At 73.8% G+C, this 57,671-nt stretch carries 44 protein-coding genes (2 of these 44 cut by a window edge); 29 read left to right on the forward strand and 15 right to left on the reverse strand.

Annotated elements, in window-relative coordinates; all coding sequences use genetic code 11:
• From ABTX81_RS14240 to ABTX81_RS14250, 3 genes are all read left to right on the forward strand, one after another.
• Positions 1–434 carry the final stretch of an XrtP-associated glycosyltransferase gene (locus ABTX81_RS14240; RefSeq protein WP_350544380.1) on the forward strand. It extends 985 nt beyond the left edge of the window, so the window shows 434 of its 1,419 coding nt (coding positions 986–1,419); its start codon lies beyond the left edge, outside the window; its stop codon occupies positions 432–434.
• A gap of 175 nt (positions 435–609) precedes the next feature.
• On the forward strand, positions 610–1,014 hold the full coding sequence (locus ABTX81_RS14245) for a hypothetical protein (RefSeq protein WP_350544382.1): 405 nt from the start codon (positions 610–612) through the stop codon (positions 1,012–1,014).
• A 25-nt stretch (positions 1,015–1,039) separates the two neighbouring features.
• On the forward strand, positions 1,040–1,798 hold the full coding sequence (locus ABTX81_RS14250; protein WP_350544385.1) for a choice-of-anchor P family protein: 759 nt from the start codon (positions 1,040–1,042) through the stop codon (positions 1,796–1,798).
• Here the strand turns inward: ABTX81_RS14250 and ABTX81_RS14255 are convergent.
• Positions 1,747–2,802 (reverse strand): LysR family transcriptional regulator, encoded by a 1,056-nt coding sequence (locus tag ABTX81_RS14255; protein WP_350544387.1) that lies wholly within the window; start codon positions 2,800–2,802, stop codon positions 1,747–1,749. The two genes, ABTX81_RS14250 and ABTX81_RS14255, sit on opposite strands and share 52 nt — an antisense overlap.
• A gap of 140 nt (positions 2,803–2,942) precedes the next feature.
• Here ABTX81_RS14255 and ABTX81_RS14260 point away from each other — a divergent pair, with 140 nt between their 5' ends.
• Complete coding sequence (locus tag ABTX81_RS14260) at positions 2,943–4,103, forward strand: iron-containing alcohol dehydrogenase (RefSeq protein WP_350544389.1); 1,161 nt, start codon at positions 2,943–2,945, stop codon at positions 4,101–4,103.
• A 59-nt stretch (positions 4,104–4,162) separates the two neighbouring features.
• Here the strand turns inward: ABTX81_RS14260 and ABTX81_RS14265 are convergent, their stop codons facing one another.
• Entirely contained in the window at positions 4,163–6,904 is a 2,742-nt protein-coding gene (locus ABTX81_RS14265; protein ID WP_350544391.1) for an ATP-binding protein, read from the reverse strand.
• Positions 6,905–7,172: 268 nt separating this feature from the next.
• Here ABTX81_RS14265 and ABTX81_RS14270 point away from each other — a divergent pair, with 268 nt between their 5' ends.
• From ABTX81_RS14270 to ABTX81_RS14300, 7 genes are all read left to right on the forward strand, one after another.
• Positions 7,173–7,475: a hypothetical protein gene (locus tag ABTX81_RS14270; RefSeq protein WP_350544393.1), complete on the forward strand. Its 303-nt coding sequence runs from the start codon at positions 7,173–7,175 to the stop codon at positions 7,473–7,475.
• 181 nt (positions 7,476–7,656) lie between these two features.
• Complete coding sequence (locus tag ABTX81_RS14275; RefSeq protein WP_350544395.1) at positions 7,657–9,390, forward strand: trypsin-like peptidase domain-containing protein; 1,734 nt, start codon at positions 7,657–7,659, stop codon at positions 9,388–9,390.
• A gap of 143 nt (positions 9,391–9,533) precedes the next feature.
• A complete protein-coding gene (locus tag ABTX81_RS14280; RefSeq protein ID WP_350544397.1) occupies positions 9,534–11,681 on the forward strand; it encodes a serine/threonine-protein kinase in 2,148 nt (715 codons plus the stop codon).
• Positions 11,682–11,735: 54 nt separating this feature from the next.
• Positions 11,736–13,226 (forward strand): vWA domain-containing protein, encoded by a 1,491-nt coding sequence (locus tag ABTX81_RS14285; RefSeq protein WP_350544399.1) that lies wholly within the window; start codon positions 11,736–11,738, stop codon positions 13,224–13,226.
• Entirely contained in the window at positions 13,223–14,377 is a 1,155-nt protein-coding gene (locus ABTX81_RS14290) for a GlnX family signal transduction membrane protein (protein ID WP_350544401.1), read from the forward strand. Before ABTX81_RS14285 ends, ABTX81_RS14290 begins: the two co-directional genes overlap by 4 nt.
• Positions 14,377–15,717 carry an ABC transporter substrate-binding protein gene (locus ABTX81_RS14295; protein ID WP_350544403.1) on the forward strand — a complete coding sequence of 447 codons (1,341 nt, stop codon included), beginning with the start codon at positions 14,377–14,379 and terminating at the stop codon, positions 15,715–15,717. Before ABTX81_RS14290 ends, ABTX81_RS14295 begins: the two co-directional genes overlap by 1 nt.
• A 19-nt stretch (positions 15,718–15,736) precedes the next feature.
• Entirely contained in the window at positions 15,737–16,090 is a 354-nt protein-coding gene (locus ABTX81_RS14300; RefSeq protein WP_350544405.1) for a CU044_2847 family protein, read from the forward strand.
• 73 nt (positions 16,091–16,163) lie between these two features.
• On the opposite strand, the gene ABTX81_RS14305 is transcribed toward ABTX81_RS14300, so the two are convergent.
• Both ABTX81_RS14305 and ABTX81_RS14310 read right to left on the reverse strand, forming a co-directional pair.
• A complete protein-coding gene (locus tag ABTX81_RS14305) occupies positions 16,164–17,504 on the reverse strand; it encodes a GH1 family beta-glucosidase (protein WP_350544407.1) in 1,341 nt (446 codons plus the stop codon).
• Between the two features lie 111 nt (positions 17,505–17,615).
• Positions 17,616–18,179: a hypothetical protein gene (locus ABTX81_RS14310; protein WP_350544409.1), complete on the reverse strand. Its 564-nt coding sequence runs from the start codon at positions 18,177–18,179 to the stop codon at positions 17,616–17,618.
• Positions 18,180–18,341: 162 nt separating this feature from the next.
• On the opposite strand from ABTX81_RS14310, the gene ABTX81_RS14315 reads away from it, so the two are divergent.
• From ABTX81_RS14315 to ABTX81_RS14325, 3 genes are all read left to right on the forward strand, one after another.
• Positions 18,342–19,019 (forward strand): TetR/AcrR family transcriptional regulator, encoded by a 678-nt coding sequence (locus ABTX81_RS14315; RefSeq protein ID WP_350544411.1) that lies wholly within the window; start codon positions 18,342–18,344, stop codon positions 19,017–19,019.
• A 127-nt stretch (positions 19,020–19,146) separates the two neighbouring features.
• Positions 19,147–19,341, forward strand: a complete 195-nt coding sequence (locus ABTX81_RS14320; RefSeq protein WP_350544413.1) for a DUF1918 domain-containing protein — start codon at positions 19,147–19,149, stop codon at positions 19,339–19,341.
• A 47-nt stretch (positions 19,342–19,388) separates the two neighbouring features.
• Positions 19,389–21,275, forward strand: a complete 1,887-nt coding sequence (locus ABTX81_RS14325; protein ID WP_350544415.1) for a SpoIIE family protein phosphatase — start codon at positions 19,389–19,391, stop codon at positions 21,273–21,275.
• A gap of 1 nt (position 21,276) precedes the next feature.
• Here the strand turns inward: ABTX81_RS14325 and ABTX81_RS14330 are convergent, their stop codons facing one another.
• Complete coding sequence (locus ABTX81_RS14330; RefSeq protein WP_350544417.1) at positions 21,277–22,029, reverse strand: PIG-L deacetylase family protein; 753 nt, start codon at positions 22,027–22,029, stop codon at positions 21,277–21,279.
• An 81-nt stretch (positions 22,030–22,110) separates the two neighbouring features.
• A complete protein-coding gene (locus tag ABTX81_RS14335) occupies positions 22,111–22,239 on the reverse strand; it encodes a hypothetical protein (protein ID WP_350544419.1) in 129 nt (42 codons plus the stop codon).
• A gap of 130 nt (positions 22,240–22,369) precedes the next feature.
• Here ABTX81_RS14335 and ABTX81_RS14340 point away from each other — a divergent pair, with 130 nt between their 5' ends.
• On the forward strand, positions 22,370–24,361 hold the full coding sequence (locus tag ABTX81_RS14340) for an FUSC family protein (RefSeq protein ID WP_350544421.1): 1,992 nt from the start codon (positions 22,370–22,372) through the stop codon (positions 24,359–24,361).
• A 76-nt stretch (positions 24,362–24,437) separates the two neighbouring features.
• Here the strand turns inward: ABTX81_RS14340 and ABTX81_RS14345 are convergent, their stop codons facing one another.
• Together ABTX81_RS14345 and ABTX81_RS14350 are read right to left on the reverse strand one after the other, a co-directional pair.
• Positions 24,438–29,309, reverse strand: a complete 4,872-nt coding sequence (locus ABTX81_RS14345) for a LamG-like jellyroll fold domain-containing protein (RefSeq protein WP_350544423.1) — start codon at positions 29,307–29,309, stop codon at positions 24,438–24,440.
• A 274-nt stretch (positions 29,310–29,583) separates the two neighbouring features.
• The gene (locus ABTX81_RS14350; RefSeq protein ID WP_350544425.1) at positions 29,584–31,062 is read right to left on the reverse strand and encodes an amidase; all 1,479 of its coding nucleotides are present in this window, start codon (positions 31,060–31,062) and stop codon (positions 29,584–29,586) included.
• Positions 31,063–31,289: 227 nt separating this feature from the next.
• On the opposite strand from ABTX81_RS14350, the gene ABTX81_RS14355 reads away from it, so the two are divergent.
• Entirely contained in the window at positions 31,290–33,086 is a 1,797-nt protein-coding gene (locus ABTX81_RS14355) for a glycoside hydrolase family 35 protein (RefSeq protein ID WP_350544427.1), read from the forward strand.
• 47 nt (positions 33,087–33,133) lie between these two features.
• On the opposite strand, the gene glmS is transcribed toward ABTX81_RS14355, so the two are convergent.
• Both glmS and ABTX81_RS14365 read right to left on the reverse strand, forming a co-directional pair.
• A complete protein-coding gene (glmS, locus tag ABTX81_RS14360) occupies positions 33,134–34,960 on the reverse strand; it encodes a glutamine--fructose-6-phosphate transaminase (isomerizing) (protein ID WP_350544429.1) in 1,827 nt (608 codons plus the stop codon).
• Positions 34,961–35,023: 63 nt separating this feature from the next.
• A complete protein-coding gene (locus tag ABTX81_RS14365) occupies positions 35,024–35,308 on the reverse strand; it encodes a hypothetical protein (RefSeq protein ID WP_327683601.1) in 285 nt (94 codons plus the stop codon).
• A 203-nt stretch (positions 35,309–35,511) separates the two neighbouring features.
• Here ABTX81_RS14365 and asnB point away from each other — a divergent pair, with 203 nt between their 5' ends.
• The 7 genes from asnB to ABTX81_RS14400 all read left to right on the forward strand — a co-directional run bounded on the left by asnB (position 35,512) and on the right by ABTX81_RS14400 (position 45,593).
• The gene (asnB, locus tag ABTX81_RS14370) at positions 35,512–37,362 is read left to right on the forward strand and encodes an asparagine synthase (glutamine-hydrolyzing) (protein WP_350544431.1); all 1,851 of its coding nucleotides are present in this window, start codon (positions 35,512–35,514) and stop codon (positions 37,360–37,362) included.
• Between the two features lie 211 nt (positions 37,363–37,573).
• Positions 37,574–38,692 carry a hypothetical protein gene (locus tag ABTX81_RS14375; protein ID WP_350544434.1) on the forward strand — a complete coding sequence of 373 codons (1,119 nt, stop codon included), beginning with the start codon at positions 37,574–37,576 and terminating at the stop codon, positions 38,690–38,692.
• Positions 38,693–38,826: 134 nt separating this feature from the next.
• On the forward strand, positions 38,827–40,263 hold the full coding sequence (locus ABTX81_RS14380; RefSeq protein WP_350544438.1) for a pyridoxal phosphate-dependent decarboxylase family protein: 1,437 nt from the start codon (positions 38,827–38,829) through the stop codon (positions 40,261–40,263).
• A 56-nt stretch (positions 40,264–40,319) separates the two neighbouring features.
• The gene (locus tag ABTX81_RS14385; RefSeq protein WP_350544441.1) at positions 40,320–41,738 is read left to right on the forward strand and encodes a GNAT family N-acetyltransferase; all 1,419 of its coding nucleotides are present in this window, start codon (positions 40,320–40,322) and stop codon (positions 41,736–41,738) included.
• Between the two features lie 403 nt (positions 41,739–42,141).
• Positions 42,142–43,404 (forward strand): MurT ligase domain-containing protein, encoded by a 1,263-nt coding sequence (locus ABTX81_RS14390; RefSeq protein ID WP_350544444.1) that lies wholly within the window; start codon positions 42,142–42,144, stop codon positions 43,402–43,404.
• A 64-nt stretch (positions 43,405–43,468) separates the two neighbouring features.
• Positions 43,469–44,197, forward strand: coding sequence for a type 1 glutamine amidotransferase (locus tag ABTX81_RS14395; RefSeq protein WP_350544446.1), 729 nt, complete (start codon positions 43,469–43,471; stop codon positions 44,195–44,197).
• Positions 44,198–44,567: 370 nt separating this feature from the next.
• Positions 44,568–45,593 (forward strand): 6-phosphofructokinase, encoded by a 1,026-nt coding sequence (locus ABTX81_RS14400; protein ID WP_350544449.1) that lies wholly within the window; start codon positions 44,568–44,570, stop codon positions 45,591–45,593.
• Positions 45,594–45,714: 121 nt separating this feature from the next.
• Here ABTX81_RS14400 and melC2 read toward each other — a convergent pair whose 3' ends face one another.
• Together melC2 and melC1 are read right to left on the reverse strand one after the other, a co-directional pair.
• Complete coding sequence (gene melC2, locus ABTX81_RS14405) at positions 45,715–46,542, reverse strand: tyrosinase MelC2 (protein ID WP_350544451.1); 828 nt, start codon at positions 46,540–46,542, stop codon at positions 45,715–45,717.
• Between the two features lie 40 nt (positions 46,543–46,582).
• Positions 46,583–46,996 (reverse strand): apotyrosinase chaperone MelC1, encoded by a 414-nt coding sequence (gene melC1 / locus ABTX81_RS14410; protein ID WP_350544454.1) that lies wholly within the window; start codon positions 46,994–46,996, stop codon positions 46,583–46,585.
• A gap of 218 nt (positions 46,997–47,214) precedes the next feature.
• Between melC1 and ABTX81_RS14415 the strand changes: the two genes are divergently transcribed.
• On the forward strand, positions 47,215–48,210 hold the full coding sequence (locus tag ABTX81_RS14415) for a 2-hydroxyacid dehydrogenase (protein ID WP_350544456.1): 996 nt from the start codon (positions 47,215–47,217) through the stop codon (positions 48,208–48,210).
• 199 nt (positions 48,211–48,409) lie between these two features.
• Entirely contained in the window at positions 48,410–49,378 is a 969-nt protein-coding gene (locus ABTX81_RS14420; protein ID WP_350544596.1) for a cytochrome c oxidase assembly protein, read from the forward strand.
• An 85-nt stretch (positions 49,379–49,463) separates the two neighbouring features.
• On the opposite strand, the gene ABTX81_RS14425 is transcribed toward ABTX81_RS14420, so the two are convergent.
• Positions 49,464–50,174: a TetR/AcrR family transcriptional regulator gene (locus ABTX81_RS14425; protein WP_350544458.1), complete on the reverse strand. Its 711-nt coding sequence runs from the start codon at positions 50,172–50,174 to the stop codon at positions 49,464–49,466.
• Between the two features lie 143 nt (positions 50,175–50,317).
• On the opposite strand from ABTX81_RS14425, the gene ABTX81_RS14430 reads away from it, so the two are divergent.
• Positions 50,318–51,778 (forward strand): MFS transporter, encoded by a 1,461-nt coding sequence (locus ABTX81_RS14430; RefSeq protein ID WP_350544460.1) that lies wholly within the window; start codon positions 50,318–50,320, stop codon positions 51,776–51,778.
• Positions 51,779–51,876: 98 nt separating this feature from the next.
• On the opposite strand, the gene ABTX81_RS14435 is transcribed toward ABTX81_RS14430, so the two are convergent.
• Positions 51,877–54,102 (reverse strand): NADP-dependent isocitrate dehydrogenase, encoded by a 2,226-nt coding sequence (locus tag ABTX81_RS14435; RefSeq protein WP_350544462.1) that lies wholly within the window; start codon positions 54,100–54,102, stop codon positions 51,877–51,879.
• Positions 54,103–54,412: 310 nt separating this feature from the next.
• On the opposite strand from ABTX81_RS14435, the gene ABTX81_RS14440 reads away from it, so the two are divergent.
• Together ABTX81_RS14440 and ABTX81_RS14445 are read left to right on the forward strand one after the other, a co-directional pair.
• Positions 54,413–54,730 (forward strand): SAV_915 family protein, encoded by a 318-nt coding sequence (locus ABTX81_RS14440; protein WP_350544464.1) that lies wholly within the window; start codon positions 54,413–54,415, stop codon positions 54,728–54,730.
• Positions 54,727–55,038, forward strand: coding sequence for a hypothetical protein (locus tag ABTX81_RS14445; protein ID WP_350544466.1), 312 nt, complete (start codon positions 54,727–54,729; stop codon positions 55,036–55,038). The genes ABTX81_RS14440 and ABTX81_RS14445 overlap by 4 nt, the downstream gene beginning before the upstream one ends.
• A 113-nt stretch (positions 55,039–55,151) precedes the next feature.
• Here ABTX81_RS14445 and ABTX81_RS14450 read toward each other — a convergent pair whose 3' ends face one another.
• Complete coding sequence (locus ABTX81_RS14450) at positions 55,152–56,012, reverse strand: EamA family transporter (protein WP_350544469.1); 861 nt, start codon at positions 56,010–56,012, stop codon at positions 55,152–55,154.
• A gap of 472 nt (positions 56,013–56,484) precedes the next feature.
• On the opposite strand from ABTX81_RS14450, the gene ABTX81_RS14455 reads away from it, so the two are divergent.
• Positions 56,485–57,671 carry the 5' portion of an APC family permease gene (locus ABTX81_RS14455; RefSeq protein ID WP_350544472.1) on the forward strand. Its footprint extends 478 nt past the window's final position, so only the first 1,187 of its 1,665 coding nucleotides appear in the window; the start codon lies at positions 56,485–56,487; its stop codon lies beyond the right edge, outside the window.

The raw sequence follows: 57,671 nt of genomic DNA on the forward strand, positions 1-57,671 counted from the left end.
CCCAGCCCTGGCTCCAGCTGGTCGGCCTGGTCGCCTACCTGGTGCCGATCCTCGCGTTCTCCTACAACGCCGCCAACTACCCGCAGTTCACGCTCGACTTCCTCCAGCACGGCGGCGCACCGCTGCTGATGATCTACCTGCTGATCGGGGTGGGCGAGTTCGCCCTCTGGGGGCCGCTGTACCGGCGGCGCTGCGAGCCGGACATCAGCCTCCGCGCCGCGCTCGGCTACGGCCTCGCCCTGGCCCTGTACGCCGCCGCGACCTATGTGGTGGCAGTCCGCGCGTTCTGGCGCATCCTGCGGCGCAAGGACTCCTGGCACAAGACCGCCCGCACCGCGCGGCCGGGCACCGCCGGACCTGTCGACCCCATCGACCTCATCGACCCGATCGAGCCGATCGACCAGGTGGTCACGGTGGGCGGGGCCGCCTCCTGACGGCCCGCCCGGCCGCTCGGCGGGCCGCGGCCTCGCAGGGCCGCCGCCCTCGCCCTGCTGCGCCGGCTCGTCCCGCCCGGTCTCCGGGCGGGGCACCCCGGCGCTCGGGCTCCTGCTGTCCCGTCAGCCGCCGCTCGGCGCCGCCTTCCGCGGTGTCGGACACACCCTCACCCCGGTGGCGCTCACCGTGATCGGGCACTTCGCGTGGGTCGCGTGCACGGACGGCTTCGGCGATCCCGCGTACCGGATGGCGCTGACCGTGCACGGCACCCTCCTGCCGGGCCCCCTGCTGATCGCGGAGGTCGCCGCCGCCGACCGGATCGGCCTGCCCTCCGAGACCGCCGGCGGCCAGGGCATCACGCCGATGCGGCCGCCGTGGGCCCTCGGCCGGCGCGCGAACCGCCGTCCGGAACCCGCACGCGCTGTGCCCCGCCGAGGGGCGGAGACCCTCCGAGGCCTCACCGCTGGGCCGCACGAGGGGAATTCCGGAGAACCTTCTCGCGACGCGTACGACAATCACACATATCGGTCGCCGCATGCGCAGTCTGGTAGTGCCCTCAGCCTTCTCCCTTCCCCCTGAAAGGCACCCATCCGTGAGAACACGCATGCGCACCCGCGTCCTGGCCGCTACGGCCCTCGCCGCGGGCATCCTGACCTCGGTGGCCGGTCCGGCGTACGCCGCGCTCACCTCCCCCGAGGCCAACGCCTACGTCGTCTCCGCCGACGCCTTCGGCGGCCTGGCCTCCGTACCCCCGACCCCCAACTCCACCTATCCCCCCGGCGGCACCGCCACCCTGATCGGCCTCAACGCCGGACCCTTCGCCACCGACTCCACGCTGACGGCGACCACCGCGGGCGACCCGACCGCGGGGACCTCCTCCGCCAGCGCCACCGTCGACAGCCTCGGCGTCGACTTCGGCCCGCTCGGCAGCGCGGCGCTGACCGGCATCAACTCCACCTGCACCGCCACCCCCAACGGCGCCACCGGCTCCGGCACCATCGCCAGCGGCACCGTCACCCTGCCGTTCCCGCTCCCCCCGGTCACCCTGCAGGCCAACGCCCCCGTGAACACCACGGTCAGCATCCCCGGCATCGGCACGGCGGTGCTCAACGAGCAGACCACCGACGCCGACGGCGTCCTGACCGTCAACGCCGTCCACTTCACCCTCCTGCCGGCCCTCAACGGCGCCAACCTGATCATCGGTCACGCCCAGTGCGGAGGCGCGCCGCCCGCCGCCCCCGTTCCCATGATCAACGCCCAGGTCGCCTCCGCGACCGGCGCCACCGCTCTGGCCGCCGGCCTCGGCTTCGTCTACCTGCGCCGCCGCAACAGCGGCAACGCGGCCACCCCGGCCGCCGGCTGACCGGTCCCCGGAACGGGCCCGAGGGCGCCCGACCCGTCGTGCTCGGGTCGGGCGTCCGCGTCCGGGCGCCCGGCCCCGCCCGCCCGCTCCGGCAGCAGTTCGGCGGCGCGGTCGGCGACCTCGCGGTGCAGCGCGTCGCGCACCGCCCGCACGGCGGGCAGGGTCACCGCCTCCCGCCGCACGGCCAGGGTGATCGGCAGTCGGATGTCGACCTCCTCCGCCAGCAGCCGCCGCAGCCCGGCCCGGTCGGCGAGGAAGGCGGGCAGCACGCCGACGCCGGCGCCCAGACGCGTCGCCTCGACCTGGGCGAAGACGTTGGTGGAGGAGAACGCCGGTGTGATGCCCGGCAGATGGCGCTCGATGTCGAGGTCGCCGACCTGGAGCATCGACTCGATGTAGAAGACCAGCGGGTGCTCCCGCAACTCGCCCACCGTGCCGGGCGCCCCGCGCCGCGCGAGGTACTCCTCGCCCGCGTACAGCCCCAGGGCGTAGTCGGTGAGGTGCTCGGTGACCAGCCGGCTCCGCGGCGGGCGGCCGATCGTCAGGGCGAGGTCGAAGCCGGCCGGGCGCAGCGGCAGTTCCCGGGTGGCGGTGATGAGTTCGGCCTGGAGCCGGGGGTGGCGGCGGCGCACCCGGGTGAGTGCCGGGGTGGCGAAGACGGTGCCGAAGCCGTCCGGCGCGCTCACCCGGACGGTGCCGTGCAGGGACGGCGCGCCCTGGCCGGACACCGCGTCGACGGCGCGGACGAGGGCGTCCTCGATCGTGCGGGCGCTCTCGCAGACGGCCTTGCCCGCGTCCGTCAGGGTCCAGCCCTCGGTGCCGCGCTCCAGCAGTCGCCCGCCGAGGGCCTTCTCCAGCGCGGTGATGCGGCGGGACACGGTGGTGTGGTCGACGCCGAGCGCGTCGGCGGCGGTCACCAGCCGCCCCGTCCGGGCGACCGCGAGCAGATAGCGGAGGTCGTCCGCGCGGAGCCGGTCGCCGACCGGGCGGGAACGGGAGGGCACGGGGCCAGCGTATCCGCATTTCCGCACAGCCGGTCTGCACGATTGGTGCTTGAACGCACACCGGTGCGGGCGCCACAGTCGGGTACCCACCCGACCGGCCGGCGCACCCGGCCGCCGTTCCCACCACGAGGGGTTCTCCCATGGTCGCCGGCCTCGCCCTGCCCCGGATCATGCGCGTCGGCCGCGGCGCCGCCGCCGAACTGGGCGACGTCCTCCAGGAACTGGGGCTGAGCCGGCCCCTCCTCGTCACGGACGCGTTCCTGGTCGGGAGCGGCGCCGCGGAGCGGCTGATGGCGACGCTGCTCGACGCCGGGCTGCAACCGCGGCTGTTCGCCGGCACCGTGCCCGACCCGACGACCGACTCACTGGCCGCGGGCCTGACGGCGCTGGACGAGCACCGGGCGGACTCGGTCATCGGTTTCGGCGGCGGCAGCCCGATGGACAGCGCCAAGGCGCTCGCCCTGCTGGGCGTGCAGGGCGGCCGGATGCGCGACTACAAGGCGCCGCGCGTCAGCCACGGGCCGGCGCTGCCGGTGATCGCCGTCCCCACCACCGCGGGCAGCGGCTCGGAGGCGACCCGGTTCACCGTCATCACCGACAGCGCGACGGACGAGAAGATGCTCTGTCCGGGCCCGGCGTTCCTGCCGGTCGCCGCCGTGGTCGACGTGGAGCTGACCATGTCGATGCCGCCCCGGCTGACCGCCGACACCGGCATCGACGCGCTCACCCACGCCGTCGAGGCCTATGTGAGCCGCAGGGCCAACCCCTTCTCCGACGGCCTCGCCCTCACCGCGATCACCACCATCGGCCGCCATCTGCGCCGCGCCTACGCGGACGGCTCGGACATCGAGGCGCGCGAGGCCATGATGCTCGCCTCGACCCAGGCCGGCATCGCCTTCTCCAACTCCAGCGTCGCCCTCGTGCACGGCATGAGCCGCCCGATCGGCGCCCACTTCCACGTCGCCCACGGCCTGTCGAACGCGATGCTCCTGCCCGCCGTGACCGCCTTCTCCGTCCACGCGGCCCCCGCCCGCTACGCCGACTGCGCCCGCGCCCTGGGCGCCGCGACCGCCGCCGACCCGGACGCCGCGGCCGCCGACCGGCTCGTCGACGCCCTCCGCACCCTCTGCCACGACCTCCAGGTCCCCACCCCCCGCAGCTACGGCATCGCCCACGACGCCTGGACCCGCCTCACCCCCCTGATGGCCGACCAGGCCCTCGCCTCCGGCTCCCCCGCCAACAACCCCGCCGTTCCCACCCCGGCCCAGATCCAGGACCTGTACGCCGGGATCTACGGCTGATCCCCCCGGCGTCCGGCCCGCGTCCCCGGATCGGCGGGCACTCGGCGGTGCGGCGCGCGTCAGCCGGTGGCGACCGTCTCCAGGAGGCTTCCGGCGCGGGTGGCGAGGGCGTCGGCGCCGCAGCGGGTGGCCAGTTCGAGGCCCCGGGCCAGGGGGGTGCGGGCGGCCGGGGTGGGGCCCAGTGCCTCGCCCAGGTCGACCAGGGCCATCGCGTGCTCGTAGCGGGCGGGCGAGCGTTCCAGGTGGTGGACGGCCCGGGCGAGCAGTTCGGCCGCGTACGGGCGGTCGTACACCGCCGCGCAGAGCCGCAGGGTGCTGCCGATGGCCGAGTCGGTGCCGGACTCCCTGGCCCGGCGGACGGCCTCCTCGGCGAGGTCGCGGGCGCGGTCCGGCTGGTCGGCGGCGACCGCGCGCGCCAGGTGCGCGAGCCACGGCGCCCACACCGTGTTGCGCCACCCGCGCGCGTCCAGGGCCGCGCCGGCGGCGGTCAGCGTCGCGGCGGCGCCGGGCGCGTCGCCCCGGGCCAGCAGGAGGCGGCCGTACAGGGTGGGGGCGTCGGGCAGCACCATCACCGTCGGGTAGGGCGGGCCGAAGTGGTGCTCGCGCGCCAGTTCCAGGGCCTCGGCCACCCGGCCGCGCGCGGCCAGGGTCTCGGCCAGCGCGCCGACCGCGTCCCAGTGCAACGGGACGCCCGGGCCGATCCGTTCGGCGATGCGCAGGGCGCGGCGCAGGTAGTCCTCCGCCTCCGCCAGGGCGCCGCAGCGGAACCGGAGCATGCCGGTCAGCAGGTAGGCGAAGCCGAGGTGGCCTCCGCTCCACCCGGCGACCTCGTACGCGCGGACGGCCTCGGTGAACAGTTCCTCCGCCCGGTCGACCCGGTCGGCGTAGAGGTAGCTGATGCCGAGGATCCCGGGCAGCTCGAAGCCCCAGACGGTGTTGGTCCAGCCGAGGCTGCGGGGCAGGCGGCCGTTCGGCAGCGCGGACTCGGCCAGCGCGATCGCCTCCGCGCGGTCCACCCCGCGCAGCGTGAGGTCCCAGCAGCGCAGCACGGCCACCGCGTGGGCCAGGCCGGTGCGTTCGAAGAGGATCTCCTCCGGGGCCGGTCCACCGTTCGCGCCGGAGCCGCCGGAGCCGCCGCCGGTGGCGACCGGGCCGTCCGCCGCGATGTCGCTGAACGCCATGCCGACCGTGGCGAGCATCCGGGCGAACTCGGCCAGCCGCCGGGAGCGGCCCGGGCCGTCCGCGTCCTCGAACTGGAACGCGGCGAACATGAAGTGGGCGACCTCCAGGCGCAGCCGGCCCGGGCCGGGCGGGGTACGGGCGGCCTCCTCGGCGCACACCGCGGCGGCCTCGCCGAGCCGGTTGCTGTGGGCGAGGGCCTGGGCGAGCCGGAAGACCGCGTCGACCCGGCGCTCGGGGCTCAGCCCGTACGGGTCCGCGAGCGCCAGGCGCAGCTGGTTGACCGTGGTCGCCGGGTCGGTGAGCAGGGCCGAGCAGCCGAGTTCGTAGAGCACCTCGGCCCGGTCCCGGTCGGCGGGCGGTTCGCTGACGGCGCGGCGCAGGCAGCGCTGGGCCGCCTCGGGCGCGCCGATGGCCAGGTGCTCGCGGGCCGCCCGGCGGAGCTTGGCGACGATGGCGCCGTCCCCCTCGGGCAGGGTCTCCAGCAGGTGCCGGGAGGCCGTCAGCAGTCCGAGGCCGGCGTTCTCGGTCTCGACGGCGGCGACCCCGTGCATCCCGGTGCGGGTGGCGTGGGGCATCGACTGGTAGACCGAGGTGGCGATCAGCGGGTGGACGAACTCCAGCCGGCCGCCCGGGGTGCTGACCAGGACCCCGTGCCGGCGCAGTTCCCGGACGGACTCGGCGGCGGTCTCCGGGCCCTGGGCGCAGATGACGGCGGCGAGGTCCGGGCGGATGTCGGTGCCCAGCATGGACGCGGCCCAGGCGAACCGCACGGCGGTCGGGCCGATCTTGTCGAGCCAGTGCCGCAGTGTCATCCCCCGGGCGTCGGCGGCGAGTTCGCGCAGCTGGCCGATGCTCTCCTCGACCGGGTCCAGCCGCTGGTCGGCCACTTCGCGCAGCAGGGCGGTGGTCTCGTACGGGTTGCCGGCGGTGACCGCCCAGACGTGCCGGCAGAACGCTTCCTCCGCCTGCCCGCCCAGGGCGGCGCGGACCAGTCGCGCGACCGAGGCCGGCTGGAGCGGCCGCAGTTCGTGCCGCCGGTCGGCCCGGCCGACGAGTCCGCGCTGGAGCGTCAGGGCGTCGTCGGGGAACTCGTCGCGGCAGGCGAACACCAGCAGGGCCGGCAACTCCCGCGCGCCCACCGCGAAGCTCGCCAGCCAGCCGAGCGACTCCGCGTCGGCCCAGTGCAGATCGTCGACGATCACGGCCACCGGGGAGCGCCGCTGCACGAGGCGGGTGAGCACGAAGTCCAGCCCGTCCCGTACTCCTTGCGGATCGAGCTGCCCGGCCGGCGGGCGCAGGCCCACCACCGCGCCGACGACGTCCTCCCACGGCCCGAAGACCTGCGCCCGTTCCTCGTCGGACAGGGCCGACAGCACCGGCTGCACCAGTTGGCGCACCACCCGGAACGGCTCGTGGCGCTGCCGCTCCCCGCCCCGGGCGAACAGCACGGCGCAGCCCGCCCGTCGGGCCTCCCGCCGCACCTCGGTCAGCACCGCGGTCTTGCCCAGCCCGGCCGCGCCGGTGTACACCAGCAGCTCCCCGACCCCCTCGCCGGCGGGCCGGGTCAGCGCCCCGACCGCCTGCCTGGCCGACCGCATCTCGGCCTCGCGCTCGTGCAACGGACGGCCACCACCCCCGACCGCCGGCCCCCCTTCGGCCACCGCCACCTCCAAGTCACTCACCCACAGCCGTCGTTGCCAACGCCGAGGCTACTGCCGAACGGGCGAATCCGATGCAGAAGGGGCTAGCCTGTCGCGCCACCCTTGACAAGTCGCACAAGAACAGTTAACTCATATCGGCGACTTATGCTCTAAACACGGATCAATCCGGGCAACTCCCCCGTAGGCCCCGGCCGCTCCGGCGGCCGGTCAACGAAAGGCGGAGATCATGAGCATGGTCCAGACGGGCACCCTGCAGCTCAACTCCACCAGCCGCTCGGCGGTCACCGGCGGAGACACCTCGACCTTCACCCAGGTCATCTTCCCCTCCCCCTTCCCGGACGGCTCGGAGGTGATCGTGGTCCCCTTCGTCCAGACGTTCAACGGCCCCGACACCCCCGGGCTGCGGATCGCCGACGTGACCACCGTCGGCTTCAAGATCCGCATCAACGAACTCGTCGGCCGCGGCACGGTCCTGTCCGACGGCCCCCACACCACCGAGACCATCGGCTGGATCGCCGGCACCGTGTAGACCGCGCGTCGTCGGCCCCTCGGCGCGCGAGCAGGCCGTCCTTGCGGTGAGGCCTCGGCGCAGGGCCGCGCACGGACCGGCCGGCACCCCCCTCCAGCCACCCGATGCGCGAAGAAAGGCCCCGATCCGATCATGTCGAGTGACTATCTGTCAGATCACCAGTGGCGTACCCTCGTTCGCCATGGGGCGGGATGATCCTTGGCTGGCGCGCATCGAGGACGCCCAGGGGCGTGTGCACGGTGCCGGGACGATGCTCGACGGCGAGTACGTGCTGACGTGCGCCCATGTGGTGGAGGAGGCGATCGGCGCCGGGCGGGGAGCCGATCGCGTGGTAAGGGTCCGGATCGCCGGACGTCCCGACGACGCCCACCCGGCGACCGTTGTCGAGAGTTGCTGGCAGCCGCCCCTGCCGGACCAGCGCGGGGATGTGGCGATCCTCGCCCTGCGGTCCGTGGTGCCGGGCGCGCCGCGCGCGCGGATCCGGCGGACCTGGCAGCATGACGAGACCGTGCGGATCTTCGGCTTTCCGGCGGGTACCGACAACGGCCAGCTGGTCACCGCGAAGATCACCTCGTACGACTTCACCGGTGAGCGGGTCCAGCTCGACGCGATACGGGAGCCGCGCGTCGACCGTGGGTTCAGCGGTGCGGCGGCGCTCGCCGCGAGCGGTGAGATCCTCGGTGTGATCGCGGTCGTCCGGGCGCCGCTCGCCGAGAGCAGCTGGATGATCGCGGTCCGGACGCTGTACAAGTACGCGAGCGCGGTGCTCGACGGGCACCTGGCGAGCCGGCCCTCGCGGGTACTGGCGAGCGACTGGCCGCCGCCACAGGTCCCGGAGGTCCTGGACGACCCGGTGCGGCTCGCGCTGACCCGGCACCTGGTCGACTGGCTGGCGTCCGGCGGGCCGGGCGGGGTCTGCGCGATCGGTGGTGGCGGCTCGGTCGCGCTGACCACCCGCCTGGTGGGCCTGACGGTACCGGGCTACCGCCGGGCGGCCCCGGACGAAGCCGTCAGCGGAGCCCCGCCCGGCACCGTCCCACCGCTGGGCGAGGTGGACGCCGCCGTCGACGCGACCGGGCGGACGACGGAGCAGGTCGCCCGGCAGCTCGCGGAGAGCCTGAGCCTGCTGACCGACCGCGTCACCGATGACCTCTCCCACCAGTTGGAGGAGTTGGGTTCGCCGATCGTCGTCGTGGTGAACGCGGTCGACCTGGCGGCCGACCCCGGCGAACTGTACTACCGGCTGCTCGAGCCGATCGCCGCGCGGGCGTCGAGCATCGGCGTGCGCCTGCTGCTCGCCTACCACGACGGCCCTCCGCGCTATGTCCGCAGCGCGGTCGCGGCCAGCCTCGGACAGCCCGCCGCGCCCGCCGCGCCCGCGCCGTCGAGCGGGCGGCCCGGCGGGCAGAGGCAGGTCGGCGACCGGCTCGGGCGGCTCGACCGGTTGGTCGAGGAGGTCGCGGCGGCCGAGCGCGACGCCCGGGTGTGCCGTGACCACGTCGCGCCGCGGATCCTCGGCACGCCGCCGCCGCAGGTCGCCGGCGCCGCCGCGCTCACGGTCCGCCTGCGGGTGCTGCGGGACACCTGCTCGGCCGCCGCCGGCTCCGCCCTCGGGGGATGGCTGCCGGCGGAACTCGACGCCTGCGAGGACGCGGCCGCCCGGTCGCTGGCGCGGGCCCGGCGACTGAACGCCGAGTGCACGGCCCTGCTCGCCCGCCGCAACCGGGCCCGGGGGCGGCTGGAGGCCTACCGCTCGGAGGCCGCGGCGCGCGGCCTGATCGAGGACCTGGGCGAGTCGTACGAGGCGGCCCGGCGGCTGCTCTACAGCGGCGGATGCGACCTGCCGCTCGCCGAGCTCCGGGTCGAGGAGTACCACCGGGCCGTTCGGCGCGAGATCGACGGGAGGCAGGCGTGAACCCGTGCAACCGTCCTGGCTGCGGCGGCGAACTCGATGCGACCGGCTATTGCCGGCGCTGCCTGCTTCCGCCACTCGTGGCCGCGCCGGCGGGCGGCGGCCGGCGGGCGGCCGGGGAGCCGGCCCCGGAGCGACCGGCGCCGGTGACCGCGGACCGCGGCGCGGTGCCGTCCGTGCGTCCCGCGGTGCCCGTGCGGCCGCCGCGCCCGTTCGGTGACGACCCCTGGTGGGGGCTGGGTCTCGTCACGCTGCCGACGATCGCCGGACCGGAGCCGGACCAGGCGGTCAGAGCCGCGCCGCGGATCCCGGAGGAGCGCAGGCGCTGCCCCGATCCCGCCTGCCGCCGCCCCGTGGGCACGGGGCTCGACGGCCAGCCGAGCCTGTTGGAGGGGCGCTGCCCGTACGACGGGACGGCGTACTCGTTCGTGCCGAGGCTCGGCCGGGGCGACCTGCTGTCGGACCGCTACCGGGTCGAGGGCTGCATCGGGCACGGCGGCTTCGGCTGGGTCTACCTCGCCTACGACGAGCGTCTGAACAACCGTCCGGTCGCGCTCAAGGGCCTGATCGACGCGGAGGACCCCGCCCGGGTCGAGGAGGCCGCCGAGGAGAAGCGGTTCCTGATCGATCTCCGGCACGACGACATCGTCGACATCTACGACTTCGTGACCCACGAGCCGGCGGGCGGGTCCCGGCACGGCTACCACGGCTACCTCGTGATGGAGTACGTACCCGGTTACTCCCTGGAGCGCCCGGAACTGTTCGGCCGGCTGGAGACCGAGCAGATCCTCGGCTACGTCCTGCGCGTGCTGCGGGTGTTCCAGTACCTCCACGACAGCCAGTACCTGTTCTGCGACCTGAAGCCGAGCAACCTGATGGTGTACGGCTCCCGGATCAAGCTGATCGACCTCGGCGCGGTGCGCGAGGCCGGCAGACCGGGCAGCGGGGCGTACTCGGAGGACTACATGGCCCCGGAGCTGGTGGTCACCGGGCCGACCGTGGCCACCGACCTCCATACCGTGGGCAGGACCCTGGAGTCGCTCTTCCGGTGGTACACCGCCGACCCGGACGGTGACCGCTTCGCCTCGCTGCGCCGGCTCATCGCTCGCGCCACCCATGACGATCCACAGCTGCGCTTCACCTCGGCCGCCGAGATGGCGGGCCAACTGAGCGGTGTGCTGCGCGGGTTGGTCTCCAGCCGGGACGACGCCCAGTACACCGCGCCGTCACTGCTCTTCGCCCGCTCCACCACACTGATCGACCCGGGGCTCGGGGCGGTGCCGCCGCTCGGCCGGTGGACGAGCGGCGCGGCGCTGCGAGCGGCGGTCGAGGGCAGCTGCCGTCCGCTCGCCACCGCGCCGCCCACGCCGGTGGTGGCAGCGGCCGGGCTGCCCGAGCCGCTGGTCGACGCCCTCGACTCCGCCGCCGGGTTCCTCAGGGCATCGGTCAGCGCCGATCCGAGGGTCGCCCTCTCCCAGCTCGCCTCCTACGCCGGTCCGGTCCCGGACCCCGCCCACCCTTCCTCGCCCGAGGTCCGGTTGCTGCGCTGCCGGCTCCACCTGCGGCTCGGCGAGCCGGAGGCGGCGCGTGCCGCGCTGGACGAGGCGAGGGGCCTGCTGCGGCCCGGGTGGCGGCTCAACTGGCACGAGGGGCTGATCGCCCTGGCCGAGCAGCAGTTCGGCGGCGCGGAGAAGATGTTCGCCTCCTGCCACCAGATGCTGCCCGGTGAGCTCGCGCCGCAGCTCGCGCTGGCCCTGTGCGCGGAGTACCGGGCGACGACCGACGAGGAGCTCGACGCCGCGGCGGCGGCCTACCTGTCGGTGTGGCGGACCGACGGCTGGTACGAGAGCGCCGCCTTCGGCCACGCCCGGACCAGGCTCCGCCGCGGCGACCGGGCCGGTGCGGTCTCGGCGCTGAGGGAGATACCCGACGCCTCACCGCACCATCGGGCGGCGCGGATCGCCGCCCTGCTGATCCACACCGGGCGGCTGGGCGCGGGCCCCGGGGGCCTGCCCGACCGCGCGGACCTCGCCGCGGCCGAACGGCTGCTGGCCGCACTGCCGTTGGACGAAGCCGAGCGGCATCGGCTCGCCACCCTGATCCTGGAGGCCGGGCTCGACCGCCGGCGCACCTCACGACCGGGCCGGACCGAGTCCGACGACGACACGGAGCATGAGATCCGGTTGAAGCTGGAGAAGGAGTACCGGACGTTCGCCCGGGGGGCACCGGACGAGAAGAGCCACACCCTGCTCGTCGATCTGGCCAACGCCGTGAGGCCGGTCACCACGCGGTGATCGCGCCGCCCTCCCTGGATCGTCAATCGTCGCCGACCGAGAAGGAACTGGCAGATGAGCGGAGCACCGAGAGTCACCCTGGAGGCCAACTACGACCAGTACCGTTCCCTGAACGAACGCGAGGTGCACGTCTACCTCAGCGTGGCCGCGAGCACCGCGGCCGACCGGCCGCCGGGCCCGCCGAGCGGTGCGCGGTTCGCCGAGGTCATCCTGCTGGACCAGTCGGGGTCGATGAGCAGTCCGCGCACCAAGCTCCAACGGGCCAAGGAGGCGAGTTGCGCCGCCATCGACACCCTGCGCGAGGGAACCCTCTTCGCCGTGGTCGCCGGCACCCACCGGGCGACCATGGTCTACCCCCGGGAGTCCTTCCTCGCCCCGGCGAACGCCGGCACCCGCGCGGAGGCCAAGCAGGCCGTCAACCGGCTCGCCCCCGGCGCCCAGGGCACGGTCATCGGCGCCTGGCTCGACAAGGCCCGTGAACTGCTCGAACCGCACGGCGATCTGATCCGCCACGCGCTCCTGCTCACCGACGGCCAGAACGTGCACCAGGACCGGTCCGCGCGGTCGATGGAGACCGTGCTCACCGACTGCCGTTCCGTGTTCACCTGCGACGCCCGCGGAATCGGCGCGGACTGGGAGCCCGCCGAGCTGAGACGGATCGCCGAGGAACTCCAGGGCACGGCGGACGCGGTGCCCGACCTGGCCGACCTGGCGCCCGGCTTCCGCGCGCTGATCAGCACCGCCATGGGCCGCACGCTGTCCGACCTGGCGCTGCGGGTGCGCTGCGCACCGGGAGTGTCGGTCTCGGTCCTGGAACAGGCCCACCCGGCGCTGGCCGACCTGCTCAGCCACCGCCTGCCGCTGGCCGGAACAGCGGCGGCCGACTACCCGACCGGCCCCTGGAGCAGCGAGACGCGCCGGTTTGTCGCGACCTTCACCGTGACCGGCGACCGGACGGTCGGCGCCGAGGCGGAGACCCTGGCCTCCATCGAGGTGGTCACCGGAGCGATCGGCACCGAACTGGCCGTCCCCGTCAGCCCGGTGGGGGTGGTCACCGCTCGCTGGCTCGACCAGCCCGCCCCGGAGACCGTCCTCGGGGCCGACCGGCGCCGCCACGAACGGGAGAAGGAGCTGTACGCGCTCAGATGGCGGGGCGGGGCGCTGTTCCGCCAGGGGGACCGCCAGGGGGCGTGCGACGCCTGGGGCCGGGCCGTGGCACTGGCCACCGAGCTGCGCAACGAGGACGCGCTCCGGCGACTGGGCAAGGTCGTCCGGGTCGAGGACGCCGCACGCGGCGTGGTCAGCCTGCTCCCGGAGCTGGATCCGGACTACGTCCTGCAGGCCATGATGGGCACGGTCACCAGCAGCTCGTACGGCCCCTCGCGTCACCCGGGACCGCCCGCCGATCCTTCGCCCGAGGGCCCGCCGGCCCCGGGGCCCGGCTGCCCGAGGTGCGGCCGGGTCGCGGTGGCCGGCGCCCGGTACTGCGAGAACCTGGAGTGCGACCACGAATTCACCGCCGGATCACCGGTGGTGGGCGGATGACGGCCCCCGCCGCGATGGCGGCCGGACCGGCGACGGACGAATCGGCGACGGACGAGCCGGCGACGCCCTCCACGACCGCGCGGACCCTGCGCCGGCTCCGCGGGGCGCTGGTGGCGGGCAGCCTGCTGACCGGGGCGCTCTGCCTGGTGGTGTCCGGCCAGGCACACGCCGGAGGCGAGGCCGCCGGCGGGCGGGCCGCCCCCGCGGTGCTCCGGGCCGAGGCCGCGTACGGCGCGCTCGCGGACGCCCACCGCGAGGCGGTGCACGGCTTCCGGCACGGCACCGTGGTCCTCGGCGGACTCGGCGACCGCTACCGGAACGACATCGCCGCGATCAACCAGAACCTGGCGGAACTGGCCGGGTACACCCTGGCGGGCCCGGCGGGCACCGGTGATCTGCAACTCGTCGAGGGGCTCGTCGTCAACTACAACGCCGCGCTCGAACAGGCCGCCGCCGACTACCGGCAGACCGGCGAGCTCACCCGCGCCCTGCCGTCCCTGTGGTACGCCACCCTGCAGTACCGGGAGGTCTCGAACACGCTGGACCGGCTGCGGCAGGAGGAGAGCGCGGCACTGGCCGACCGGCGCGGCTCGGTGTGGCTGACGGGCACCGCGGACCTGCTGTTCCTGGTGCCGTTCGCGCTGGTGCTGGCGCTGTTCGCGCGGACCCAGGTGGTGCTGCGCCGCCGGTTCCGGCGTCGGTTGAGCCTCTGGCTGACGGCCGCTGTGCTCGCCCTCACCGCGACGGCCGTGCTCTGCGGTCTGTCGCTCCACGCCTCGGACGGGCGCCTGCGCTCGGCCCTGGACGGACCGTTCGCGCAGACCGTCTCCCTGGCACAGCAGCAGGCGAGCCGGTCCGCCGACGCGGCCGACGCGGACCTGTTCGCCGTCGTCGAGCCGGCCTGCCCGGCCGCCGGCGTCTGCGGGACCCGTCTGACACCGCCGACGCCCGGGCCCGCGACCGTCGGGACGGGGGAGGAAGGCCACCGGCAGGCCCAGGCCCAGGCCGCGTTCACGCGCGGTGCCAGCGGCGCGGACGCCTCCTCCTCCGAACGCCTGGCCCTTCTCGTGGTGCTCACCTCGGTCGCGGCCGCGGCGTCCGCACGCGCGCTGAATCCGCGCATCGACGAGTACCGGTTCGGAGGCCGATGATGCGGCAGAGACGCCGGGCGGCTCTCCGGCTCCTTCTGGTCCTCACCCTGCTGGCGGCGTCCGCCTCCTGCCTCGGCGGCTCGTCCGACCGGCGCGTCCTGAGCATCCTGACGCCCTGGACCGCCGACGCCGAGAAGGACGCCTTCCAAGCGGTGCTCGCGGCCTTCAAGGCCGAGACCGGCATCACCGTGCGTCCCTCCCCCACCCGGGCGCTCGACCGGGTGCTGCGGACCCGCGTCCAGAAGGGCGAGGCACCGGACCTCGCCGTCCTGGCGAACCCCGGGGCACTGCGCGGCTACGCCCAGCAGGGCGACCTGGTCCGGCTGGACCGCTTCCAGGACAGGAACCTCGGCAGCGGGCTCGTCGATCTGCTGAAGTCCGACTTCGGCCCGTGGTACCGCCTCGGGGAGGCCGGGACCGGCGCTCCGTACGCCGTCGTGCTCAAAGCCTCCGTCAAAAGCCTGATCTGGTACGTCCCCCAGCAGCTCGGCGCCCGGCCGCCCGACAGCTGGGCCGACCTGGTCGGCGTCGGCCGGTCGATAGCCCAGCGGGGCGGGACGCCCTGGTGCCTGGCGATGGCCGACCCGCCCAACTCGGGGTGGCCGGGCACCGACTGGATCGAGGACATCCTGCTGCACCAGTCGGGTGCCGACACCTACACGGCCTGGGTCGACGGCACGCTCAAGTGGAGTTCGCCGCAGGTCGGCGCGGCCTGGCAGGCATGGGGCGAGACCGTCACCGCACAGGGCGCGATCCACGGCGGCCCGCTGACCGCGCTGCTGACCAGCTACGGCGAGGGGGCCTATCCGCTCTTCACCGCACCGCCCGGCTGCTACCTCGACCACGGCGCCCTCGTCGCCCCGGATCCCGCGGCACCGACCCGGCCCGTCCCGGGGAAGGACTACGACTTCGTCCCGTTCCCCGAGTTCCAGCCCACGCGGACGCCGGCGTACGAGGTGTCGGGGGATCTCGTCGCGATGTTCCGCGACTCGCCCGAGGCGGAGAAGTTCATGGCCTTCCTGGCGAGCCCGCAGGCCCAGCGGATCTGGCCGGACCGGCAGCCGGAGTCGGCCTTCTCCGCCAACCGCTCCGCCGCCATGGGGAAGGCGCCCGCCGGCAGCGTCGCCCGCCGGATCGGTGAGTTGCTGACCTCGTCCGCCACCCTGTGCTTCGACGCCTCGGACAGCATGCCCAGCGCCATGGCGGCCGCGTTCAACCACGCGGTGCTCGACTATCTGAACGACCCGGCCCAACTGCCGGCGATCCTCGCCGCGCTGGACAAGGTCCAGGCCGATGCCTATGAGCAGCCGACGCCCAGCTCCGTCTGCGCACCATCCTGATCCCAGGCCAGGAGGCCACATGACCACACGTACCGAATTCGCCCTCGCGTCCGGCGCGACGCTGGTGGTCGAGAGCGAGGGCACCGGCACCGGGGTCGCGCCCGCCGGCCGGGGAGGTCTGGAGCGCGCGGGCGCCACGGTGCGGGACTCGCTGCACACCGTGGTCGACACGGCGTCCGACGTGATCGATGCGTTCCGCGCCCTGCCGCGCCGACCTGACGGGATCGAGGTCAAGTTCGGCGTCAAACTGGACGCCAGCGTCGGCGTGATCCTGGCGGGCGGCTCCACCGGCGTCCACTTCGAGGTGACGCTCCGCTGGTCGCCCGAGGATCTCGCCGCCGAGGCCGGCTCCGCGCCGGGCGACGAGGAGTGACCGCGACTGCCCGGTGCGGGCCTCGCGCCCCGCACCGGGCAGCACCTGTGCCGTCCCCGGCTGCGAGGCCCGACTACCCGCCCTGCCGCTTCCGGTGGGCGGCGATGAGGTCGCGGTACCAGGCGTAGGAGGCCTTGGGGGTGCGGCGCTGGGTGGTGAAGTCGACGTGGACGAGGCCGAAGCGCTGGTGGTAGCCCTCGGCCCATTCGTAGTTGTCGAGGAGGGACCAGGTGTAGTAGCCGCGGACGTCGGTGCCGTCGGTGATGGCGGTGGCGATGGCGTCGAGGTGGGTGGCGAGGTAGTCGATGCGGGTGGGGTCGTCGGTGGGTTCGGGGGTGGAGCAGCCGTTCTCGGTGATGGTGATCGGGGGGAGGGTGTCGGGGTAGAGGTCGCGGAGGTGGAGGAGGAGTTCGTGGAGGCCCTCGGGGAGGACGGGCCAGCCGAAGGCGGTGTGGGCGGGGGCTTCGGGGATGTCGAGGAGGGTGAAGGGGAGGGCGGGGTCGGTGGGGGCGCCGACGCGGGTGGGGTTGTAGTAGTTGACGCCGAGGCCGTCGAGGGGGGTGGCGGTGATGAGGTCGAGGTCGCCGGGGCGGACGGCGCCGTGGAGGTCGGGGCCGGTGCCGAAGGCGGTGAGGTCGGGGTAGCGGCCGAGGAGGAGGGGGTCGGTGAACAGGCGGTTGTGGAGGGCGTCGTAGGCCCGGGCGGCGGCGAGGTCGGCGGGGTCGGTGGAGGAGGGCCAGACGGGGGTGAGGTTGTTGGCGATGAGGACGTCGTGGCCGCGTTCGTGGAGGAGGGTGGCGGCCAGGCCGTGGGCGAGGAGTTGGTGGTGGGCGGCGGGGAGGGCGTCGAGCATCAGGGCGCGGCCGGGGGCGTGGATGCCGAGGGCGTAGCCGTAGACCATGTGCACGAAGGGCTCGTTGAGGGTGATCCAGGCGGGGACGCGGTCGCCGAGGCGGTCGGTGACGGCGGCGGTGTAGTCGGCGAAGCGGTGGGCGGTGTCGCGGTTCAGCCAGCCGCCGCGGTCTTCGAGGGCCTGCGGGAGGTCCCAGTGGAAGAGGGTGGGCAGCGGGGTGATGCCGGCGGCGAGGAGGGCGTCGACGAGGCGGTCGTAGAAGGCGAGGCCGGCCGGGTTGACGGCGCCCGTGCCGGCGGGCTGGATGCGGGGCCAGGCGATGGAGAAGCGGTAGCCGTCCACGCCGAGGCCGCGCATCAACTCGACGTCCTCGGGCCAGCGGTGGTAGTGGTCGCAGGCCACGGCTCCGGTGTGGCCGTCGCGGACGGCGCCGGGGCGGGCGGCGAAGGTGTCCCAGACGGACGGGCCGCGGCCGTCCTCGTCGACGGCGCCCTCGATCTGGTAGGCGGCGGTGGAGACACCCCAGCGGAAGTCCGTCGGGAGGTCGAATCGGTCCGGCATGGCAGCAGCTCCCCCTCGGGACAGAAATGTGAGGACTGCTCATGTTACTGTCCGGCGGCCCGAATGCCAGGGGATCCGCGGGATCCGGGCCGCCGGGGAGGGGGCGGGGCGTCAGGCCAGGGTCGCACCGCGCGCGTGGGCGAGGGACTCCAGGCCGTAGCGGGTGACGTGCTCGGGGTTGGCCAGGTCGATGGTGCGGATGCCCTCGGCGGCCAGGCGTTCGTTGATCTCGTCCAGGTGCTCTTGGACGAGCTGCTTCTCGGCCTCGGTGGTGCGGCCCTTGTGGGGGCGGCCGGCGTGCTCCAGGCTCGCGTAGTTGACCCGCTCGCGGGCGGCCGCCGCGCCGGCCGGCGCGCTCTGGCCCGGGACGGCGCGGACGGTCCGCTTGGCGCCGCGCAGCACCTCGGCCATCGGCGCGGCCGTGGCGAGGCGGTCGAACGCCTCGGCGGTCATGACGACGGTGTCCGGCTCGTCACCGTCCGGGTAGTGCAGCTCGACCGTCACCAGGTCGAGCGCCAGTCCCGCGACCCCGGCCAGCTCCCCGGGGAGCGCCTCGATCTCGACCGGGCCGTCCGCCAGGTCGGGGTGTTCGCGGACGACGATCCGCACCAGGTCGTCGTCGTTCTCCGCGTGCTTGCCGGTCAGGTCCGAGAACCTGATGATCTTCTGGCCCACTTGTCTTCTCTTCCTCTCCCTGCCCCTGTTGATCAGCGCAGAGCCTAGCCAAGCCGGGGACGGCGGACGGCGGACGGCGGATGGCGGACGGCCGACGGCCGACGGCCGCGAACGGCTGTCCGGGATTGGCCCGCCGAACAGCGGATGCGGCACAGTGGCCCCATGAGCGCGGACACGACGAGTCACCCGGCCACCGGGCGGACCGGCCCCGGGCGGCGACGGCCGGTGCAGCAGCGCAGCCAGGAGCGCTACGAGCGGATCCTGGACGCCTGCGCCGCGCTGCTCGACGAGGCGGGGGCGGCGGCGCTCACCACCAAGGAGGTGGCGACCCGCGCGCAGGTGCCGATCGGCACCCTCTACCAGTTCTTCGCCGGCAAGGAGGACCTGCTCGCCGCGCTCGCCGGCCGCAACCTCGACCGCTACCTGCACCGGCTCGACGCCCGGCTGCGCTCCGAGGCCCCCAGCGGCCCGGACGGGTTCACCGACCTCGCGGTGGAGGAGTTCGTCGCGATGAAGCGGACGGTCCCCGGCTTCGGGCAGGTGGACTTCGGGCTCGCCGGACCGCCCGTGCCGCACGGCGTCCACGACGACCGGTACCTGCTGGACACCGAGGTGGACAACAACACGGCGGTCGCCCTGCGGCTCCAGGCGCTGGGCGGCGAGCTCTTCGCGACGGCCGACCCGGCGGCCCTCACGCTCGGCCTGCGGGTGGCCCTGGAGGCGGCGGACGCGGTGCTCAAGCTCGCCTTCCGCGGCGACCCGCAGGGCGACCCGGCGATGATCGGCGAGTGCAAGCGGCTGGTCCGCTGCTACCTCGTCGAGCAGCTCGGCCGCCCCTGAGCGACGCCCCGGGACGGGGCGAGCCGTTGCGGGCCGGGCGTGCGGGCAGCACAGTGGAGTCAGAGGAAGGCGGCAACGGCCGGCCCGCCGGTTCCCGCCGTCCGCACACACCCCGAGGAGCAAGACCATGCACGCAGCGGTAGGTGACCAGCTCCACATCCACAGCCGGGCGGTGGGCATGGTCGACCAGAAGGGCGAGATCGTCGAGGTGCGCGGCCAGGACGGCCAACCGCCGTACGTGGTCCGCTTCGAGGACGGCCACACCGGCCTGATCTACCCGGGCCCCGACTGCAACATCGAACCCCGCGAGGCGATCCACTGACGCCACCGGCCACCGCCCCGTGCCCCTCCGGCCCGGGGCGGTGAGTCGTGCCGCTCCCCGCGGCCGCCGCCATCGCCACCGTCACCGCCTCCGTCCTCGCCGACGGCGCGCCCGCCCTGCCGGGACCGCTGGCCGCGCTCGCGCCGCTGCTGGAGCACTACGGCTACCCGGCGGTGGCCCTGTTCGTCCTGCTCGACAACTGCGGGATCCCCGCGCCCGGGCAGACCATCCTGGTGCTGGCCGCCGTCTTCGCGGGCACCGGCCACCTGGACTTCGCCTCCGTGGTGGCGATCGCCTTCACGGCGGCGGTGCTCGGCAACACCCTGGGCCACCTGATCGGCGCCACCGGCGGCCGCGCCTTCGTGCACCGCTGGGGCCGGTACGTGCTGCTCACTCCGGAGCGGATGGCCCGCGCGGAGGTGTTCTTCGACCGGCACGGCGGCAAGGTGGTGACGGTCGCCCGGTTCGTCGACGGGCTGCGGCAGACCAACGGCATCATCGCCGGGACCACCGGGATGCCCTGGCCCCGCTTCCAGGTGTTCAACGTCCTCGGCGCCGCGCTCTGGGTGGGCGTGTGGGCCGCCGTCGGGTACCTGGCCGGCGCCCATGTCGGCACGGTCTGGCGGACGGCGGTGCGCTACCAGCTGTGGCTGCTGGTCGCGCTCGGTGCCGCCGCCGTCCTGTTCGCCGTCCGCCACCTGCTGCGCGGCCGCCGGGGAAGGACCGCGCGGTCGCGGCGGGAGCGGTTGCGACGGCCGCCCCGGCCGGTGAGCCTGGGAACGATCACCTGGGAGGCGAGGATGGCCGAGGTCGGGACGCACAAGGGCCGCGGGCCCGAGGCTGCGCAGCGGGCGCCCGCCGACCGGACCGTCGTCCTCGGCGTCCTGGGAGCCACCGCGCTGGCCCTGGGCGCGCAGGCGGCGGGCGGCACCAGCGCCCGGCTCGTCCTGCTGCTGGTGTTCGTCCCCGCGCTGCTGGCCGGTCTGGGCACGCTCGCCCAGACCGTCGGCGCCGCGATCTGGGTCACCGCCGTCATCGTCGTCAGCTCGGCGTTCTTCCCGCCGGAGTCGATCAACGGCCGGGCGCTGACGGTGGCCACCGTCGTCGGCGCCTCGGTCGTCGCCGTGCTGCTCTGCTCCCGCCGGATCCGGCGGGAGCACGAACTCCACCGGATGCGGCAGAGCGCCGTCGCCCTCCAGCGCCAACTCCTGCGCCCGCTGCCCGCGCTGACCTCCGACGTGCTGCTCCACGGCCGCTACCGGCCGATCGAGGAGGACGCCATGGTCGGCGGCGACCTCTACGACATCGCCGAGACGCCCTACGGCACCCGGGTCGTCATCGGTGATGTCCAGGGCAAGGGGCTGCCCGCGATCGGCACCGGCTTCGCCGTGCTCGGCGCGTTCCGCGAGGCGGCCTTCCGCGAGCCCGCGCTCACCGACGTCGCCCTCGCCCTGGAGAACGCGGTCACCCGGCACAACGCGTACGCGGCGCAGAGCGGCGAGGCCGAGCGCTTCGTCACCGCGACCGTGTTCTGCGTGGACCGCGGCATCGGCGTGCAGGCCGTCAACTGCGGCCACCTCGCCCCGTACCTGCTGGTCGGCGAGCACGCGGAGGCCGTCCCGCTGACGGCCGGCGTGCCGCTCGGGCTCGCCGACCTCGCCGGGGAGGTGCGAACCGTCCAGTGGTTCGACCTCCCCGCCGACGGGACGCTGCTGCTGCTCACCGACGGGGTCACCGAGGCCCAGGACGGCGACGGCGCCTTCTACCCGGTCGACCAGCGGCTCGGCGCGCTGCGCGACCACACCCCGGACCGGCTCCCGGAGGCCATCGACGAGGACGTCGGCCGCCACAGCCGCGGCCGCCGGCGGGACGACCTCACGATCCTCGCCCTGCGCCGCAACCCCTCCGCGGGGCTGGTGGACCGGGGCGCGTAGATCAGCTCAGCGGGAAGACCTCGAAGGCGACGGCGAAGCGCGTCCCGAGGCGGGTGCCCGCGCTGCGGCCGGCGCCCTCCAGGAAGCCGCGGGCGTCCGCCATCGCGCCGCCGAGGCCGGCCAGGTACGCCTTGTGCGCCTCCAGCGAGGCGACGCCCCGGTCGAAGGTGTCGGTGGTGTCCACCGCGTGCGCGGACTCGGGCGAGGACGCCGCCCAGATCTGCCGGACCCCGTTCCACGGCTCGTGGCCCTCGTCGACCAGCTCGCGGAAGACCCAGCGGTTGCCGGCGTCCCGCACCGCGTCCAGGGTGGCCCGGCCGACGGCGATGTGGTCGGCCTGGTTGAGGAAGACCCCGCCCCAGGTGTCGCGGAAGTTGCTGGTGACGACGATGTCCGGGCGGTGCCGGCGGACGGCGCGGGCGATGTCGCGGCGCAGCGGCAGGCCGTACTCGACGACGCCGTCCGGGTGGCCGAGGAACTCCACGGTGTCGACGCCGACGACGGCGGCGGAGTCGATCTGCTCGGCCTCGCGCAGCGGGCCGCACTGCTCGGGGGCCATGCCGTCGATGCCGGCCTCGCCGCTGGTGACCATCACATAGACGACCTTCTTGCCCTGGGCCGTCCACCGGGCGACGGCGGCGGCGCCGCCGTACTCCATGTCGTCGGGGTGGGCGACGACCACCAGGGCGGTCTGCCAGTCCTCGTCGACGGGCTGGAACGGCGCGGGAGCCTGCTGCTCGGGCTGCTCGGTCATGGTGGTGCTGCCTCTCCGTGATGCCGGTGCGGCGGTGCCGTCACCGGTGTGTGCGGTCGTGCGGTCGTACCGGACGCGACTCTAGAAGATCACCGGACCGGCCGCCTGGTCGGTGTCCGGGCCGGGCAGGTGGCGCCGGATGACGGCGGACAGCTCCTCGTTGACGGGCCGGGTCGGCCCGCCGCAAGCAGGGCAGGGCGGGCGCGCCATAGGCCAGGTGGGCGCGGGTGGGTGCCACGGCCGGGGCGGGACGGGATCGAGGTGGGGGCGGGCATGCCGGCGGGGGAACGGGGGCGTGCCGTGGGCGTGGTGGGGCGGGTGGGCGCCGTAGGTTGACGGCATGGCACAGGACGCGCCGGGTGGCCGGCTCTCCCCTCCGAAGTGGCTGACGGCCGGGATGCGGCCGCAGCCGGCCCCGGTGCCGTGGGCGGCGGTGGCACGGGCCGCCGTGGGACTGGCGGTGCCGCTGGCCGTCGGGCTGGCGGCGGGGCAGCCGGCGTACGGGGCGCTGGCGTCGATGGGCGCGCTGTCCGCCGTCATCGGCGACACCGCCGACGCCTACCGGATGCGGGTCTTCAACATCGCCGTGCCGCAACTGTTCGGCGCCGCGGGCGTCGCCCTCGGCGCCCTGGTGTTCGGGCGCGACTGGACGGCCGTCGCCGTCCTGACGCTGGTCGCGCTGGTCTCCGGGATGATCTCCTCGATCGGCTCGGTCGCCTCCGTCTCCGGTCTGCTGCTCCTGCTCAACGCCGTCGTCGGGGCCGGCCTGCCGATGCCGCACCCCTGGTGGAAGGCGCCGCTGCTGCTGCTCGCCGGCGGGGCGGTGGTCCTGCTGCTCACCCTGTTCGCCTGGCCGGTGCGCGGCGGTGTGCCCGAACGGTCGGCGGTGGCCGACTGCTACCGGACGGTCGCCGCGTTCGTCCGCGCCGCCGGCACCCCGGAGCACGACGAACGCCGGCTGGCCGTCACCCAGTCGCTCAACTCCTGCTACGACCTGCTGCTCGCCCACCGCACCCGCCGGCACGGCCGCTCCCCCGGGCTGGCCCGGCTGATCGGCCGGCTCAACGCGCTGATACCGGTCGTCGAGGCGGCCTCCGCCGCGAAGCTGCGCCCGGCGGCCCGGCTCGGCCCGCTGCCGGAGGCCTACCCGGCCGCCGTCCTCGCCCTCGCCGACGCCGTCGAACGCGGCCGGGCCGCCACCGCCCCGGGCGAGGACCCCGCCGCCTTCCTCGGGCTTCCGGCACCCACCGGGCCCTCGGAACGCGCGCTGGACCAGGCCCTGCGGTACGCGGCCGCCGTCTGTGCCGAGCCCGGGTCCGCCGACGCCGCCCCCGACCGGCTCGGACGCCCCGCCGCCCCCGGCGAGCGGGCCCGGCGCACCGCGCGGGCGGCGCTGCTCTCCGGCGCGTCCTGGCGGTACGGCCTGCGGCTGGCGCTCTGCATCGGCCTGGCCCAGGCGCTGGTCTCGGTGCTGCCGGTGCCCCGCTCGTACTGGGTCGCGCTGACCGTCACCTTCGTCCTGAAGCCGGACTTCGGCTCGGTGTTCTCGCGCGCCGTGCTGCGTGCCTTCGGGACGGCGCTCGGGCTGCTGATCGCCATCCCGGTGCTCGCCGAGGTGCCGCGCGGCTGGTGGGACGTGCCGACCGTCGCACTGCTGGCCACGCTGATCCCGGCGTTCTCGGCGAAGGGCTACGCCTTCCAGACGGCGGCCATCACGCCGGTCATCCTGCTGCTCTCCGACCTGCTCAACCACCAGGGCTTCGGGCTGGTGCTGCCCCGGCTGTACGACTCGCTGATCGGCTGCGAGATCGCGCTGCTGGCCGGCTACCTGTGCTGGCCGGAGTCCTGGCACACCCGGATCGGCGACCGGCTGGCCGACGCGGTCGCGGACACCTCGGCCTATGTGGCCCTGGCCTTCTCCGCCGCACCCGGACGCGACCAGCCGTCCCGGCCGCGCCGGCGCCGGCGGCTCTACCGGGACCTCTCGGCGGTCCGCTCGGAGTTCCAGCGCGCGCTCACCGAGCCGCCGCCGACCGGCACCCGGGCGGCGGCGTGGTGGCCGCTGGTGATCGCGGTGGAACGGGTGGTGGAGGCGACCACCGCCACCCGGGTCCGGGTCGAGCACGGGGTACCGGCGCCGCCGCCGCGCGAGGTCGCCGCGATCGCCGCCGACCTCGCCGCCCTGGCCGAGGCCCTGCGCACGGGCACCCCGCTGCCCGCGCCCTCCCGCGACACCGCCGAACCCTCGCCCGACACCGCCGACGACGTCCTCGGCCCGCTGCGCCGGGAGGTCCGCGCGGCCTGCGCCATCGCCTCCCCGGTCCTCGGCTGACCGGGACACGGAAGACGTCGGCCTCCGGAACCGGGGACCCGGTTCCGGAGGCCGACGTGGCCGAGCGTCAGGAAGGTCAGACGAGCTGGGTCAGCACCGGCTCGTCCGCGTCGAGCGAGGCGACGGCGGCCGGCGTGAGCGCGCTGGTCCAGGTCTGGACGTCACTGATCCGGCCCGGGAAGTGGTTGCCGTTCTTCGCCGAGCCGATGGTCAGCGGGCCGCCGGAGGCCCACGGCGTGCTGTTCACGGCGGTGGCCGCGAGCTTGCCGTTGACGTAGAGGCTCATGGTCCGGCCGACCGCGTCGTAGGTGGCCACCAGGTGGGTCCAGGTGTTCAGCGCCGGCGGGGTGCTCGCGAACGCCGCCGGGTAGGACGCGGGACCGGTCGAGTCGCTGGACGGCGAGACGAACGCCCAGGCGTTGAACGCCTTCGAGTACTGCAGGTAGAAGGCGCTCACCGCGCCGCCCGACTGGGCCGCGACGGTCGCGTAGTCGCCGGTCCCGGTCAGGTACGCCCAGGCCGAGACCGAGTAGCTCTTCGCGGTGTCGACCACCGGACCGGCGGTGGTGGCCGCCCCGGTGCCGGTCAGGCCCAGCACGGTGCCGCGGGCGGCGTCGTTGACGAAGGAGGCCCCGGTGGAGAGCGTCAGGCCGTTCGCCGGACGGATCTGGTCGCCGGCGTCGGTGAGCCTCCACCGGTCGGTGGGCCGGTGGACGTTGCCGAGCAGCACCGGGGCGCCGAACTGGGCGGTGTCGCCGGCCAGCGCGGTGACGGCCGTGGCCGGCAGCGCGGACGGCACCAGCACCACGTCGCTGACCGAGGCGGTGGCGTACTGGGCGAAGGTGCCGCCCGCCATCACCCGGCGGCCCAGCTGGACCGGCCCGGTGGCGTTCCAGTTGCCGCCGGAGAACGCGCCGGAGGCGGCCGGAACCCCGTTGACGTACAGCTGGAACTGCTTGCTGCCGGCGTCGTAGACCCCGGTCAGGTGCGACCAGGTGTTGAGCCGGGGGCTGAGGCTGCCGGTGGCCGGGCCGTAGACGGCGCTGAAGTTGTCGGCGGCGCCGTCGTCGACCGAGCGCCCGAAGGCGAAGGCGTGTGCCCAGGAGGAGTAGTAGAGCTGCAGCCCGGAGCCGTTGGCGCCGCCCTGGCTGACGAAGACCGAGGTGTTCGTCAGGTCGCCGGGCCTGACCCAGGCGGAGACGGTGTAGCTCTTGCCGGTGTCGACCGAGCCGGTGGCGCTGACCGCGTAGCCGGTGCCGCCGGACAGGTTGAGGACGGTGCCCCGGACCGGGTCGGTGCCGAGGGCCGCGCCGCCGCCCGTGGTCAGGTCGTTGGCGCGCCGGCCGTCGGTGAGGTCGGCGAGCCGCCAGCGGTCGGCGGACTGGGCGGCCGGGGTCCGGGCCCCGGGGATCCGGGTGATCTCACCGCTCGCCGACGTGGCGTACAGCTCCGGGTTGCCGTCGCCGTCGACGTCACCGGGCGAGCCGACGGTCGGCGACAGCCGGTCGCCGGCACCGAGCGCGAGGACCGGCTGGGCCGCCGGCAGCGCCTTGCCGGGCGTGGTCGCGGCCCAGACCTGCTCGGGGTTGTCGGTCAGGCAGTCCCAGAGGATCAGCTGGGTCTTGGGGGTGTTGGACGCCGCGGGGTCGGCCAGGCAGCGCCCGGACTGCGGGTTGAGCAGCGAGCCGGCGAACGGACCGGGGATCCACTTCTGGGCGCCGGTGTTGTTGCATTCCCAGAGCTGGATCGCGGCGCCGTTCCCCAGACCGCCGTGGTCCACGTCGAGGCACTTGCCGAGCAGGTGCACGGTGCCGTCGCCGCCCAGCACGGCGCTCTGGGCGTCCGTGCCGTTGCAGGAGTACATCTGCGCCGGGGTGCCGTTGGCGGTGTCCGAGCCGTTGATGTCCAGGCACATGTTCTTGCCGCCCGCGTCGAGCACGCCGGAGACCAGCGCGGCGCGGGCCGGAGCGGTGATCCGGGTGGTCGGCACGCCGGCGGCGTCGAAGGTCAGCGGGAAGCTGCTGACGGCGCCGGAGGCGTTGTCCCGGGCCCACAGGGTGGGGACGCCGTCGACCTTGCCGGGGGCGAGCAGGGTGACCCGCGACCAGTCGCCGGTGCCGATCCTCACGCCGGCGGCGAGGTTGCAGCCCGCCTGGTAGGTGCCCGGGTAGTACCAGAGCTCCTTGTTGTCGACCGTCACCAGGTCCGGCACGTCGGCCAGTTGGGCGAGCTTCCCGGGGGCCAGGATCTGGGTGACCCGGTTCCAGGTGCCGTCCGAGCCCTTGGCGGGGCAGCCCGGCGAGTTGTTGACGGGGACGACGTTCTGGGTCAGCGTGAAGTTGCCCGTGGTGCCGCCGGGGCTGTTGGCGTCGTTCTGGTACAGGTACAGCTTGTGCGTCGACTTCTGGAAGGCGAACAGGTCGTCGGCCAGTGCGGCGGTCAGGGTGCCCCGGTGGGCGACCAGGTAGTTGTTCCAGCCGGTGCCGTCGGGGCTGGTGGCCGGCGTGGAGATCGTCCGGGCCGTCTCGGTGGAACCGCCGCCCGGGACCAGCACCAGGTTGCCGTCGGTGGTGGTCGCCGCGAGGTCCGGGACCCCGTCGCCGTCCAGGTCGCCGGCGGCCACCTTGGCGTCCGGGTTGAACGGGGCGAAGAAGCTGTACTGGGCGACGGTGCCCTGGGTGTTGCCGGCCTTGTCCACGGCGCGCACGAACAGGGTGTGGGTGCCCCACTGGGCGCTGCTCACGCTGATCGGGATCTCGGCGGTCGCGGTGCCGCCGCCGCTCTGGACGGCCGGGGCGGACGGGCCGCCGACCGGGATGTTGGCGTCCAGCGAGTACTCGAAGCGGTCGATCGAGCTGCTGATGCAGCTGCCGCGGGTGCAGCCGCCGGGCACCGGGTCGCCGGCGGTGACCTTCACCTTGGCCCCGGTGTCACCGGCGCGGCCGCTGGGCGCCTTGTCGCTGCCGAGCGGCGGGAAGGCCGCGTTGTCGGCGATCGACGGGATGCTCGGCGGGGTCAGGTCGACGTTGAAGTAGCAGTACGGCGAGCCGGGGCTGTTCAGCGTGCCGTCGGTGGCGAGCATGTTCCAGCCGTACTGGTGGCCGTCCTCGACGGTGAAGCCGATGTTGTCGTAGACGGTGCCCCAGTTGCCGACCCAGCCGCTCCACGGCCAGGACTTCGTCAGCGGGTTGCCGCCGCCGTCGTTGGACATGTTGTCCCAGACGTGCGCCATGGCCTGCAGGTTGACGCCGCTCATCTTGGTGGAGAGCCGGGCGTTCAGCGTGATGTCCGAGGCGGCGCCGGTGGTGCCGGTGTTGCCGATCCAGCCGATGTTCCCGTCGCAGCCGTTGCCGTTCGGGTTGTGCGGGCTCGGGCTGACGCTGATCATGTCCGGCGTGTTGGGCGCGATGTCGAACACCGTGACCACGTACGGGTTGGTGCTGAAGCGCATGAAGTCGTTGTTGTTCGACGACTTGGTCTCGTTGCCGAAGATGCCGACGGTCCAGTTGCCGTAGTAGCCGACGAGCTTCTGCATCTGGCCGGTCACGTTGAAGACGGCCTCGTGGTTGCCGCAGTGGTTGGAGATGTTGGAGCTCTTCGGGTACTGCGTGCCGCCGAGCCAGCCGTCGCCGGTCACCCAGGGCTGCTTGGTCCACTTGGTGTCCGACGCGAGCTCGCTGACGGTGGCCAGCGACACCGGCGCGGTGTGCTGGCAGTCGAAGACCGCGCCGTAGGTCTCGGTGATGTGGAACTCCGACTTGGAGACCACCATGTCACTGGTCAGGTTGCTGGTGTCGAGCTGGTAGAACGACCGGTATAGCCCCTGGCAGTCGTCCCAGTGCTGGTAGCCGACGCCCTGGCCGTTGTCCTGCGGGGTGTCGTAGGCCACGGTGCTCGGGCAGCCCTCGCGGACCGTGGCGTAGTGGCTGGTGCCGTTGGTCACCGGACTGACCGAGGGGTCGATGTACAGCGGCCAGACGGTGTCCGGGCCGGTGAGCAGCCCGGCGTCGGGGGTGAGGGTCAGGGCGTCGGCCCCGGCCGTCACCGCGATCCGCTTGAGCTTGGCGCCGGTGCCGGGCTCGCGCTCGGTGGAGCGGGTGGGGGCGGGCATCCCGGCGGCGGGGGCCTCGTCGTCCCGGGCCGCGTTGCGCGCGGCGCCCTTGGGCGCCTGGGCGGGCGCCGGCGCCTGGGCCGCGGAGTCCCACATCACGGGGGTCGGGGCGGCGAACACCCGCGTCCCGTCCGCCGCCGTCGCGGTGACCGCGCCCTCCTGGTCGGCGGCGACGGTCAGCCCCTCGCTGGTGCCGACCGCGAGCTTCAGGGACGCCAGCGCCGGGTTGGCGGCGGCCGTGGCGTCGTGGACCACGAGGACCTCGCGCAGGCCGCCCTGGTCGTCGGCGATGACCTTGAGGTCGACGCCGGGCAGCACGCCGCCGTAGGTCGCGTTGTCGCCCGAGACGGTCGGGGCGGGCAGGGCGACCGGGAAGGTCAGGGAGAGCCGGCGGCCCTTGGCGTCGGTGAGCGTGGCCAGCGGACCGGAACCGCCGCCGGACAGCGCCAGCCCGGACGGCGTCGCCCGCGGCGAGAAGGTGCCGTCGCCGTTGCGGTCCAGCGTGGCGTCCAGCCCGGCCCAGGCGCCGTGGCGCTTCACCCGGGCCGGCCGGACGTGGCTGGTCAGGGTGAAGCTGCCGTCCTCGTTGGCCACGGTCTGCGAGGTCGCGGAGGTCAGCTCCTCGACGGTGACCGGCTTGTGCTCCTTGCGCGCCCGGTCGGAGGCCGCCTTCATCGGCGACGCCGGGGGCGCCGGCGAGGCGGGCGGCGCCGGCCGGGCGTCGGCCAGGGCCGGGCCGGCGGTGCCGAGTATCAGGCCGGCGAGCGCCGCCGTCAGTGCGAGCCGGCGTGCCGGCGCTCGCGTCCCCCTGATCGGGACGCGGGTGTTCTCCCCCACGAAATGATCCTTCTGCTGTGAATGCTGCCCGCTGAACCGTGGGATTTCACAACCCCCCCTGCGGGCAGTGGATTTGGCAATATCCGCGATCGCCGGCCCCGCCCGTCCGGGCAAGCCGCCGGGTCGGGCGAAGATGCTGTGAACGGCGTGACCGCCGGGGAAGGGTATGGCTGGTGATGCCCGTGTGGCAATACGGTTCGCCCTGGCCCGGGGCGGTGCCGCATGACGTCACATCAGCTGCCGGCCATTCAAAAACGGTTCATAGGGGGATGATTCACAATGCGCGGGAAACGTCGTTTCCCCCGTCCTTCCCGGGGACGTCGCGCAAGGTTCCTCGCGAGGTTTCCCGGTCCTGGATCCGCCGCCAGGGCCGGTCCGCCTCCAGGGCGAACGCCAGCTCCAGGAGCACCCGTTCCTCGCCGTGGGCGGCCGACAGGTGGACGCCGATCGGCAAGCCCTCCGGGCTCGCGCCGACCGGCAGGGCCATCGCGGGGCCGCCGGTGACGTTGTTGACCGGGGTGAAGGCGACATAGCGGGTGAGCCGCTCGATCAGCTCGTCGAACGCCACGTTCGGGCTCAGGTGGCCGATCGGCGGCGCGACGTGCGCCAGCACCGGCGAGAGGATCGCGTCATGGGCGCGGAACAGGCCCGCGTACGTCCGCTCGGCCGCGCGCAGCCGCCGCACCACTCCCGGCACCCGGGCGTACTCGCGGTGGAAGAGCCGCCGCAGGCCGGTGGTGAGCCCGTCGAGCCCGGCCGCCCGGAAGCCGGGGTCGACGACCAGCCGGCCGGTGGCGGCGATCAGGAAGGCGATGTAGCCCCAGTAGAGGATGAAGTCGCGGGAGAACTCCTCCCCGAACGGCAGCCGGACCGGCGTCACCTCGTGGCCCAGGGCGGCGAGCCGGGCGGCCGTCTCCTCGACCGCCGCCCGGGTCGGCCCGTCGGTGGGCGCCGTCGGCGAGTCCAGCACCAGGCCGATCCGCAGCCGGCCCGCGCCGGGACCCTCGACGAGGCCGAGCGGGGGCAGCGCGGGGTTGCGGTGGTGGTGTTCGGCGGCGGCGAAGAACGCGGCGGTGTCGCGGACGGAGCGGGTCAGCACGCCGTCGGTGACCAGGTCGACGGGCAGCCGGCGGCCCTGGGCGTTGGGCACCAGCCGGCCGCGGGTGGGCTTGAGGCCGACCAGGCCGCAGCAGGCGGCGGGGATCCGGATCGAGCCGCCGCCGTCGTTGGCGTGCGCGACCGGGACGACACCGGAGGCCACCAGCGCGGCCGCGCCGCCGGAGGAGGCACCCGCGGAGTGCGAGGTCAGCCAGGGGTTGCGGACGGGGCGGGCGGCGGCGAACTCGGTGGAGGCGTTGAGGCCGAACTCGGGCAGCCGGGTCTTGCCGAGCACGGACAGGCCGGTGCCGAGGAACTGCTCGGCGAAGCCGGCGGTGCGGCGGGCGGGCTTGGCGCGGAAGGCCGAACTGCCCTGGCCGGTGGGCATGCCGCGCAGGTCGGTGTTGTCCTTGAGGTAGCTGGGCACGCCGTACAGCGGCGCGTCGGACCCGGCGCCGTGCGCGCTCCGCGGCCGCCCGTACGCGGCGAAGGCGACCGGGGCGAGCGCCGCGTCGACCCGTCCGGCGCGGGCCGCGGCGGCGGCCGCCAGCTCGGCGGGGCTCACCTCGCCGGCCCGCACCAGGGCGGCCAGCGCCACCGCGTCGTGCTCCCCCAGCGCGTCGTCCCCGTAGGCGTGCACCCGCTCGTCGGCCATCGGACTCCCCATCCCTGCCAGTCGGTGACGGATACGTACCTACCCGCCGGTAATGCCGTGCGAGCTGAGCAGTCTAGGGCCGGCCGATCGAGCGGAACAGCCCCGCGTGGCGTGGGCACGATCGCCGCCCACCGCCCGTTCCGTCCTGCGACGCTACTGGAATCCCGACCGCCGGCCCGACCCCCGGCGGCCCGCGTCACCACCGTCACCACCGAAAGCTGGCCCGCATGATCGAGCTCGACTTCGACGACAACGGCTTCCGCCGCAACGGCGCGCCGCACCGCATCGTCTCCGGCGCGCTGCACTACTTCCGGGTCCACCCCGGGCTGTGGGACGACCGGCTGGCCCGCCTGCGCGCCCTGGGCGTCAACACGGTGGACACCTACATCCCCTGGAACTTCCACGAACTCCCCGGCGGCGAGGTGGACTTCACCGGCTGGCGGGACATCGCCCGGTTCGTCCGGCTGGCCGAGCGGCACGGCCTCGACGTCATCCTGCGCCCCGGCCCGTACATCTGCGCCGAATGGGAGTTCGGCGGCCTGCCGGCCCGGCTGCTGGCGGTGGACGGGATCCGGCTGCGCAGCTCCGACCCCGCCTTCCTCGCCGCGGTGGACGGCTGGTTCGACGCGCTGGTGCCCGAGCTGCTGCCGCTGCTGGGCAGCCGGGGCGGCCCGGTGGTGGCCGTCCAGGTGGAGAACGAGTACGGGAGCTACGGCAACGACGCCGCCTACCTGGCGCACCTGCGCGACGGCCTGCTCGCCCGCGGGGTGGACTGCCTGCTGTTCACCGCCGACGGCTCCGAGGACTTCATGCAGCAGGGCGGCGCGATCCCGGGCCTGCTGGCCACCGCCACCTTCGGCTCCCGCGCGCCCGAGCGCTTCGAGGTGCTGCGCCGCCGGCAGCCCCGAGGACCGCTGGCGGCCATGGAGTTCTGGATCGGCTGGTTCGACCGGATCGGCGATCCGCACCACGTCCGGGACGCCAAGGAGGCCGCGGAGTCGCTGGACGAGCTGCTGGCCTCCGGCGCCTCGGTGAACCTCTACATGGCGCACGGCGGCACCAACTTCGGCTTCTGGGCGGGCGCCAACCACTCCGGCACCGGCCCGGACACCGCCGGCTTCGAGCCGACCACCACCAGCTACGACTACGACGCGCCGATCGGCGAGGCGGGCGAGCTGACCGAGAAGTTCCACACCCTGCGCGCCGTCATCGGCACCTACGTGCCCCTCCCGGACGGTGAACTCCCCGCCCCGCCGCCCCGGTTGGCGCCGCGCCGGCTCGACCGCGCGACCGGCCGGGCCCGGCTGCTCGACTCCCTCGACGCCCTCTCCACGCCCGCCCACCGCCCGACCCCGGAGCCGATGGAGCGCCTCGGCCAGTCGCTGGGCCTCATCCACTACCGCACCCGTGTCCCCGGCCCGCGCCCCGCGCTCCCGCTGCGGATCGACGGCATCGGCGACCGCGCCCAGGTCTTCGCCGACGGCCGCCCGCTCGGCGTCCTCGACCGCAACGACCCGGGCCGCACCCTCCCGCTGGCCACCGGCCCCGCCGGCGTCACCCTCGACATCCTGGTCGAGGCCCTGGGCCGGGCCAACTACGGACCGAACATGGACGACCGCAAGGGCATCCGGCGCGGCGTCTCGCACGAACGCCAGCGCCTGCACACCTGGGAGATCCGCCCGCTGCCGCTCGGCGACCTCACCCCGCTGACCTTCCACGACGCCCTCGGAGCCACCGACGGCGACCCCGTCTTCCACCGCTTCGAGACCGATCTCGACGCCCCCGCCGACGCCTTCGTCGCCCTCCCGGGCTGGGGACGCGGCCTGCTCTGGCTGAACGGCTTCCTGCTCGGCCGCTACACCCACGAGGGCCCCCAGCGCACCCTCTACGCCCCCGGCCCGCTCTGGCGGCCGGGCCGCAACACCCTGGTCGTCCTGGAACTCGCCCGGCACGGCGAGTCGCTGGAGCTGCGCGACGAGCCGGACCTCGGAACCACCACCCGCGCCCCCAGCGCCGACTACTGAGCCCGCACCGGGGGCCCGGGAGCGTCGCCCGCCCGGGCCCCCGGGGACTACTCGACGGTGACGCTCTTGGCGAGGTTGCGCGGCTTGTCCACGTCGCGCTTCAGGGCGACGGCGGCGTGGTAGGCGAGCAGCTGGAGCGGGATGTTGAGGAGCAGCGGGTCCAGCTCGGGCTCGCTCTTGGGGACCAGGACGCAGTGGTCGGCGAGCCTGGCCTCGGGGCGGCGGTGCGCGATGGCGAGGATCCGCCCGGCGCGGGCCTTGATCTCACCGAGGGTGGTGAGGTTCTTGTCGAGCAGTTCGTCGTCCGGGACGAGGGCGACGGTGGGCAGCTCGGGGCTGATCAGCGCCAGCGGGCCGTGCTTGAGCTCGCTCGCCGGGTAGGCCTCGGCGTGCACGTAGGAGATCTCCTTGAGCTTCTGCGCGCCCTCGCGGGCGACCGGGTAGCCGCGCACCCGGCCGATGAACATCATCCCGGTGGAGTCGGCGTACTCGGCGGCGAGCGCGGCGATCCCGTCGCCCTGGGCGAGGACCTCGCGGATCTGGCCGGGCAGCGCCTTGAGGGCGGAGACGATCCGGCGGCCGTCGGCGGGCGAGAGGTCGTGGATCCGGCCGAAGTGCAGGGCGAGCAGCGCGAAGGCGACGACCGTGGAGGTGAACGCCTTGGTGGAGGCGACCGAGATCTCCGGTCCGGCGTGCAGGTAGATGCCGCCGTCGCACTCCCGGGCGATGGCGCTGCCCACGGTGTTGACGACGCCGAGCACCCGGCCGCCCTTGCGCTTGACCTCCTGGACGGCGGCGAGGGTGTCGTAGGTCTCGCCGGACTGGCTGACCGCTATGTACAGGGTGTCGGCCTCGATCACCGGGTTGCGGTAGCGGAACTCGGAGGCGGGCTCGCTGTGCGCGGGGATCCGGGCCAGCTCCTCGATCAGCTGGGCGCCCATCTCGCCGGCGTAGTAGGCGGAGCCGCAGCCGAGGATCTTGACCCGGCGGATCTCACGCAGCTCGCGGGCGTCCAGGTTGAGGCCGCCGAGGTGGGCGGTGGCGAACCGCTCGTCGAGGCGGCCGCTGAGGGTGCGCTCGACGGAGCCGGGCTGCTCGTGGATCTCCTTGAGCAGGAAGTGCTCGTAGCCGCCGGTGTCGTAGGAGTCGATCTCCCAGTCGACGGTGGACGGCTGGCGGTGGGTGGTGCGGGCGTCCTCGGTGAAGGTGCGGAAGCCGTCGGCGCGCACGGTGGCCAGCTCGCCGTCCTCCAGGTGGACGACCTGGCGGGTGTAGCGGACCAGGGCGGAGACGTCGGAGGCGACGAACATCTCCTTCTCGCCGATGCCGAGCACGATCGGGCTGCCGTTGCGGGCGACCACGATGCGGTCGGGCTGCTCGGCGTCCAGGACGGCGATGCCGTAGGTGCCGACCACCTTGCCGAGGGCGGCGCGCACGGCGTCCTCCAGCTCGCCGCCCTCGGCGGCGTGGGCGGCGACGAGGTGGGCGAGCACCTCGGTGTCGGTCTCGGAGCGGAAGACGGCGCCGTCGGCGGCGAGCCGCACGCGCAGCTCGTCGGCGTTCTCGATGATGCCGTTGTGGACGACGGCGATGCGCCCGGCGTTGTCCAGGTGCGGGTGGGCGTTGGCGTCGCTGGGGACGCCGTGGGTGGCCCAGCGGGTGTGGCCGATGCCGGTGGTGCCCTTGAAGCGGGCGGGGATGTCGGCGGCGAGATCGGCGACCCGGCCCTTGACCTTGCGGACCTTGATGCCACCGGTGCGTCCGGCGACGGCGACGCCGGCCGAGTCGTAGCCGCGGTACTCCAGCCGGGCGAGGCCCTCCAGCAGGAAGGGCGTCGCGTCCTTGGGGCCGGTGTAGGCCACGATTCCGCACATGGTGGACTCCTTGGTTCCGTGATGACGAGGGGCGGCCGGCCGACAAGACCCGAACGCGGGCGGTCAGCCGTAGACGATCCGGCGCAGCTGGCGGGCCGAGAGCCCGGGCGCCGCGACCCGGCGGGCCGGGAGCTCCTCGGCGAGCCGGGCGAAGATGCGCTCGTTGGTCAGGCCGCGTGCCTGCAGCTCGCCGTGGCGGCGGCGGACGTACTCCTCGGTGGTCTCGGAGAAGTACGCCAGCACCTCCGCCACCACCCGCGCCGCCTCCCGGGGCCCGAGCGGGCTGGTCCGGGTGAGGTGGGCGAGCAGGTCTTCGTGAGGGTGCGAGGGACCGGGCGAGCTGGACACGAGTGGGGAGCCTAGGCGTCCCGCCGTCGAAAGATCAAAGATCCTGCCCGATTTCGGGCAGGATCCGGTCGCGTTCGAAGAATGAACAGGGGTCTTGTAGCCGCCCCGAGTGACCACGTAGCGTGATGACTTGCTCACACACCGGGGGGCCGGGGGAGGAACGGGAGCGTCGGAAGAGTGTCGGAAGAACCGGAGGCTTGCTGATGTGCGGGATCACCGGGTGGGTCGCCTACGAACGCGACCTGACCCTCGAGCACGCGGTGCTCGGGGCCATGACGGACACCCAGCTCTGCCGCGGCCCGGACGCCGGCGGCGTCCGTCTGGAGCGGCACGCCGCGCTCGGCCACCGGCGCCTCGCCGTGATCGACCTGGAGGGCGGCGTCCAGCCGATGACGGCCGAGCACGACGGCCGGCTGCTGGCCGCCCTCAGCTACAGCGGGGAGGTGTACAACCACCGCGAACTGCGTGCCGAGCTGGAGGCCGCCGGGCACCGCTTCCGCACCCGCAGCGACACCGAGGTGGTGCTGCGCGCCTACCTGGAATGGGGCGAACACCTGGCCGAACGGCTCAACGGCATGTTCGCCTTCGCCGTCTGGGACGCCCGCACCGAGGAGCTGCTGCTGGTCCGCGACCGGATGGGCGTCAAGCCGCTGCACTACCACCCGACACCGGACGGCGTGGTCTTCGGCTCCGAGCCGAAGGCCCTGCTCGCCCACCCCGCCGTGAGCCCGGTGGTCGACCTGGACGGGCTGCGCGAACTGCTCACGCTGACCCGCACCCCGGGGCGCACCCCGTACCGGGGCATCGCCGAGGTCCAGCCCGGCCATGTCGTCCGGGTCCGGCGCCAGGGCCTCACCGTCCGGCGCTACTGGGCGCTGGAGGCCCGCGAGCACACCCAGGACCTCGCCACCACGATCACCACCGTCCGGGCACTGCTGGAGGACATCGTCCACCGCCAGCTGGAGTCCGACGTACCGCTCTGCTCGCTGCTCTCCGGCGGCCTGGACTCCAGCGCGGTCACCGCCCTGGCCGCCCGGACGCTGCGCGCCGCCGGCGCCGGCCCGGTCCGCTCCTTCGCCGTCGCCTTCAGCGGCCAGTCCGAGCACTTCGCCCCGGACCCCGTCCGCACCACCCTGGACGGCCCGTACGCGGAGCTGCTCGCCCGGCACGTGGGCGCCGACCACCGGGTGATCGAGCTGGACACCGCCGCCCTCGGCGCCCCGGCCCAGCGGCTCGCCACCCTGCGCGCCCGGGACCTGCCGGGCGGCGTCGGCGACATGGACGCCTCGCTGCTGCTGCTCTTCCGCGGGGTGCGCGAGCGCTCCACGGTGGCGCTGTCCGGCGAGTCCGCGGACGAGCTGTTCGGCGGCTACCGCTGGTTCCACGACCCACGGCTGGTGCACGCCGACGACTTCCCGTGGGCGGCCGTGCTGAGCAGCCTCGGCGGCAGCGGCAGCGGACCGCGCGAGCAGCTGCTCGACCGGGAGCTGCTCGGCAAGCTCGACCTGCCCGGCTACCGCCGGGCGCGCTACCGGGAGGCCCTCGCCGAGGTCCCGCACCTGCCGCACGCCGACCCGTTCGAACGGCGGATGCGGGAGGTGTCGTACCTCAACCTGACCCGCTTCGCCCGCATCCTGCTGGACCGCAAGGACCGGATGAGCATGGCCACCGGCCTGGAGGTGCGGGTGCCGTACTGCGACCACCGGCTGGTGCAGTACGTCTTCAACGCGCCGTGGTCGATGAAGCACTTCGACGGCCGGGAGAAGAGCCTGCTGCGCGCCGCCGTGCGCGACGTGCTGCCGGCCGAGGTCGCCGACCGGATGAAGAGCCCGTACCCGATCGTGCAGGACCCCCGCTACCCGCAGCTGCTGCGCGGCGAGCTCGCCGCGCTGGCCGCCGACCCCGGCTCCCCCGCCCTCGCCCTGCTGGACCAACGGGCGGTGTCCGACGCGCTCGCGCCCGACACCGACCCGCAGACGGTCCGGCTGGCGACCGATCTGGCCCTGGACCTCGACGCGTGGCTGACGGAGTACCAGGTCCGCCTGGAGCTCTGAGCGACCCCGTCCCCGGGCGTCGCGAGCACCGCGCCGGCCGGGGGCGGGCCACGGTCCGTGACCGGTCGCCAACCCGGCTCGTTGACCGGGCGGGACGTGCGATAGCGTCGCCGACACCTCCCGAATGGCGGTCGATAACACGGAATCCCAAGCCCGTGCCGTCAGGATGGGGAGAGTCCCGTCCGTCTCGATCCGCCGGGGGATCTCCGTCATGCAACCGCGAGCCTTCGCGATCCTCACCGCCCTGCTGCTCGGGGTGCTCGGCCTGGGGTCGGTGGCCGTCACCGACTGGACCCCCGAGCCGGTCACCGCCGCGGTGGCGCCGGCGGACACCCCCGGGGCCGTCGCCGCGCCCGCCGGCACCGCGCAGCCGGCCGCGGGCGCCACCCCGACCGGGGACCCGGCGGTGTGGACCCGCTCGACGCTGCGCAACAAGCTGATGGCCGAGATGGAGGCCAGCGACCCCGGCGTCGCCCTGGCCGACCTCGACCGGATCACCAAGCAGCTGCCGTACACCGTCCGGTTCTGCCACCCGATCGCCCATGAGCTCGGCCACGCGGCGGTCAAGCGGTTCGACGCCGACTTCCAGAAGGTCATCTCCTTCCCGCACGAGACCTGCGCGGCCGGCTACCTGCACGGCGCCGTCGAGGAGATGCTCAACGCCTCCACCCAGCCCGAGACCGACCTGGTCAAGCTCTGCGCGCCCAAGAACAGCGGCCCGTGCATCCACGGCGTCGGCCACGGCACGATGTTCGTCGCCAAGCAGGACGTCGCCAAGGCCCGCGAGCTGTGCGAGAAGTTCACCTCCGACCAGAACCGGATCCGCTGCTCGGAGGGCCTGTTCATGCAGCTCTTCGGCCCGGACGAGGAGGACGAGAAGGCGAAGGCCAACCTCCCCGCCGACAAGCTCGCCCAGGACCCGCTCTACCCGTGCAAGGAGCAGCCCGCGCTGTTCCAGTCCGCCTGCTACTTCTACGCGCCGACCTTCTACCTCTCCTCGCACGACTACCCGAACCACCCCGAGGTGTACGGCGAGGCCCTGAAGTGGTGCCTCAACGGCAAGGCCTCCGGCGGAGCGGTGGACTGCAGCCGGGGCGTGGGCTCGCGCACCATGAAGTACAACCTGGACCGCGAGGACTGGGCCGCCCAGCAGTGCGCGACCGCCGCGGACGGCTGGCAGCGCAAGGCCTGCGCGGAGGGCCTGGTCAGCTACTACACGGTGAACTACACCGACGCGGGGGCGGCCGGCCGGCTCTGCTCCAAGTTCACCGACAAGGAGATGCAGGGCTACTGCCGCTCGGCGAGCGGTCTGTCCACCTCGCTGGACTGACCTCACCGGACCGGCCTCGCCGTCCCAGCTGTCGGGCCCGCGCCGCACGGCGCGGGCCCGTTCCGTAGGATCACGGGCGATCCGGGTGCGCCGAGGACGCCGCGCCACCAGGCCCGCACCTCCCGGAGCCGCACATGACCTCCGACGACTTCCGCGCCGCCGCGCACACCGCCGCCGACCTGGCCGCCGACCACCTCGCCGGGCTGGCCGCCCGCCCCGTCTGGCAGCCGATGGACGACGACGCCCGCCGCACCCTGCTGGACGCCCCGCTGCCCGCCGCCGGGCGCCCGCTGGCCGAGCTGCTGGAGGCGGTCGGCCGCGACGTGCTGCCGTACCCGATGGGCAACGGCCACCCGCGGTTCTTCGGCTGGGTGAACTCCGCCCCGGCCCCGGCCGGCGTGCTCGCCGCCTTCACCGCCGCCGCGATGAACCCCAGCTCGGCCGGTGGCGACCACGCCGACGTCCACCTGGAGCGGGCGGTGGTCCGCTGGATCGCCGAGCTGGTCGGCTTCCCGCACCCGGCCGGCGGCGGACTGCTCACCTCCGGCACCTCGATGGCGACCATCGTCTGCCTGGCCGCCGCCCGCGACCGGGCCGCGCGCGCCGCCGGGTGGGACGTCCGCGAGGACGGCCTGGCCGGGATGCCGCCGCTGGTCGGCTACGTCACCGGCGAGACCCACTCCTGCGTCCGCAAGGCCGCCGAGCTGCTGGGCCTCGGCAGCAGGCACCTGCGCACCGTGGCCACCGGCCCGGACGGCCGCCTCGACCTCGCCGACCTGCGCGCCGCGGTCGCCCGCGACCGGGCCGCCGGACTGCTGCCCTTCCTGGTGGTCGCCTCGGCCGGCACGGTCGGCACCGGTGCGGTGGACGCCTTCGACCCGATCGCCGACCTCTGCGCCGAGCAGCGGCTGTGGCTGCACGTGGACGGCGCCTACGGCGCGTTCGGCGTGCTCGACCCGGTGATCGCGCACCGCTACGCCGGGCTGGCCCGGGCCGACTCGCTCGCCCTCGACCCGCACAAGTGGCTCGGCGTCCCGGTCGACTGCGGCTGCGCACTGGTCCGCGACCCCGCCGGGCTGCGTGCCACCTTCAGTCTCGTCCCCTCCTACCTGCGCGACGAGGCGGCCGGCGAGCTCGGCTGGTTCTCCGAGTACGGCACCGAGCAGACCCGCCCGTTCCGCGCCCTCAAGGTGTGGGCCACCATCGCCCACCGCGGCCGCGACGGCCTCGCCCGGGACATCGCCCGGACCACCGCACTCGCCCGCCGGCTCGGCGAACTCATCACCGAGGACCCCGGGTTGGAACTGCTCGCCGAGGTCCAGACGTCCATCGTCGCGTTCCGCCTCCGCCCGCCCCACCTCACCGAACCCGCCCTGGACGCCCTCAACCGCGAGCTGCCCGCCGCCGTCCAGCGCCGCGGCCGCGCCTTCGTCACCGGCGCCCGCCTCGCCGGCCGCGAGATGCTCCGCGCCTGCCTCCTCAACCCCGCCACCACCGAAACGGACCTGCGGATCCTGCTCGACGAAGTGAAGGCGGCCGGGCGCGGGGCGGCCGATGGACGGCACCATTAACCGTCAGGTCACGGGGGATTCGTGATCGTGAAACACCGGAGCGGCAGATTGATGGCATGGAGCACCTGGAGCAGCCGAAGCCCGAGACCGTCCACTCCCCGAACCCCTCCCGGGCCCAGCGCCGCGGCGGCCGTGGCCACCGGTGGCGCCGTGACGCGGTGGAACTCGCCGCCGTCTTCCTCTCGGTGACCGCCGCCGACCTGGTGGCCAAGCTCGTGGTGCACGGGCCGGACGGGCCGGTGGTGCTCGCCGCGTCCGCCACCGCGTTGCTCGCCACCGCGCTGTTCCACAGCTGGTGGTCGCACCGGCACCAGTTGCACGGACCACCCGGGCCGGACGCGCCCGCGCCACCGGCCGGGCCGGCGGTGCGGGCCGAGCCGCTGAAGGGGCCGCTGCACGACTTCGAGGAGACCGCGCTGTGGCGGGTCCGCACCACGGTGCGGGACTCCCCCGGCAGTCTGGCCCGGGTCTGCGCGGCCTTCGCGGCGCGGCAGGTGAACATCGTCTCGATGCAGTCCCACCCGCTGCCGTCCGGCGCCGTGGACGAGTTCTTCGTCCGCGCGCCGCGCTCGCTGGCCCGGGCCGACCTGGCCGCGCTGGTGGCCGGGGCCGGCGGGCAGGACATCTGGACCGGCCCGGCCGACGCCCACGACCTGGTGGACGTGCCGACCCACGTGCTGGCGCTGGCCACCCGGACCGCGCTGGACGCCGCCGAGCTGCCGGTCGCGCTGCGCCGGCTGTTCGGGCAGTGCAGCATCCGGCAGTACCCGGGCGGTGCCGCCCGCGGCGGCGCCGGGGTGGACGGGCACGTGCTGCGGCTGCCGGTGCCCTCCGGGGACCTGATCGAACTCACCCGCCCGCAGCTGCCGTTCACCCCGACCGAGTTCGCCCGGGCGCAGGCGCTGGTCGAGCTGGACACCCTGCTCGGCCCCCGGGTGCCGGACGTCCGGTCCCGGCTGAGCCTGCCGGCCGGCGCCGACCTGACCGTGCGGCGCGCGGACGCGGACGACAAGGCGGCCGCGCTGGCGATGCACCACCGCTGCTCCCCCGACGCGCTGCGCAAGCGCTACCACGGGCCGGTCCGGGACGCCGACCGCTACCTGGACCACCTGCTGGACGCCCGGCACGGCCAGACCCTGGCGGTCGAGGCGGCCGACGGGCGGATCGTCGCCCTCGGGCACCTGATGTGGGACGACGACAGCGCGGAGGTGGCGGTGCTGGTCGAGGACGCCTGGCAGCGGCGCGGGCTGGGCCTGGACCTCATGCGGCGGATGTCGGCGCTGGCCCTGGAGGCGGGGGTGGACACGGTGTACGCGGTCACCCAGTCGTCCAACTCCGGGCTGATCGCCACCATGCGCCGGCTGGCGGCGCCGCTGGACTACCAGGTGGAGGAGGGGACGCTGGTCATCACGGCGCACCTGGCGGAGGCGGCCGAGGAGCTGCCGGTGCCCTGGCAGACGCGCCCGGGCCGGTGAACGGGACTGGTGAACGGGACTGGTGAACGACGCAGGTGAGCGGGGCCGGTGAGCGGGGCCGCTGGGTCTGGTAATCATCCGGTCATTTCTTCACCACACCCTCACCAAGGCCCCCTCCCGCCCCGGGCCGGCCGGCCCCCCGCACCGGCCGGCCCGGGGCGCGCGCGGAACCGCCGCGCCCCGCTCACGCGTCCACGACGGCGAACGGCCCCTCCGTACACCGCCGGTCCCGACTCCGCGTCAGGCCCGCCCGAGCGGGCTCTCCGGGCACGTCCCAGCAGGCGGCGCGGGGTCCGGGGCGCCGAGCCCGGCGGCGGAGTCGGTAGGCTGATCCCGTCCCCGCCGCCCCACGGCCCGCAGTCCGGCCCCCGGGCGGTGCCGCAGCAAGGAGGAACCACTGAGCATGGCAGGCACCGAATCGGAGCCCACAGGCGCACGCGACGCCTCGCTGCCGGCGCGCGCGAAGATCGCGGTGACCGCCGGCAAGGTGGCCGCCGCCGTCTCCCGCAAGGCCGGGCGCGGCAGCGGCTCGGTGATCGGCGGCAAGGTCGCCCTGAGGCTCGACCCCGATCTGCTCGCCACCCTCGCCGAGAACCTCGACGTGGTGCTGGTCAGCGCCACCAACGGCAAGACCACGACCACCCGCCTGATCGCCGAGGCGCTGCGCGCCGCCGGCCCGGTGGTCTCCAACGCGCTGGGCGCCAACATGCCGGCCGGCATCACCTCCGCCCTGGCCGGCGGCTCGGACGCCCGCTTCGGCGTCATCGAGGTCGACGAGAAGTACCTGGCGATGGTGGCCCGGGACACCCGCCCCAAGGCGATCGCCCTGCTCAACCTCTCCCGCGACCAGCTCGACCGTGCCGCCGAGACCCGCATGATGGCGGAGAAGTGGCGCGAGGGCCTGCAGGACACCGAGGCCGTGGTGATCGCCAACGCCGACGACCCGCTGGTGACCTGGGCCGCGTCCTCCTGCAAGAAGGTGGTCTGGGTGGCCGCCGGACAGGCGTGGAAGGAGGACGCCTGGTCCTGCCCCGCCTGCGGCGGTGTGATGCAGCGCCCCGGCGACGACTGGTTCTGCCAGGAGTGCGGCTTCCGGCGCCCCAACCCGCACTGGGCCCTGCAGGGCACCCACGTGATCGACCCGCAGCGCGGCGCCTGGCCGATCCAGCTCCAGCTGCCCGGCCGGGCCAACCTGGCCAACGCCACCAGCTCGGCCGCCGTCGCCGCCGTCTTCGGCGTCTCCCCGCAGGTCGCGCTGGAGCGGATGCGCTCGGTCACCGCGGTGGCCGGCCGCTACGACGTCGTCCAGTACCAGGGCCGCGACATCCGGCTGCTGCTGGCCAAGAACCCGGCCGGCTGGCTGGAGACCTTCTCGCTGATCGACGGCCCGCCGACCCCGGTGGTGCTCTCGGTCAACGCGCTCGACGCCGACGGCACCGACACCTCCTGGCTGTGGGACGTCGACTACGAGCGGCTCGCCGGACACCCGGTGTTCGTGCTGGGCCAGCGCAAGCTGGACCTGGCGGTGCGCCTGGAGGTCGCCGGGCTGCAGTTCCACGTCGTGGACTCGCTGGAGCAGGCGGTCCGGATGGCGCCGCCCGGCCGGATCGAGGCGATCGCCAACTACACCGCCTTCCAGCAGCTGCGGAAGGTCGTGGCCGGCTGATGCCGGACCGCCACCGAGCAGCCCCAGCAGCCCACCGCACGTACGTCATGGAAGGCCTTCGAGGATGAGTGAGAGCAGCCTGCGCGTGGTCTGGGTCTACCCCGACCTGCTCAGCACCTACGGCGACCGGGGCAACGCCCTGGTCGTGGAGCGCCGGGCCCGCCAGCGCCATCTCAACGTGACCCGGATCGACGTCCGCTCCGACCAGGCGGTGCCCACCAGCGGCGACATCTACCTGATCGGCGGCGGCGAGGACCGTCCGCAGCGACTGGCCGCCGAGCGGCTGCGCAACGACTCCGGGCTGGTGCGGGCCTCGGAGAACGGCGCGATCATCTTCGCGGTCTGCGCCGGCTACCAGATCCTCGGCCACGAGTTCGTCAACGACCTCGGCCAGCGCGAGCCGGGCCTCGGCCTGCTGGACGTCTGGACCACCCGCGGCGAGGGCGAGCGCTGCGTCGGCGACGTGCTGGCCGACGTGGACCCGCAGCTCGGCCTGCCGCAGCTGACCGGGTTCGAGAACCACCAGGGCGTGACCCACCTCGGCCAGGGCGTCAAGCCGCTGGCCCGGGTCACCGCCGGCCGGGGCAACGGCACCGGCGACGGCACCGAGGGCGCCTTCCGCGAGACCGTCTTCGGCACCTACCTGCACGGTCCCGTGATGGCGCGCAACCCCGCCGTCGCGGACATGCTGATCAAGCTGGCGCTGGACGTGAACGCCCTGCCGCCGGCCGACACCACCTGGTACGACGCGCTGCGCGCCGAGCGCATCGCGGCCACGACCCGCCCCGCGTAGCACGTCCCGCGCCCGTCGGACCCGGGTGCCCGCCATGCGGTCACCCGGTCCACCGACGGGCCGGAACGTACGACAATGGGGCTGCCCCTCCCCGGGGCTGCCGGCTGCAACCCTCCTCGGCAGCAGGCTGCACTTCCACGCGGGGGCGCCGACGGCGCCGCTCCCGCGTCGGCTCCTGCCCGGCCGGACGCAGGGGCCGTATGCTCGGAATCCACGGCCGTTTCCGGATGATCTGTCCGGATCGGCCGGTCCTTCACCCGGCGGCCATCTCCGCGTCAACCCGGCGCGGGAAGGGCTCGCTACGGTGGCGGTCCGTCGTCCCAGCCTGTAGTCCGGCCGTTCCTCGGTTCTGCTCGGGAGTTGCAAAACAATGCGTATTGGAGTGCTGACCAGCGGCGGTGACTGCCCCGGCCTGAACGCGGTGATCCGCTCCGTGGTCCACCGGGGGGTGGTCGACCACGGCGACGAGATCATCGGGTTCGAGGACGGCTGGCGCGGTTTCCTGGAAGGGCACCACCGGCCCCTGACCCTCGACTCGGTGAGCGGCATCCTCGCCCAGGGCGGCACCATCCTCGGTTCCTCCCGGGTGCAGCCCAGCCACCTGCGCGACGGCGTCGAGCGTGCCAAGCAGTACTGCGCGGACCTCGGCCTGGACGCGGTGATCCCGATCGGCGGCGAGGGCACCCTGAAGGCCGCGAAGCTGATGAGCGACGCGGGCCTGCCGATCGTCGGCGTGCCGAAGACCATCGACAACGACATCGCCTGCACCGACGTCACCTTCGGCTTCGACACCGCCGTGTCGGTCGCCACCGACGCGCTGGACCGGCTGAAGACCACCGCCGAGTCCCACCAGCGGGTCATGGTCGTCGAGGTCATGGGCCGGCACACCGGCTGGATCGCGCTGAACGCGGGCATGGCGGCCGGCGCGCACGCGATCGTCGTCCCGGAGCGCCCGTTCCACATCGAGAAGCTCACCGCCGTCGTGCGGGAGCGCTTCGACCGGCAGAAGAAGTTCGCCATCGTGGTCTGCGCCGAGGGCGCCAAGCCCGAGCCCGGCACCATGCACTGGGAGGAGGGCACCAAGGACATCTACGGCCACGAGCGCTTCACCGGCATCGCCACCCAGCTCTCCCGCGAGCTGGAGCACCGGCTCGGCAAGGAGGCCCGTCCGGTGATCCTCGGCCACACCCAGCGCGGCGGCACCCCGACCGCCTACGACCGGGTGCTCGCCACCCGGTTCGGCTGGCACGCGGTGGAGGCCGTCCACAAGGGCGCCTTCGGGCACATCACCGCGCTGCAGGGCACCAGCATCAACCTGGTGCCGCTGGGCGAGGCGGTGGCCGAGCTGAAGACCGTGCCGGCCGACCGCTACCTGGAGGCGGAGACGGTCATCTGACCGTTCCCTCCCCGAAGGACCGGAGCCCCGGCCCCCCGAGCGCGCGAGTCTCGGGGGGCCGGGGCCGTTCTCGGCAGCCGCCCTGCCGGGAGCGGGGTCCGTCGACGGACGGGTCGCCGGATCAGTAGCCGGTGTCGTAGGTGTAGGTACCGCTGTGGTTGAGCATGTCGGCCGGGGAGACGGTGTTCCACGGCTTCATCGGCTCGTTGAGGTCGACCACGTCCGGCGTGCCGGCCGTCGGCAGGTAGGTCTTGGTGGGGTTGCGCTTCTGCCACTCGGACCAGAGCTTGTCGACGAAACAGTGGTGCAGCCAGAACACCGGGTCGTTGGGCGACATCCCGGTGGCCATCTGGCCGCCCACCCAGACGTGCACCCGGTTGTGCAGGTTGACCCCGCGCCACCCCTCCAGGTTGTTGCGGAAGCCGGTCGAGGAGCTGTTCCACGGCGCGGCGTCGTAGGTGGTGATGGCGAGCACCGACTCGGTGTCGGGGCGAGTGGGCAGCTGGGCCACCCCGGTGCCGAGCTGGCGGCGCAGGTAGGTGCGGCTGTCGGTGTTGACGTTGAGCCGCCAGTTGCCGGTGGAGAAGGCGAACGGCCCGGTGGTCACCTGGCCGTCGCCGGCCCGCCCGTTGCCGCCCATGAAGTCCGCGCCCCACAGGCCGGAGGTCGCCGAGCGGTCGGCGGTCCAGTCCCAGTACGGGAGGGTGACGCTCGGGTCGACGGCCTGCAGCGCCTGCTCGAACTCCAGCAGGTACTGGCGGTGCCAGGGCAGGAAGGACGGCGAGCGGTGGCCGGTGCGCTCGCCGTTGTCGACGTCGCTGAGGATGAACTGGTTGTGGGTGGTGACGAACGGGTCGTAGCCGCCGTTCGCCTTGAGCGCCAGCACCGCGTTGACGAAGGCGCGCTTCTCCTGGGCCGTCAGGGTCGCCTGGTTCTTGCGGACTCCCATGAGTCCCCCCTCTTGTGGTGGATGTCGGGTGGTGGCCGGATCAGGCGGTCGTGAGCGGGACGAGCGTGGCGCCCTGCAGGTCGTTGACGGCGGCCCGGGCGAGCGCGCGCGGCGTCGCGAAGGTCTGGTAGTGGTTGACCACGCTGATCCAGGTGCCGTCGGCGTTGCGCATCATGTGCAGTTCGTCGCCGTCGATCCGCACCTCGTAGCCGGTGCCGGTGCCGGTGCCGCCGTGCTGGTGGCTCCCCCCGTCGACCGGGCGGCCCTGGATCCGCCGGCCCTGGAAGATTTCGTCGAAGCTGTCGGAAGCGCCGGGATCGGCGGCGGTGGCCGCCCCTCCTCCCGGGCCGGCCACGCCGATCACGACCGTCCCGCCGGCGACGGCCAGGGCGGCCGCGGCCCCCTGGAGCATCCGCCTGCGGGTCAGCTCGGTGCCGTGGGTGTCCTCGGACATGCTGAATACCCCCTCGTGTGCCTCAGCTTTTGTTAAGGCACAGTTCACAAACGATTGGTGAATCGTCAATCAAAGGCGATTTCTTGATCGGAATCGCCATTTCGATGCTCGCAAGGGTTTTTGACCTAGGGAACAGCCGATCGGCGGGGGTACGGAGGGTTGCGCTCACATCCGGACATCTTTTGCCGCGCCTTGACCCATGGCCCAGAGTGGACCGCATGGAGATCCTCGCGTACGGCGTGCAGGCGGACGAGCGGCCGCTGCTGGAGAAGGCCTTCGCGGACCGGCACGAGCTGCGCTGCCTGTCCGTCTTCCTCAACCGCGACACCGCCCCGCTCGCCGCCGGCTACCCCGCCGTCAGCAGCAGCGTCAACGACGTCCTCGACGCCGAGACGCTCACCGCCCTCGCCGCGGGCGGCACCAAGCTGATCGCCCAGCGCTCCACCGGCTTCAACAACATCGACCTCGACGCCGCCGCCGACCTCGGCCTCACCGTCGCCCGGGTCTCCCACTACAGCCCGTACGCGGTCGCCGAACACGCCTGGGCCCTCGCGCTGGCCGTCAACCGGCGCCTCACCCGGGCCGCCAACCGCTCCCGCGAGTTCGACTTCCGCCTCGACGGCCTGCTCGGCCGCGACATCCACGGCATGACCGTCGGCGTCATCGGCACCGGCAAGATCGGCGAGTGCTTCGCCCGCATCGCGGCCGGCTTCGGCACCGAACTCCTCGGCTGGGACATCGCCCCCAACCCCGCCTGCCTCGACCTCGGCATGACCTACACCGAACTCCCCGAACTCCTCACCCGCGCCGACCTCATCAGCCTCCACGTCCCCCTGCTCCCCGCCACCCACCACCTCATCGACGGCGCCGCCCTCGCCCGCATGAAGGACGACGCCATCCTCGTCAACTCCAGCCGCGGCGGCCTCGTCGACAGCGCCGCCCTGGTCGAGACCCTGCGCGCCGGCCGCCTCTCCGGCGTCGGCCTCGACGTCTACGAGGAGGAGACCGGCGTCTTCTTCACCGACCGCTCCATCCAGGGCATCACCGACGACGTCCTCGCCCGCCTCGTCACCTTCCCCCAGGTCCTCGTCACCAGCCACCAGGCCTACTTCACCCACACCGCCGTCGGCCAGATCATCGCCACCACCGCCCGCAACATCGACGACCACGCCGCCGGCCGCACCAACGAGAACACCCTCGTCCCACGGGCCTGATCCCGCGATCCGTCCCGGCCTCGCTCGGCCGTCCGGCCGGAGGCGGCGGCTGGCGGGGCCGGGCGGGGCGGGGGTCGGGGGGTGGGGCGAGGTAAGGCCCGCCTAGGCTGTAGGGCGAAGCAAAACGGGCGAACCGGACCCGATCAGGGGACGTGACGAGGGAAAGCAGGACCCGCCGATGGGCGACGGAATGTCAGGCATGCACCACCACGGCGGGATGACCGAACTCGGCCCCTTCTCGCTCTCCAACGTGCTCACCTGGTCCCCCGACTGGGTGTTCCTGATCGGCAGCCTGGCCGCGCTCGCGTTGTACGTCACCGGGGTGGTCCGGCTGCGGCGGCGCGGCGACAGCTGGCCGGTCGGGCGGACGGTGGCCTGGGCGCTCGGCGTCGGCACGGTGATCCTGGTCACCTGCACCGGGCTGAACGACTACGGCATGGTGCTGTTCAGCGCGCACATGATGCAGCACATGGTGCTCTCGATGCTGTCGCCGATCCTGCTGCTGCTCGGCGGGCCGATCACGCTGGCGCTGCGCGCGCTGCGGCCGGCCGGCAAGGGGCGCCCGCGCGGGCCGCGCGAGCTGCTGGTGGCGCTGCTGCACTCGACCTACATCAAGGTGGTCTCGCACCCGGCGTTCACCATCCCGCTGTTCATCGCGAGCCTGTACGGCGTCTACTTCACCCCGCTGTTCGACTTCCTCATGCAGTACCGGCTCGGGCACATCTTCATGATGGTCCACTTCCTGGCGACCGGGCTGGTGTTCTTCTGGCCGATCATGGGCGTGGACCCGGGCCCGCACCGGCCCGGCCATGTGATGCGGATCATCGAGCTGTTCATGGGCATGCCGTTCCACGCGTTCTTCGGCGTCGCGGTGATGATGGCCAACCACCAGCTGGTGAACACCTTCACCACCGAGGGCGCGCCGCCCGGCACCGACCTGCTGGCCGACCAGAAGCTCGCCGGTGGCATCACCTGGGCGTTCGGCGAGATCCCGACCGCGATCGTGCTGATCGCGCTGGTCTACCAGTGGATGAGCTCCGAGCAGCGGCTCTCCCGCCGCCGGGACCGCGCCGAGGACCGCAGCGGTGACGCCGAGCTGGCGGCGTACAACGCCTACCTGGCCTCGCTGGACCAGCGCAGCCGCCGGCCCGCGGCCGACGCCGGCTGAGCCGGCCAGGGCTGTCGGCCACAGCTGAACGAAGGAGCCCCCGTCCGGGTCCGGACGGGGGCTCCGGCGTTTCCTGGGCGGGGGCTCAGGCGCCGGCCGGGGTCTGCCGGGCGAGGCCGGCGACCAGGATGTCCAGGCCGAACTCGAAGCGCTCGTCGCCGACGTTGCGGGTCAGCGCGGCGGCCATCGAGGTGATCATCGGGTAGCGCTCGGCGGGGATGGTCGCGAAGTACCCGCGGATCCGGTCGGTGAACTCCTCGGTGTTGCCGCCGCCCCGGGTGGACGCCTCGAAGGCGGTCGCGGTGGTGTAGAGACCGAGCAGGTCGACCCCGTAGGCGGCGGTCTGCTCGTCCAGGCCGCCGGCCTTCAGCATGGCGAGCATGGCCTCGGCGATGTCCATCGCGTGCGGGGTGACCGGCACATTGGCGACCACGGCGGCCTTGGCCAGGTCGCGGTGGGAGAGCAGTGCCTCGCGGCAGGTCCGCAGCAGCCGCTTGATCTGCTCCTCCCAGCGCGCCGGGTCGGCCGGCTCCAGCTCGATCTCGGCGTAGGCGAGGTCCAGGACCTGTTCGAGCAGCTCCTCCTTGGAGCCGACGTGGGCGTAGAGGCTGGCGGCGCCGGTGCCGAGCTCCTGGCCGACCCGGCGCATGCTGAGCGCGTCCATGCCCTCGGCGTCGACGATCCGCAGCGCCGCCTCGACGATCCGCTCCCGGCTCAGCGGCTGCCGCCTGGGGGCGGCCTTCGCCTTCCCCCGCCAGTGCTCGGGCCAGCCGGAACGCGGGGCGGCACTGGTCATGGGGGCTCCTTCGTGGTCGGCGACGGATCCCAGATTACTTGACACGAACACCGTTCCATGGGAGAACACTGTTCGTTGAACCAAACAGTGTTCGTTCCGACGAACGTCGTTCGTCGACAGCTCTGATTCCGGAGAGCACCTCCATGACCAGTCAGATCGCCCCTCCCCAGGCCCCCGCGTCCCCGTCCGCCGGCTACCGGCTGCGCTGGGCGGGCCTCGCCGTCATCCTCGCCGCCGAGGTGATGGACCTCCTCGACACCACGATCGTCGGCGTCGCGGCGCCCGCCGTCCGGCAGGACCTCGGCGGCAGCGACGCCCAGATCCAGTGGATCACCGCGTCCTACACGCTCGCCTTCGCCGTCCTGCTGATCACCGGCGGCCGGCTCGGCGACCTCTTCGGCCGCAAGCGCCTGTTCGTCCTCGGCGCGGCCGGCTTCACCCTCGCCTCGGTGCTCTGCGCGGCGGCGCCCGGCGCCGGCACCCTGATCGCCGCCCGCACCGTGCAGGGCCTGTTCGCGGCGCTGCTCATCCCGCAGGGGCTCGGGCTGATCAAGTCGATGTTCCCGCCGAAGGAGGTCGGCGCGGCGTTCGGCCTGTTCGGCCCCGTGCTGGGCCTCTCCTCGGTGCTCGGGCCCACCCTCGGCGGCTACCTCACCGACGCCGACCTGTTCGGCCTCGGCTGGCGGACCGTCTTCCTGATCAACCTGCCGGTCGGCCTGCTCGCCGCGCTCGCCGCCCTCCGGATCCTGCCCGCCGACCGCGTCACCCGCACCACCGGCGCCGGGCGGCTCGACCCCGTCGGCGTGCTGGTGCTCGGCCTCGCCGTGCTGCTGCTGGTCTACCCGCTGGTCCAGGGCCGCGAGCTGGACTGGCCGCTCTGGACCTTCCTCTCGATGGCGGCCTCGGTCCCGGTCCTGTGGCTCTTCGCCCGGCACCAGCGCGGCGTCCTGCGACGCGGCGGCACCCCGCTGATCGAGCCCTCGCTGTTCACCAAGCGGCCCTTCGTCTCGGCGCTCGCCACCGGGCTGGTGTTCTTCGCCGCGCTCTCCGGGCTGATGCTGGTCTTCACCCTCCACCTGCAGCTCGGCCTCGGCTGGACGCCGCTGCACGCCGGGCTCTCGATGATCCCGCTGTCGATCGGCGTGGTGGTCGGCGCCGTCCTCTCCGGCGGACTGCTGGCCCCGCGGCACGGCCGCCGGGTGCTGCACGGCGGCATCGCCGTCGCCGCCGCGGGCGCGCTGGGCCTGTGGGTCACCGTCGAGCGCGGGGCCGAGGGGCTCACCAGCTGGCAGCTGGTCCCGGCGCTCGCCCTCACCGGGCTGGGCCTCGGCCTGGTCATGGCGCCGTTCTTCGACATCGCGCTGGCCGGGGTCGAGGAGTCCGAGACCGGCTCCGCCTCCGGCGTCCTCAACGCCCAGCAGCAGCTCGGCGGCTCGATGGGCGTGGCGCTGCTCGGCACCGCGTTCTTCGGCTGGGCCGGCACCGACGGCTTCCGGCACGCGGCCGGCTGGACGTACGGCCTGATCGCGGCGCTGCTCGCGGCGGCCTTCGTGGTCGCCTTCCTGCTCCCCCGGCACGCCCGCCCCGAGGGCGAGGGGCACTGAGCCCCCCGCGGGGAGACCGCCGGGAAGGGCCGGGAGGCCCCGGAGGTCCGTGATCGGACCTCCGGGGCCTCCCGGGTTCAGCTGCGGCGCCGTCCGGCTCAGCCGAGGCTGGCGAGCGCCTCGTTGAGGGTCTTCGACGGGCGCATCACGGCCGCGGCCTTGGCCGGGTCCGGCTGGTAGTAGCCGCCCAGGTCGACCGGGGAGCCCTGCACCGCGACGAGCTCCTCGACGATGGCCTGCTCCTGCTCGGTCAGCGTCTTGGCCAGGCCCTCGAAGGCCTGCGCGAGCGCGGCGTCCTCGGTCTGGCCGGCCAGCTCCTGGGCCCAGTAGGTGGCCAGGTAGAAGTGGCTGCCGCGGTTGTCGATGCCACCGAGGCGGCGGCTCGGCGACTTGTCCTCGTTGAGGAAGGTGCCGGTGGCGCGGTCCAGGGTGTCGGCCAGCACCTGGGCGCGGGCGTTGCCGGTGGTGCGGGCCAGGTGCTCGAAGCTGGCGGCCAGCGCGAAGAACTCGCCCAGGCTGTCCCAGCGCAGGTAGTTCTCCTTGACCAGCTGCTGGACGTGCTTCGGGGCGGAGCCGCCGGCGCCGGTCTCGAACAGGCCGCCGCCGTTGATCAGCGGGACGACCGACAGCATCTTGGCGCTGGTGCCCAGCTCCAGGATCGGGAACAGGTCGGTCAGGTAGTCGCGCAGCACGTTGCCGGTGACCGAGATGGTGTCCTCGCCGCGGCGGATGCGCTCCAGCGAGAACGTGGTGGCCTCGACCGGGGACTTGATCTCGATCTGCAGGCCGGTGGTGTCGTGGTCGGCCAGGTAGGTCTTGACCTTCTCGATCAGCACGGCGTCGTGGGCGCGGCTCTCGTCCAGCCAGAAGACGGCCGGGCTGCCGGTGACCCGGGCGCGGGTGACGGCCAGCTTCACCCAGTCGCGGATCGGCAGGTCCTTGGTCTGGCAGGAGCGGAAGATGTCGCCCGGCTGGACGGCCTGCTCCAGGACGACCTCGCCGGTGGCGGCGTCGACCAGGCGCACGGTGCCGGCGGCCGCGATCTCGAAGGTCTTGTCGTGGCTGCCGTACTCCTCGGCGGCCTGGGCCATCAGGCCGACGTTCGGGACCGAGCCGATGGTGGCCGGGTCCAGGGCGCCGTGGGCGCGGCAGTCGTCGATGACGGCCTGGTAGACGCCCGCGTAGCTGCTGTCCGGCAGCACGGCGAGGGTGTCGGCCTCCTGGCCGTCCGGGCCCCACATGTGGCCGGAGGTGCGGATCATGGCCGGCATCGAGGCGTCGACGATGACGTCGCTCGGCACGTGCAGGTTGGTGATGCCCTTGTCGGAGTCGACCATGGCCAGGGCCGGGCCGGCGGCCAGCTCGGCCTCGAAGGAGGCCTTGATCTCCTCGCCCAGGTGCGGGACGTTGTCCAGGCCGGCCAGGATGCCGCCGAGGCCGTTGTTCGGGTTCAGGCCCGCCGCGACGAGCACCTCGCCGTACTTGGCGAAGGTCTGCGGGAAGAAGGCGCGGACCACGTGGCCGAAGATGATCGGGTCGGAGACCTTCATCATGGTGGCCTTCAGGTGGACCGAGAACAGCACGCCGCGGGCCTTGGCCTCGGCGACCTGCGCGGCCAGGAACTCGTTCAGCGCGGCGGCGCGCATGACCGAGGCGTCCACGACCTCGCCGGCCAGCACCGGGACGGACTCGCGCAGCACGGTGGTGGCGCCGTCCTCGGCGACCAGCTCGATGCGCAGCGCGCCGTCCGCGGCGATGACGGTCGACTTCTCGGTGGAGCGGAAGTCGTTCTCGCCCATGGTGGCGACATTGGTCTTGGAGTCGGCCGACCAGGCGCCCATGCGGTGCGGGTGGGTCTTGGCGTAGTTCTTGACCGACGCGGGGGCGCGGCGGTCCGAGTTGCCCTCGCGCAGGACCGGGTTGACGGCGCTGCCCTTGACCTTGTCGTACCGGGCGCGGACGTCCTTGTCCTCGTCGGTCTGCGGGTCGTCCGGGTAGTCCGGCAGCGCGTAGCCCTGCGCCTGCAGCTCGGCGATGGCGGCCTTGAGCTGCGGGATGGATGCCGAGATGTTCGGCAGCTTGATGATGTTGGCGCCCGGGGTCTTGGCGAGCGCGCCCAGCTCGGCGAGCGCGTCGCCGATCCGCTGGTCCTCGGTCAGACGCTCCGGGAAGCTCGCGATGATTCGCCCGGCGAGGGAGATGTCGCGAGTCTCCACCTTCACGCCCGCCGTCGAGGCGTACGCCTGGACCACCGGCAGGAACGAGTACGTTGCCAGGGCCGGCGCCTCGTCGGTGTGCGTATAGATGATGGTCGAGTCAGTCATCGGTACTCCGCTTCACGTCTCCAACGTCTTGACGTCAAGATATCTCGTGACCGCCCCTCCGCTCCACCTCCCCCCGGATTCGGATCAGCTCCACCGTCGTCCCGACGCCGCCGCGGGGCAAGCGGAGCGGTCCGGGAGGCCCCGTCCGGTGAGCGGTGCACCCGACCGTCAGGACTTCGTCAACGCAGTGCTGCATTCGGTCAACGCTGCGTCAGGGCGGTTCTCCGCGTGCCCGGGCCAGCCCTAGCGTCATGAGGAGCAGTTCCGAGCAGTCCCGGCAGGCCCCACTCCATCACTCGGGAGCATCCGCATGGCCCGCGTCGTCGTCTGGCACGTCCCGGTCACCGTCACTGGACGGACCACCTCCCTGCGTCTCTTCCGCCTGCGCGACGGCCGCCGCTGCGCGGTCGGCTTCAGTTCGGCGGGCGCGCTCGCCGAACTGCTCGGCCCGGAGCAGGCCGCCGTCGTCCTCGGCGAACCGGCGCTGCGCGCGCTGACCGCACCGCTCGGCATCGAGGAGCTGGTCCTGGACCCGCGGCTGGTCGCGCCCCCGGTGACCGCCCCGGACGCCCGGCCGGACGCCGGGCACCCCTCCCCCCGCTCCGGCGCACGGCTCCAGCGCCGGTGAGCGCACTCCACCTCGTCCCGGGCGCGCCGCAGCCCGAGCCGGCCCGCCCGCTCCAGGCCCTCGCCCGGGTGAGCTACGGCCCGGTCCCGCTGGACTTCGACCGGCTGGCCGCCGAGCTGCCGGCGGTGCAGAGCGGCCTGGCACTGGCCGGCGACGCCGACCTCGAACTGCGGCTCGCCTGCACCGGCCCGGAGGAGTTACGGGCCGTCTCCGCCGCCCTGCTCCGGGCCGGCGCCGCGCACGTCCACGTCGACCTGGTGCTGCGCGCCCTGGTCCCCGGCCAGCCGGCCCTGCGGCCGGTGCCCTGACACCGCCGCCCCGGGTTCCCGCGCCCGCCCGCCGTCCGGACAGCGGGCGGGCGGGCGCGGGGCACTGCTCAGCGAAGCACCGTTCAGCGGGACACCGTTCAGCGGGGCACCGCTCAGCGCCGGGTGAGCACGGCGACGGCGGTGAGCAGCAGGGCAGACCCGGCCGGCAGGGCCGGGGTGAGCGGCTCGCCGAGGAAGGCCACGCCGAGGACGGCGGCGGTGGCCGGCTCCAGCAGCACCAGCACGGCCGCGGTGGCCCCCGGTACGACGGCCAGCCCGGCGAAGTACCAGCGGTAGGCGAGCAGCGTCGGCACCGTGCCCAGGAACAGCAGCGCGGCGGCCGTCGTCAGCGGTGCGCCGGCGGTCGGCAGCACGCCGCCGTCCACGGTGAGGGCGAGCGGCAGCAGGCAGAGCAGGCCGGTGGCGAACGCCCCGGTCGAGGCGCGGGCCGTGCCGCCGGCGCGGGCCCAGAGGGTGAGTCCGCTCTGCCCGGCGCCGGCCAGGACGGCGAGCGCCGTCCCGAGCACGGGCCGCGGGCCGCCCGCCGGCCCGGCCAGCAGCAGGACCAGCCCGCCCAGGGCGAGCAGATTGGCGGCCACCGACCGGCCGGTGAGCCGTTCACCGAGCAGCAGGTGGGCACCGAGGCTGGTGAGCACCGGCCCGGCGCCGATGGTCACCAGGGTGCCGAGGCCGAGCCCGGCGTAGCGGACCGAGCCGAAGTACGCGCACTGGCTGACCGCCAGCCCGAGCCCGGTGAGCACGGCGGCGCGGCGCGGCCCGGCGGCGGCCCGGGCGGGCAGCAGGGCGAGGCAGCCGGCGGCGACGGCGAACCGCCAGGCGCAGACGGCGACCGGGCCGAGCCCGGCGGCGCCCATCAGCAGGGCGGCCACGGCTCCGCCCGCGCCCCAGGCGACGGCGGCGGCCGAGATGGACAGCAGGCCGTGCCGGACCGGCACGGCGGCATGAGTGGTCATGTGTTCGTTCTCCACGACGGGGTGCCGGGCGGGGCCCGGCCGGATGAGGTCCACCGGTGGTGCGGGCGGCACTCATCGGCCCGGGAACGGCGGAGCCGCCGGGCTGGGTGCGTGGAGTGGGCCGCCCGCTAGCGGACGGGCGGCGGCAGGATCCGGGAACGCATGGCGGTCACCCTACGCGATCGGGGCGGCGGATGCATCTCTATACGAACGGTCCGATTTTTATAACCACCTTCGCCTTATCATCCCGGACGGGGGCGAATCAATGCTCAAATCTGGCTCAAATTCCTAAATTACTCATCCGTCACGTAACGGGTGCATGAACTGATGGCCGCCTACCTGCGGAAATATCCTGCGAAGTAGGTAAACATTCAGTAATGAAATCTGTGCAGATGTCTCTGAATCCGCCTACCGTGTGTCAACTCTCCGCGCTCCGCACGACCGGAGCCCCCACAGCACAGAGAGATTGCGCATGGCCTCCCTCAACCAGCTCTCCCCGCCCGGTACGGGCACCGGTCCCGGCACCGGGACCACCACCCACCGGTCGCTCCGCCGCGAAGTCGGCCTCATCGGCCTCATGTGGGCCTCGGTCGGCTCGATCATCGGCTCGGGCTGGCTCTACGGCGCCAAGAACGCCGTCGTCGTCGCCGGACCGGCGGCGCTCATCGCCTGGGGCATCGGCGCGGTCGCCATCGTGCTGCTCGCCTTCGTGCACGCCGAGCTCGGCGGCATGTTCCCGGTCGCCGGCGGCACCGCCCGCTACCCGCACTACGCCTTCGGCGGGCTGGCCGGCATGTCGTTCGGCTGGTTCTCCTGGCTCCAGGCCGCCACCGTCGCGCCCATCGAGGTCGAGGCGATGATCGGCTACGCCGGGCACTGGGAGTTCGCGCAGGGCCTCCTCAACGACAACGGCACCCTCACCGCGAGCGGCATGGTCGTCGCCGTGCTGCTGATGGCCCTGTTCGTGGCGGTCAACTTCCTCGGCGTCCGGGTGCTCGCCCGCACCAACAGCGCGGCCACCTGGCTGAAGATCTTCGTCCCGCTGTTCGCGATCTTCGTGCTGGCCGTGACCAACTTCCACGGCTCCAACTTCTCCTCGCACGGCTTCGCCCCGTTCGGCATCAAGGGCGTGCTGACCGCGGTCAGCGCCAGCGGCATCATCTTCGCGCTGCTCGGCTTCGAGCAGGCGATCCAGCTGGCCGGCGAGAGCAAGAACCCCAAGCGCGACATCCCGCGCGCCGTGCTCGGCTCGGTCGCCATCGGCACCGCGATCTACGTGCTGCTGCAGGTCGTCTTCATCGCCGCGCTGCCCGCCGCCTCCTTCGCCAACGGCTGGGAGAACCTCGACTTCCCCGGCATCGACGGCCCGTTCGCCGGCCTCGCCACGGTGGTCGGCCTCGGCTGGCTGGCCTGGGTGCTGTACTTCGACGCCATCGTCTCCCCCGGCGGCACCGGCCTCATCTACACCACCTCCACCTCGCGCATCGCGTACGGCCTCAGCAAGAACGGCTACGCGCCGCAGCTGTTCGAGCGGGTCGACAAGCGCGGCGCGCCGTGGTTCGGCCTCATCATGTCGTTCGTCACCGGCGTCATCTGCTTCATGCCCTTCCCGAGCTGGCAGGAGCTGGTCGGCTTCATCACCTCGGCCAGCGTGCTGAT

This window comes from Kitasatospora sp. NPDC097605, from assembly GCF_040302725.1.
GTDB lineage: Bacteria > Actinomycetota > Actinomycetes > Streptomycetales > Streptomycetaceae > Kitasatospora.

Bases quoted from the DNA above. Each gene is read 5' to 3' on its own strand.
- ABTX81_RS14340 (WP_350544421.1), top strand. From the start codon at position 22,370: ATGGCACAGGACGCGCCGGGTGGCCGGCTCTCCCCTCCGAAGTGGCTG.
- ABTX81_RS14270 (WP_350544393.1), top strand. From the start codon at position 7,173: ATGAGCATGGTCCAGACGGGCACCCTGCAGCTCAACTCCACCAGCCGC.
- ABTX81_RS14260 (WP_350544389.1), top strand. From the start codon at position 2,943: ATGGTCGCCGGCCTCGCCCTGCCCCGGATCATGCGCGTCGGCCGCGGC.
- ABTX81_RS14375 (WP_350544434.1), top strand. From the start codon at position 37,574: ATGCAACCGCGAGCCTTCGCGATCCTCACCGCCCTGCTGCTCGGGGTG.
- ABTX81_RS14300 (WP_350544405.1), top strand. From the start codon at position 15,737: ATGACCACACGTACCGAATTCGCCCTCGCGTCCGGCGCGACGCTGGTG.
- ABTX81_RS14335 (WP_350544419.1), bottom strand. From the start codon at position 22,239: ATGGCGCGCCCGCCCTGCCCTGCTTGCGGCGGGCCGACCCGGCCCGTC.
- ABTX81_RS14390 (WP_350544444.1), top strand. From the start codon at position 42,142: ATGGCAGGCACCGAATCGGAGCCCACAGGCGCACGCGACGCCTCGCTG.
- ABTX81_RS14395 (WP_350544446.1), top strand. From the start codon at position 43,469: ATGAGTGAGAGCAGCCTGCGCGTGGTCTGGGTCTACCCCGACCTGCTC.
- ABTX81_RS14440 (WP_350544464.1), top strand. From the start codon at position 54,413: ATGGCCCGCGTCGTCGTCTGGCACGTCCCGGTCACCGTCACTGGACGG.
- ABTX81_RS14305 (WP_350544407.1), bottom strand. From the start codon at position 17,504: ATGCCGGACCGATTCGACCTCCCGACGGACTTCCGCTGGGGTGTCTCC.
- ABTX81_RS14425 (WP_350544458.1), bottom strand. From the start codon at position 50,174: ATGACCAGTGCCGCCCCGCGTTCCGGCTGGCCCGAGCACTGGCGGGGG.
- melC2 (WP_350544451.1), bottom strand. From the start codon at position 46,542: ATGGGAGTCCGCAAGAACCAGGCGACCCTGACGGCCCAGGAGAAGCGC.
- ABTX81_RS14355 (WP_350544427.1), top strand. From the start codon at position 31,290: ATGATCGAGCTCGACTTCGACGACAACGGCTTCCGCCGCAACGGCGCG.
- ABTX81_RS14290 (WP_350544401.1), top strand. From the start codon at position 13,223: ATGACGGCCCCCGCCGCGATGGCGGCCGGACCGGCGACGGACGAATCG.
- ABTX81_RS14315 (WP_350544411.1), top strand. From the start codon at position 18,342: ATGAGCGCGGACACGACGAGTCACCCGGCCACCGGGCGGACCGGCCCC.
- ABTX81_RS14380 (WP_350544438.1), top strand. From the start codon at position 38,827: ATGACCTCCGACGACTTCCGCGCCGCCGCGCACACCGCCGCCGACCTG.
- ABTX81_RS14430 (WP_350544460.1), top strand. From the start codon at position 50,318: ATGACCAGTCAGATCGCCCCTCCCCAGGCCCCCGCGTCCCCGTCCGCC.
- ABTX81_RS14415 (WP_350544456.1), top strand. From the start codon at position 47,215: ATGGAGATCCTCGCGTACGGCGTGCAGGCGGACGAGCGGCCGCTGCTG.
- ABTX81_RS14450 (WP_350544469.1), bottom strand. From the start codon at position 56,012: ATGACCACTCATGCCGCCGTGCCGGTCCGGCACGGCCTGCTGTCCATC.
- glmS (WP_350544429.1), bottom strand. From the start codon at position 34,960: ATGTGCGGAATCGTGGCCTACACCGGCCCCAAGGACGCGACGCCCTTC.
- ABTX81_RS14330 (WP_350544417.1), bottom strand. From the start codon at position 22,029: ATGACCGAGCAGCCCGAGCAGCAGGCTCCCGCGCCGTTCCAGCCCGTC.
- ABTX81_RS14385 (WP_350544441.1), top strand. From the start codon at position 40,320: ATGGAGCACCTGGAGCAGCCGAAGCCCGAGACCGTCCACTCCCCGAAC.
- ABTX81_RS14420 (WP_350544596.1), top strand. From the start codon at position 48,410: ATGCACCACCACGGCGGGATGACCGAACTCGGCCCCTTCTCGCTCTCC.
- melC1 (WP_350544454.1), bottom strand. From the start codon at position 46,996: ATGTCCGAGGACACCCACGGCACCGAGCTGACCCGCAGGCGGATGCTC.
- ABTX81_RS14350 (WP_350544425.1), bottom strand. From the start codon at position 31,062: ATGGCCGACGAGCGGGTGCACGCCTACGGGGACGACGCGCTGGGGGAG.
- ABTX81_RS14250 (WP_350544385.1), top strand. From the start codon at position 1,040: ATGCGCACCCGCGTCCTGGCCGCTACGGCCCTCGCCGCGGGCATCCTG.
- ABTX81_RS14400 (WP_350544449.1), top strand. From the start codon at position 44,568: ATGCGTATTGGAGTGCTGACCAGCGGCGGTGACTGCCCCGGCCTGAAC.
- ABTX81_RS14295 (WP_350544403.1), top strand. From the start codon at position 14,377: ATGCGGCAGAGACGCCGGGCGGCTCTCCGGCTCCTTCTGGTCCTCACC.
- ABTX81_RS14435 (WP_350544462.1), bottom strand. From the start codon at position 54,102: ATGACTGACTCGACCATCATCTATACGCACACCGACGAGGCGCCGGCC.
- ABTX81_RS14275 (WP_350544395.1), top strand. From the start codon at position 7,657: ATGGGGCGGGATGATCCTTGGCTGGCGCGCATCGAGGACGCCCAGGGG.
- ABTX81_RS14320 (WP_350544413.1), top strand. From the start codon at position 19,147: ATGCACGCAGCGGTAGGTGACCAGCTCCACATCCACAGCCGGGCGGTG.
- ABTX81_RS14285 (WP_350544399.1), top strand. From the start codon at position 11,736: ATGAGCGGAGCACCGAGAGTCACCCTGGAGGCCAACTACGACCAGTAC.
- asnB (WP_350544431.1), top strand. From the start codon at position 35,512: ATGTGCGGGATCACCGGGTGGGTCGCCTACGAACGCGACCTGACCCTC.